The sequence below is a fragment of the Streptomyces sp. AP-93 genome, assembly GCF_022808175.1.
GTDB lineage: Bacteria > Actinomycetota > Actinomycetes > Streptomycetales > Streptomycetaceae > Streptomyces.
In genome coordinates this window covers 1-55,814 of the sequence record NZ_JALGBX010000036.1, presented here as the reverse complement: position 1 = coordinate 55,814, position 55,814 = coordinate 1, and the positions used below count along the sequence as shown (strand labels likewise).

Genomic DNA, 55,814 nt, shown 5'->3' with positions numbered 1-55,814 from the left:
GCTGGTCGGCGTATCCGTCGACTGCGGCCTGCCATGCGGTGTCGAAGGCGCCGTCGTCCATGAGGGCGTCGACCAGTACGGAACCGTCGTACCAGCGGCCCGTCTTGGGTGTGCCGACTGCCCGCAGCACTTCCCGTGCGCTCTTGCGCTCGGATGCCTGCCAGGTTCCGACCGTGCGGGCTGCCGTACGCAGCTCCTGGTACGCGGCCAGCGTGGGGCGGGCCCGCAGCAGGTCCCGGCGGAGCGTGACCACGTCGGCGAGGCGGCCGCTCCGCGCGTAGCGTTCGCAGACGAAGGCGACCAGTTCGCCGTCCGGGCCCCACTCCGACTCGGTCTCGCGCAGGCCGCGTTCGGCCCATTCCAGGGCCTCGGCCGGGCGGCCCGCCGTCGCCAGTTCCTTCGCGATCACCAGATGGGTGTGGCCGTTCGGGGCGAGGTCCGCCGCGTGGACGGCTACCAGTGCGTCCACGCTGCCTCCGTCGGCCTTGAGGAGGCGTTCCATCAGGTACTTCTCCGCCCACCCTTTGGGTTTGGCCCGCCAGGCGGCGACCACCAGTTCCCGGGCGCGGGCAAGGCCAGGCTCACCCAATACCTCGTGGTAGTCGAAGAGATCGATGTCCGTGGCGTCGTTCAGGCCGTCCAGGAGGTGGTTCACCAGCCAGTCGGCCGTCCCGACCGGGTCCGGACGGGCGGTCCGGCATGCCTCCAGATGGGCCTCGGCCAGTCCGGCCGCCACCTCCCCGACCAGACCGTCCGAGTCGTCGATCTCCCCGTACGTCCGGCCCAGGGTGGCGAGGGCCTCCCGTGCCACCTCCACCGCGTCCGCCGCCCGGCCGCTTGTAGTCAGCGCGCGCAACGCGGTCGCCGCCTCCGACGCCTGCTGCCCGTAGGCGTGGGCGTCCGCGTACTCGACGTAGCCGTAGCGGGCGAAGGGGCGGGTGTCGAGCAGGCTCAGGATGCGTTCGCGGACGATACCGCTGTCTTCACCGGCGGTGGCCGCGCGCAGCTCCAGGCGGTGGCGCAGATCGCGGTCGTCGGCCAGGTGTTCGCACAGGAGGGCGAGGAGCTCCTCGCGGGTGCGGCTCTCCAGCCAGGCGGTCAGCACCTTGGTGCGGCGCGCAGCGGAGGCCCGCTGCCGTGGCACCGACGCCGCTTGCCCGAGGACCACCAGGCCGACTGCCACGCAGTGCTTGCAAAAGTTGCCCTCCTGTCCGTACGGGCAGTCGCACCATCCGGTGAGCCCGCCGTCCTCGCGCTCGGTCAGCTCGACCTCGTATGCGTCCGTACCGTCCACGGTCGCGGTGATCGCCGTCTCCTCGATCTCCAACCGGGACACGGCCGAGAGATAGCCGAGGCCCCGCTCATAAGACCGGGACCCGGCCAGCCTGCGGAGGTCTTCGTCGGTGAAACCCAATGCGTGTGCCACGGGGTTCATTCAACCGGAAGAGCACCGCCGCGGTGCCGGGTTCACCGGAGTGTGCGCCTCCCCGGTGCTCCTGAGACGGGCAGTCGGGTACGGCACGGCGGGCGGAGGCGTTGGGCCGGCTGAGTCTTCCGGACTGGCCTGATGGGGTGTCGGAAAAGTCAGCAACTGGTCAGCATGAGTCCTGAAACACCCGGGGAAAGGTGACCGAACATGCGAGTGGTTGTAATCTGCGGAGACCGCCCTTGACCTGCAAAGAGCAGGCAGGGAGCAGACAAATCGGGAGTTTCTCCGTGTTTCGTACCATGTTCAAGTCCAAGATCCATCGGGCCACCGTCACCCAGGCCGACCTGCACTACGTCGGGTCCGTGACCGTCGACGCCGATCTCCTCGATGCGGCGGATCTGCTGCCCGGCGAGCTCGTGCACATCGTGGACATCACCAACGGGGCGCGGCTGGAGACGTACGTCATCCAGGGCGAGCGCGGATCCGGGGTCATCGGGATCAACGGGGCCGCCGCGCACCTGGTGCACCCCGGTGACCTGGTCATCCTCATCAGCTACGGGCAGATGGAAGACGCCGAGGCACGCGTGTTCGAACCGCGTGTCGTACACGTCGACGGCGACAATCGCATCATCGAGCTGGGTGTGGATCCGTCCGCCCCGGTTCCGGGAACGGACCAGGAGCGCAGCCCCCACGCGGTGGCTGTCTGAGGGGGAGTCGGGACGATGTCGCAGACCGGGCCGAGCGAATCGATCAAGATCGTGGACGACCGCCCGTCCGGGCGGCTGCTGGCCGTCGAGGACGGGGCGGTGGTCGGATACATCGCCTACTTCGTGCTCGCCGAGGCGCCCCACGCCCTCGTGGCGGTGCACACCATCGTCGAGCCGGGCCACGAGGGCCGCGGGATCGCCGGGAACCTGGTGAAGACCTTCTACGGGATCGCGGCCGACGAGGGCGTGCCCGTCGTCCCGCTCTGCCCGTATGCCGCGAGCTGGGCCGCCAAACACCCCGACCAGGCGCCCGAGGCGCCGGCCGGGGTGGTGGCCGCGGCCAAGGCGCAGCTCGACTCGGACTCCGACCTGTGGTGACGCCGGCCGCCCCCGGCCTGACCCTGCTGCACACCTCGCCCGTGCACGTGCCGGTCTTCGACGCCCTGCGCGACCGGCACCACCCGGGCGCCGTCCTGCGCCACCTGGTGGTGCCGGAGCTGCTGGAACGGGCCCGTGCGCTGGGGCCCGCGTCGCAGGCTCCGGCCGTGCGGGAGCTGCTGGCGGGCTCCGGCGGGCCCGTCCTGGTCACCTGCTCCTCGATCGGGGCCGTCGCCGAGTCGCTGGCCGGGGAGCTCGGGGTCCCGGTGCTCCGGGTCGACCGCCCGCTGGCGGCCGCCGCCGTCCGTACCGGGCCGCGGATCCTCGTACTGGCCACCGTGGAGTCGACCCTGGCCCCGACGGTGGAGCTGCTGGAGGAAGAGGCCGGCAGGGCCGGCCGGCCGGTGTCGGTCCGTACCCGGCTGGTCGACGGGGCCTGGGACCGCTTCGCGGCGGGCGACACGGCCGGCTGTCTCGGGCTCGTGGCCGCCGCGGCGGACGCGGTGGCCGATGCGGACGCCGTCGTCCTCGCCCAGGTCTCCATGGCGGGCGCGCAGGCCCTGGTCACCACCACCGTGCCGGTCCTGTCCAGCCCCGCGTCCGGCCTCGCGGCCGCCCTGGGGAAGTAGCCCGGCGGGCGCCGGAGCCGGGACCGGGGGAGGCTGGAGGTATGACACAGCCTCCCGTCCCCGACCCGGCCCCGGTGCCGAATCCGTTCCCGGATCCGGGTCCGCTGCCTCGGCCCGAACCGCCGACACCGGGTCCGGTGCCCGAACCCGACCCGGTTCCGCCGCCGCCCGGCCCCGCGCCGCAGCCCGCGCCGGAGCCGTGGAGCTGACGCGGATCCGGTTCGGCCCGGCGCGTCAGTCCGTACGGACTTCGGAGCGGTCGCCGCTCCACAGCGTGTGGTACGAGCCCTCGCGGTCCGTGCGCCGGTAGGTGTGCGCCCCGAAGAAGTCGCGCTGGCCCTGGGTCAGGGCCGCCGGGAGCCGCTCCGAGCGCAGGGCGTCGTAGTACGCCAGCGAGGCCGCGAAGGCCGGTACGGGAATGCCCTGGCGGACCGCCGCCACCAGCACCTCGCGCCAGTCGTGCTGCGCGGCGCCGATCTCATCGGCGAAGCCGGCGTCCGCCAGCAGGCTCGGCAGCTCCGGCCGGGCGTCGTACGCGGCGCGGATCCGGTCCAGGAACGCGGCCCGGATGATGCAGCCCCCGCGCCACAGGGAGGCCACGGCGCCCGGGTCCACGCCCCAGCCGTACTCCTCGCTGCCGGCCTGGATCTGGTGGAAGCCCTGCGTGTACGAGACGATCTTCGAGGCGTACAGGGCCTGCTCCACCTGGGCGGCGAAGGCGTCCGCGGCTTCGGCGGAGAGCGGCTCGGCCTGCGGGCCGGACAGCCCCCGCGCGGCCGTACGCAGCTCCCCGTGGCCCGAAACCGCGCGGGCGAAGACCGCCTCGGCGATCCCGGACACCGGCACGCCCAGGTCGAGGGCGATCTGCACGGTCCAGCGGCCGGTGCCCTTCTGCTCGGCGGCGTCGGCGACCACGTCCACGAACGGCCGTCCCGTCGCGGCGTCCGTGTGTGCGAGCACCTCGGCGGTGATCTCGATCAGGTAGGAGTCCAGCCGGCCCTTGTTCCAGGCGCGGAAGGTCTCGGCGATCTTCGCGGGGGAGTAGCCGGCCACCTCGCGCAGCAGGTGGTAGGCCTCCGCGATCAGCTGCATGTCGGCGTACTCGATGCCGTTGTGCACCATCTTCACGAAGTGCCCGGCGCCGTCGGGGCCCACGTGCGAGGTGCAGGGCGTGCCGTCGGAGGCCTTGGCGGAGATCTTCTCCAGCAGCGGGCCGAGCGAGGCGTAGGACTCCTCGGATCCGCCGGGCATGATGCTCGGGCCGAGCAGCGCGCCCTCCTCGCCGCCCGAGATGCCGACGCCCACGAAGTGCAGGCCCTGCTCGCGCAGTTCCTTCTCGCGGCGGCGGGTGTCCTCGAAGTGGGCGTTCCCGCCGTCGATGATCACGTCGCCCGGCTCCAGCAGCGGGGCGAACTCGCGGATCACCGCGTCGGTCGGCTCGCCCGCCTTCACCATGATGATCAGACGGCGCGGGCGCTCCAGCGCGTCCACGAACTCCTTCGCGCTCCCGGCGGCCACGAAGGAGCCCTCGTGTCCGAACTCCTCCACGAGCGCCGTGGTCTTGGCGGTGGTGCGGTTGTGGACGGCGACGGTGAATCCGTTGCGGGCGAAGTTGCGGGCGAGGTTGCTGCCCATCACCGCGAGTCCGGTGACGCCGATCTGGGCCGTGCTGCTGGTCATGTGCGTGCGCTCCTGAGTGCTGCGTCGAGTGCATTCGATGTGCGGAGGAATGCAGGAACACCGACGCTACCCCGATGGAGATCCTTACCGGTGTCCTACATTCGGCGCGAAACCAACTTCCGCCCGAACGCGTTGTGTTGTTCGCCTTGTCATGCCCCGGTCGTGGCGTTAGGTTGCGAGGTTCCTGATGTCTTCGACGGGGGTAGCTCCCATGGGTGTACGGGGCCGGCACCGCCGGTATCAGCCGAGCGGCATCAACCGTGCTTCGCTCGTCGTCACCGCAGGCGGAGCCGGGATCGCGCTGCCCCTGATCGGAGCGGGCACGGGGCACGCCGCCTCGCTGGACACGTGGAGCAAGGTCGCCGCCTGCGAATCCACGAGCAACTGGCACATCAACACCGGCAACGGCTACTACGGCGGACTCCAGTTCAGCCAGAGCACCTGGCGTGCCTTCGGCGGAACCGCGTACGCCGCCCGCGCCGATCTGGCCACCAGGGAACAGCAGATCGCCGTGGCGGAGAAGGTGCTGAAGGGTCAGGGCCCGCAGGCCTGGCCGGTGTGCGGCAAGAAGGCCGGACTCAGCCGCAGCGGTCCGGCGCCCGCGCTCGGCGCGCAGGGCAAGGCGACGGGCCCGGGGAAGGCGACGGGCCCCGGGAAGGCGACGGCTCCGAAGGCCGCGGCCCAGACCGCTCCCAAGGCCGCCCCGAAGGCGGCTCCGCAGGCCGCCGCGCCGAGCACGGCGCCCCGCCCGACCGGGACTTCCGTCCTGCCGAACCCCTATGTCGTCGCCCCCGGCGACTCGCTGTCGGAGATCGCCACAGAGCAGCACGTCGAGGGCGGCTGGCAGTCCCTGTACGCGACCAACCGGGCCGTCGTGGGCGGCGATCCGGACCTGATCTTCCCCGGGCAGCGGCTCACCCTGCGCGTCACGGCGGCGCCGCCCGCGCCGAATCCGGAGAAGCCGCCGCGCACGGCGGAACCAGTGAAGCCCGTGGCACCGGCGAAGCCCGCCGAGCAGGCCGGTACGAAACCGGCCGAAAAGCCCGCGGAGAAACCTGCCGAGAAGCCGGCGGAAAAGCCGCAGACCCCCTCCGGGGCCTTCAGCGCCCCGGTCGACGCGGGCCTCGGCACCTCCTACCGGGTCTCGGGCTCGGCCTGGTCCAGCGGCTACCACACCGGCATCGACTTCCCGGTGGCCACCGGCACCACCGTCAAGGCCGTCAGCAGCGGGCAGGTCGTCTCAGCGGGCTGGGCCGGTGCGTACGGGTACCAGGTCGTCATCCGGCACACCGACGGCCGGTACTCCCAGTACGCGCACCTCTCGGCGCTCTCGGTCAAAGCCGGCTCGGCGGTCTCCGGCGGACAGCGGATCGGCCGCTCGGGCTCGACCGGCAACACGACCGGGCCGCACCTGCACTTCGAGATGCGCACGGGACCCGGCTACGGGACCGACATCGACCCGCTGAGGTACCTGCGGGCCCACGGAGTCTCCATCTGAGGCAGGGGCCGAGGCGGAAGCCGCAGTACGGGCTTCCGCCGGTGCCGGCATCGGAACCGGTGCCGGTCCTGACGCCACGGGCACACGCGTGTCCCGGGGCGCGATGGTGAGCAGGACGAGCCCGGTCGCCGCCGTCGCCGCGCTCACCAGCGCCGCGGCGGCGCCGGCCGCCCCGTAGCGGAAGCCCTCGTCGAACAGCGCGATGCCGACCGCCGCCGCGACCACCGGGTTCGCCACCGTCACGGTGGCCAGCGGCGCGGTCAGCCCGGCGCCCCGGTAGGCCGCCTGCGACAGCAGCAGTCCGGTGGCGGCCAGCGCGGCGATCGCGGTCAGCTCGGGCCACAGCGCGACCAGCGCGTCCGGGGCGAAGCTCTCGGCGACCGACTTCGTGAACACCGAGGCCATCCCGAAGGCCGCCCCCGCCGCCGTGGCCAGCAGCACGCTGTGAGCGGTGACCCGCCGCACCCGGCGCGCGGCCAGGAACAGTACGGACACCAGGGCCCCGGTCGCCGTCAGGAGCAGGCTCTGCTCCCCGCCCGACAGGGACTGCTCGGCCCGCCCGCCGCCGCCCGTCAGGGCCAGCAGCCCGGCCAGCCCGGCCGTGGCCAGGAGGGCCCCGCGCCAGGCGGCCGCTCCGGCCCGCCGTCGTACGAACACGGCCGCCATCGGGAGCGCGAACACGATGGTGAGAGCGCCGAGCGGCTGCACCAGGCTGAGCGGCCCGTAGGCCAGCGCCACCACGTGCAGCAGGGCCCCGAGGCCGTTCAGCGCGATCGCTCCGTACCAGGCGGGCCGGCGCACCGGGGCGTACGGCAGGCCCGTCGTACCGGACGCGACCCGCTCCTGGACGATCGCGCCGGCCGCGTACGCCACGGCGGACACCAGGCACAGCAGGACCGAAAACGCTAGGGCACTCATAAAAGTCACAATGCCCGAGTCCGGAGAGCTATTCCTCCCCCTAGAGGCGGGGACGGCTACGTCCCTGGGCGTACTCCGAACGCAGTAGCCGGGAGCGGAGGAGTGCGTTTGTCTTCCCGCGCGGTGGATCCGTACACTAGCCCTTTTGGGGACTTCCGCATCCGGCGGACGCGGACGACTGATCAAGGAACGCAGCGGGTATGACGGTGACCGAAGACAGCCAGGAGCAGGGCCACGCCTTCGGGCCGGGCATCGACCCCGACCGCCTGGCCCTCTGCCTCAGCGTGCTCGACGAGCTCGACAAGATCGACGTCGACCACCCGGACGCGATCACCGTGCGCCGCGCCACCGCCGGCCTGTACCGGACGGTCAAGCAGCGCCGCCGCCAGGACCGCCGCGCCGCCAAGACCGCCAACGACAAGGCCGTCACCGAGGCGACCGCGACGGGCTCCGCCGAGCGCATCGACGACGAGACCGAGGGCCTGCTGCCCTCCTCGGTCACGGAGACCGGCCGGATCGCCGGGATCCTCGAGCGCCCGCGCTCCTGCTACGTCTGCAAGACGCGGTACGTCGAGGTCGACTACTTCTACCACCAGCTCTGCCCGAGCTGCGCCGTCGAGAACCGGACCAAGCGGGAAGCCCGTGCCGACCTCACCGGCAAGCGCGCGCTGCTCACCGGCGGCCGGGCCAAGATCGGCATGTACATCGCGCTGCGGCTGCTGCGCGACGGCGCGCACACCACGATCACCACCCGCTTCCCCAAGGACGCCATCCGCCGCTTCAAGGCGATGGAGGACTCTGCGGACTGGATGCACCGCCTGCAGGTCGTGGGCATCGACCTGCGCGACCCGGCCCAGTCCGTGGCGCTCGCCGACCAGGTGGCCGCGGGCGGTCCGCTCGACATCCTGATCAACAACGCGACGCAGACCGTGCGCCGCCTGCCGTCCGCGTACGCGGCGCTGGTCGAGGGGGAGAGCGCCCCGCTGCCGGCCGGCGAGCTCCCCGCCCACCACGTCATCGGCGCCTTCAACTCCGGCGCGGTCGACGGCCTGGCGGCGCTGCCCGTCGGGGTGAGCGGGCTCGAGGCGCAGAAGGTCGCCGACCTCGCACTGGTCGCGGGCAACGCCAGCCTGGAGCGGCACCTCGCCGGTACCGCCATCGACGCGGGCGGCCTGCTGCCCGACGTCGTCGACAGCAACACCTGGGTGCAGACCATCGACCAGATCTCCCCGGTGGAGCTGCTCGAAACCCAGTTGTGCAACTACACGTCGCCGTTCATCTTGATCAGCGCGCTCCGGCCGGCCATGGCCAAGGCCGCCCGAAAGGCGGCGGGCGGGCGGGCGTACGTCGTGAACGTCTCGGCGATGGAGGGCGTCTTCAGCCGCGGCTACAAGGGTGCGGGGCACCCGAACACCAACGCCGCCAAGGCCGCGATGAACATGGTGACGCGGACCAGCGGCCAGGAGATGTTCCAGACCGACCGGATCCTGATGACCTCGGTCGACACCGGCTGGATCACGGACGAGCGCCCGCACTTCGACAAGCTGCGCCTCGCCGAGGAGGGCTTCCACGCCCCCCTCGACCTGGTCGACGGCGCGGCCCGGGTCTACGACCCGATCGTCCGCGGCGAGCTCGGCGAGGATCTGTACGGCGTCTTCCTCAAGGACTACGCACCCGCCAACTGGTAGGCCGCGTGCCCGGGGCGCCCGCCTCCGAGCCGCGTCACCTGGCCCGCGTCAAACGAGCGCCCCCGGTCCCCCTCCCGCGAGGGGGACCAGGGGCGCTCCCCGTTCAGGCCGTCCGGCCGTAGGCCCCCGCGGCGACCAGTTCCAGCACCGGGCGCCAGTCCTCCAGGACGCCCGCGTCCAGGCCCGCGGACCGGCCCGCTTCGGCCGCGTGGCCGAGGGACTCCGCGTCGGGGTCCGGCCCGGGGGCGGGTGCGCCGGGCCCCTGGAGCCGTACGAGCCGGGCCACCCGCTCGCCCAGCAGCGGGCGGATCGCGTCCGCGGGATGGTCGATCAGCAGGCCCGCGACCTGCAGTTCCTTGTCGAAGGGGTGCGAACGGCGCAGCAGCGCCGCCACCCGCAGCCCATGGCCGTCACCGTGCCCGCCCCGCAGCAGGTCCATCAGTTCCCCGACGCTTGCGACGACCACCGGCACTTCGGACTTCGCCACTGTCGTTCCTTCCGTCGCCCGACCGCGTATCACCCGTATGGCGCCGTCGAGCAGATCAGCCGTACACGACGCGCCGCCGTGCAAGGTGATGAACTCGTGGAGAAAACAAGCTGTCCGGAGTGGATTTTACCTTTCCATCGAGCGGGGGTGCGCTCATATGTGTACTCTGATCGCCATGAGAGCCCCACACGGGCACTCGCTCCACCAAGGCGCCACCGCGTCCGGAAACCCCCTCTTCCCGCACCGGCGCGCGGTTCGCCCGCCGGGTTACGCGACACAAAGGAGTGCGCGGTGACGCCAGAACTGACGACCACGGACCAGGTGCCCGGAGAACGGACGGGGCCGCGGAGTGCGAAGCGCCCCGAGACCCTCGGCAACCTGGAGGTCTGGGCCCGGTCCGCCCCGATCCGCCTCGCCGGCTACGAGGACGACCTCGCGGAGCCGCACATCCTGCCCGGCATCGACTAGAGGCATCGACTAGACCCGTACGGTGCGGTCCGCCCGTCGTCCCGGTGAAGCCCCGGGGCGACAGGCGGCGCCCTTTTCCCGCAGCTGATCAGCCGTCAGGACGCTCCCCTCGGGGGACGGGTGGCAGCGTCCGCTCCATGCCGGACGGCGCCCGGAAGTTCCCCGTACCGGTACGCCGTGGGCGTCATCGCTGTGGGCGATCAAGGGTTCCGCGCACCCCCGGTCCCGGGCAGGCTGACCTGTATGAAGCTGCTGATGCTGGGTGGAACCGAATTCGTAGGGCGCGCGATCACCGAAGACGCCCTGAGCCGCGGTTGGGACGTCACCGTCTTCCACCGCGGGCACCACGCACCCCCGCCGGGGACCACGGCCCTGCACGGGGACCGCACCGCGCCCGGCGGCCTGGACGCCCTAGCCGAGGGGGAGTGGGACCTCGTCGTCGACACCTGGAGCGGCGCCCCCACCGCCGTCCGCGACAGCGCCCGTCTGCTGCACGGCCGGGTCGGCCAGTACGTGTACATCTCCAGCCGCTCGGTGTACGCCTACCCCGCACCCGCCGGTCTGGACGAGGACGGCCCGGTGGTCGAGGGCTCGCCCGACGCGGACGCCACCGCCTACGCCGAGGACAAGCGTGGCGGCGAACTCGCCGCCCTGGACGCCTTCGGCGACCGCGCCCTGCTGGTGCGCGCCGGGCTGATCATCGGACCGTACGAGAACGTCGGCCGGCTGCCCTGGTGGCTGAATCGCGTCGCCCGCGGCGGCCCCTTCATCGCCCCCGGGCACGCCGATCTGCAACTGCAGTACATCGACGTGCGCGACCTGGCGCGCTGGACCCTCGACGCGGGAGCGGCCGGGCTCGGCGGCGCCTACAACCTGGTCTCCCCGGCCGGCCACGCCACCATGGGCAGCCTCCTGGAAGCCTGCGCCTCCGCCACCGGCGCCGAGTTCGAACCGCGCTGGACCGACTCGGCGGCGATCGAGAAGGCCGGCATCGAGCCCTGGACCGAGCTGCCCATCTACCTTCCCGAGGGCGAGCTGCACGAGTACATGTTCGGCGGGGACGTCACCAAGGCCCTGGCGGCCGGCCTCGTCTGCCGCCCCGTGGAGGAGACCGTCGCCGACACCTGGACCTGGCTCCGGGCGCTCGGCGGAGTCGCCCCGCACCGGACCGACCGGCCGCAGAAGGGCATATCGGCCGAGCGGGAGGCGGCGCTACTCGGGCTCTGACCGGGGCTTCGGCCGGGGATCCGACCGGGGCTCCGACCAGGACGCCTCCGCGAGCCGGGTCGGCGGCAGGTACTCGCGCACCAGCGTGCGGTGCCACCACGCCCCGGTCTCGCGGAGCTCCCGCCAGGTCGTGAACCGGTAGCGGTACAGCCGCGCCCGGACGTAGAGCGGCGGCGCGTCCGGGAAGGGGTTGTGCCGGAGCAGCTTCAGGGTGTCCCGGTCGCCCGCGAGCAGCCGCTCCACGAACGGCCCGAACCAGTCGCGGGCGTAGCCGGGGGAGAGCGCCGCGAACCACATGAGCCAGTCGAGGCGCAGGTGGTACGGGGCGAACTGGCGCGGGATCCGGCGCACGTCACCCGGCTTGCCCTTGAAGCCGTACTCCCGCCACGCGCCGTCCTCCCGGGGCCGCCGCTCCGCGGTGCCCTCCACCACCACCTCCTCGCGGATCCGGCCCACCGTGCCGAACGCCCCGTAGGTGTTGACCAGGTGGAGGGGGTCGAAGGACCGGTTCATGACCTGGCCGCGCGAGATCATGTTGACCACCGGATGCCGGCTCAGCACGAGCACCAGCGCGGTCATCGCGCACACCAGCACCACGTACCAGAGCGGCCCCTGCCGGGAGGCGGCCGGCGGCGGGTCCCCCGCGAGCGCGCTGAAGTCGAAGGCCGGCAGGGCCGCCGTGATCGTGATCCAGTTCAGCCAGGCGAAGTTCCCCGACACCACCAGCCACAGCTGGGTCGCCACGATGATGCCCGCGGCGTACGAGGCCACCGGCTGCGGGGTGAACAGCAGGACGGGCACGACCAGTTGGGTCACGTGGTTGGCGGCGCACTCCACCCGGTGCAGCGGCTTCGGCAGATGGTGGAAGAACCAGCTCAGCGGACCGGGCATCGGCTGCGTCTCGTGATGGAAGTACAGGCAGGTGAGCCGGCGCCAGCAGGGATCGCCCCGCATCTTGATGAGCCCCGCGCCGAACTCCACCCGGAAGACCACCCAGCGCAGCAGCCACAGCACCAGCACCGGCGGCCCGGCCCGCGCGTTGCCCAGGAACACGGCCAGGAAGCCGACCTCCAGCAGCAGCGACTCCCAGCCGAAGGAGTACCAGGTCTGCCCCACGTTCACGATCGACAGGTACAGCAGCCACAGCAGCGCCCACATCGCCATCGCCGCGCCCAGTGGCACCGCGTCGCCGGCCCCCGCGGCGAGCGCCGCGGCCAGGGCCGCCCCGGTCCAGGCGCAGACGGCGAAGAACCGGTCGGAGTAGTGCAGGTGGAACAGGCTCGGGGCGCGCCGGAAGGGCACGTACCGCAGGTAGCGCGGCACGGGCAGCATGCCGTGCGCCCCGATCAGTGCCCGGAACTGCAGGGCGGCTCCGGCGAAGGCGACGAGGTAGACGCCGGCCAGGGCCCGCTGGAAGATCAGCCGTCCCAGCCAGTATCCGGGCGCCGTGAACCAGTCCATCCCCTCCAGTATCGGGCCGGAGCGGGCCGGGCGCCCGCGGCGAGCCGCCGCACGTACCGCCCGAGGTGGCGGGCGTAGGCCTGCTGGAGGAAGGGGACGGCCGGGCCCGCGAGGCGGGTGTACCAGCTCGCCGGGCGGCTGAAGGCGGTCACCTCGAACCACACCGAGCCGTCCGGCTCCATGTCCACCACGAAGGATTCCTCGCCGCGCTCGGGATGCCCGGTGAGCGTCCCGTACGCGAAACCGGTCCGCCGGGGCTCGTACGCGGTCCAGATGACCTCGCACGGGGCGTCGATCCGCACCGGGCCGATCCCGATCCCGACCACGACCCGGTCGCCGGGCCGGACGGGGAAGGCTCCGGCCGTGACGAGCATGCCCGAGGCGCGGTGCGCGCGGAAGGTGGTGACGGCGGCCCCGGCGGCGTCGAAGGCGGCCTGCCCGGACCCGATCCGGGTGCGGTGGTGGGTGAAGTTGTACCCGGCGGGCAGCGGGCGCCGGGCGGTCGCGCCCCGGTCGGGGTAGTTGAAGGTGCTGCGGCCTTCGCTGATGAGGCGGGTCATGCCGGGATCTCCGTTCGGTCGGGCAGGGCGGCGGGTCGGGGCGGGGCGGCCCCCGCGGGCGGCCGGGGTGGGCGGGCGGCCAGGCGGCGCCAGGCCAGCAGCGAGCAGAGGCCGAAGCCGAGGGCGTTGCCGAGGCCGTGGGTCGCGGCCATCCAGGTCAGGGTGGGATGCGGGATCCCGGTGGCCTCGCCGAGCGCCCACCACAGGGCGAGCAGCATGGTGGCCACCAGAACGGCCGCCGAGACCGCGAGCAGCGTGCCGGTGAGCCGGTCGCGCACGGCGGCCCCGGGGCGGACGTCCCGCCAGGTCAGCAGGGCTACCGCCCACATGCCGCCGGTCAGCGTCACCGCGCCCACCAGCTCGGCCCAGTCGTCGATGAAGTAGCCGAGCAGCACGAGCGCCGTCCCGGCCGGCACGCTGTACGCCGCCCAGCGCGCGAGGGCTCCGGCGCTGGAGGCCCGGCACACCAGCCCGGCGACCAGGGCCGCGGCGAAACCTGCGAAGTGGAAGTGCGGCACGGTCAGGGCCAGGATGTCGAGGCCGAAGCCGAAGAGCCGGTATCCGGCGCGTTCGGCGACCAGGGCGGTCCCGGCCACCGAGGGCGCCACCAGTGCGGTGAGCACGGCCACCTCGGCGGGTCCGAGAGCCCGCCCGGGCGTGCCCGCACGGGTCGGATTCCGCACCGGCGGAACCACGGCCCGCGCGGGCGGAACCAAGGCCCGCACCGGCGGAACCAAGGCCCGCGCCGATGGAACCAAAGCCCGCACCGAAGGAACCAAGGCCCGTGCGGCCGGCGCCACGGCCCGTACCGCGAGGGCCAGCGTGGCCGTCGCGTAGAGAACGGCGAGGGCCGTGGCCGGGGCTCCCCGGGGCAGCCACAGGCAGACCGCTCCGGGGGCTGCGAACAGCGGCCACAGCCGGGCCGTCCGGCCGAACCGGAGCGGATCGATCAGGCGCAGGCCGGCCGGGACGACGTACAGCATGCCCAGGGTGACGATCAGATTCACGAGCACGGTCACCGAGGATCCCCCTCCCAGGAACGAACGCATTGAACGCGTTCAACTCACGAGCGTGAGCCTAGACCCTCTCTTGAACATGTTCAAGAGAGGGCTCGGTGCGTGGATCTCCGGTTGCGGCCACCCCGGACATGCGGCAGACAAGAGGGAGCAACCGGGGCGAAAAGGGAGATGCAACGTGTACGCACCGACACCTCGTCAGGCGCCGCGTCGTCACGCACCGGGCCGAGCGGCCCTCTTCACCGTCCTCGGACTCCTCGCCGCGGCCTGCGGGGCCTCCGGCGAAGAGGGACGGACCAAGGGCCCCGCCGCCGAGAGCCAGGACGTCCACCTCCAGCCCGTGGCCTCGGCCGGCCCGGACCCCTTCACCACCTCCTCCGCCACCGGCGAATCGGCCCCCGTCCAGCCCCCGCTGCCCAACGCGACCGGCCAGGGCATCCGTACCGTCAACGCGGCCACCCCCGGCCTGTACGGCGGAACCCAGCGGCTCGGCAGCTGCGACGTGGAGGCACAGGTCCAGTCCCTGACCGCCGACGACGCCAAGGCCCGCGCCTTCGCCGAGGCCTCCCAGCTGGAGCAGCAGCAGATCCCCGACTTCCTGCGCGGCCTCACCCCTGTCGTGCTGCGCGCCGACACCCGGGTGACCAACCACGGCTTCGTCGGCGGCAAGCCGGGCGCCTTCCAGTCCGTCCTTCAGGCCGGCACCGCCGTCCTCGTGGACGACCACGGAATGCCCCGCGTCCGCTGCGCCTGCGGAAACCCGCTGGCCTCGCCGCGCGCCGCCCCCGGCGCGCCGGTGCTCAAGGGGGAGCCCTGGAGCGGCTACCAGCCCACCCAGGTCGTGGTCATCGAGCCGACCATGCAGGTGATCAACAACCTGGTCATCGTCAACATCGCCGACAACACCTGGATCGAGCGCACGGCCGGCGACGACGGAGCCCAGGACCGCGCCCCGCAGACGCCGCCCCCGTACGACCCGGCCGACGGCATCCCCGCCGGGCCCGCGACCCCGCCCGGCACCGCGCCGGCCGACCCGTGCCGGACCCCTGAGAGCAACAGCCTCGCCCGCACCGAGCCCCCCACCGGCCCGCCGAGCCCCGGCCGCAGCCCCGCCCCGAACGCGGCCGACTGCCCGCCGAGCTCCCCGCAGACGGCCCCGAACACCCCGAACACGCCGAACACCCCCGTCACCCCCGACCAGCCCTCGTCCGGCATCCCCTCGGGCCCGCAGACGGCCCCGCCGCCCGCCACCGACCAGCCCTCGGACGTACCCACCGACATCCCCTCCGACCTGCCCGGCCAGACCCCGAGCGACCCGGGGACCCTGGTGGGCCCCGAGGGGGCGTCGCCGCAGCCGAGCGACCCGTACGCCGATCCGTACGCGGACCCCTACGCCGACCCGTATGCCGACCCCTACTCCGTCCCCGAGCAGCAGCCTTCGGCCCCGTACGACGGCCAGTACCTGGAGAGCGCCTGACCGGCCCGTGTGTCATGGTGGACCGGTGCCGACCGCCGTATCGCTGCCGGAGGACTGGCCCGCACACCCGGACCGGTCGCTCTCGCTGAACCGCATGGGCAGTTTCGACTGGGACCTGGTCACCGGTCTCATGCACATGGACTCGGCCGCCCTCGACGTCTTCGACACCACCCCCGAGGAGTACGACGGCCGGCCCGGCTCCCTCTCGCCGCGCGTCCCGCCCGCCGAGGGTGCCCGGCTCGACGCACTGGTCTCCTCGGCCCTCAAGAGCGGGGTCGACAGCTACGGCGCCTACTTCCGCATCCGCTGCCACGACGGCGCACTGCGCTGGACGCACACCCAGGGACGGGTCATGCGCGGCCCGGACGGCCGCCCGTACCGGATCATCGGCATCGTCCGCGACGCCACCGAGGAGCTCAGTCATTCGGCGGAACGCCTCGGGCTGGACGAGGAGCGGCGCCGCCAGACGTCCGTGGTGGAGAGCACCACCGCCGCGCTCGCGCACGCCCGTACCGTCCAGGACGTCATCGACGCGCTCGGCGACGCCCACGGCCTGGAACGGCTCGGATCCATGGGCATGGTGATGGGACTGGTCGAAGCCGGCCGGATCCACCTCGTCGCCGAGGGCCCCGCGGGCAGCTTCGTCCCCGGCACCCGCTACACCCGCATCGACGAGCAGTACCCGATGAGCGAGGTGGTGCGCTCGCTCCAGCCGCGCTTCCTGGACTCCGCGGCGGAGTTCGCCGCCGGCTACCCCGGGCTCTGGGCGAAGATCTCGTCCATGCACATCTCGGCGGCCGCCTACCTGCCGCTGATCGCCCAGGCCCGCCCGATCGGCGCGATCGGCCTGCTCTACCGGGACAAGGACGGCTTCACCCAGGAGGAGCGGAACCTGCTCGTCGCGCTCGGCAGCAGCATCGCGCAGAGCCTCCAGCGGGCGATGCTGCTGGAGCAGGAGCACGATCTGGCGGAGGGGCTCCAGCAGGCGATGCTGCCGCGCCGGATCCCCTCGGTGCCGGGCGCCGAGATCGCCGTACGGTACCGCTCGGCCAAGATGGGCCAGGACATCGGAGGCGACTGGTACGACGTCATCCCGCTGCCCGGCGGCCGGGTCGGCGCGGTCATCGGCGACGTCCAGGGCCACGACACCCACGCGGCGGCGGTCATGGGCCAGCTGCGGATCGTGCTGCGCGCCTACGCCGCCGAAGGGCACTCGCCCGCCACCGTCATGGCCCGGGCCTCCGTCTTCCTGCACGAGCTGGACACCGACCGCTTCGCCACCTGCACGTACGCCGAGGCCGACCTCTCGACCGGCGTGCTCCAACTGGTCCGGGCCGGCCACATCGACCCGTTGCTGCGCACCCGCGAGGGGGACTGCGAACGCCTCGCCCTGGAGGGCGGGATGCCGCTGGGGCTGTCGGCGGAGTTCGGGCTGCTGGAGTACCCGGTGACGACGGTCGAACTCGGGCCCGGGGAAACGCTTCTGCTGTGCACGGACGGCCTCGTGGAACAGCCCGGAGCCGACCTCGACGACGGCGTCCGGCTCCTCGCCTCCCTCGTCCGCACCGGACCGGCCGACCTGGCCGTGCTCGCGGACCGGCTGTGCGAGGTCGTGGACGACCGGGGCGGCGACGACGACATGGCGCTGCTGCTGCTCCGCCGCGACGCCGAGGAGGTCCAGCAGGCCGGCGGACGGCTCCAGCAGCACGTGGCCCCCGGCGATCCGGAAGCCCTCGTGTCGGCCCGCCACATGATCGGCGCGGCGGTCCGGGCGTGGGGAGCCCGGGACCGGGCGGACGAGATCGAGCTGATCGCCGACGAGCTCATCGTCAACGCCCTCATGCACACCGACGGCCCGGCGATCGTGACCCTGCGCGTCCTGGCCGGCCCCGAACGCAGACTCCGCGTGGAGGTCGAGGACCGCTCCAGCGCCCTGCCCCGGCGCAGGGAGGCGGGCGACTCCGGCGTCTCGGGACGCGGGCTGATGCTGGTGGACCGGCTGGCGGACGTCTGGGGCGTGGAATCGCGGGGCAGCGGCAAGTGCGTATGGTGCGAGTTCACGATGCCGTGAACCGTGGCCCCTGTAGGCGTCCTGTACGTCGTCTCCTGTAAGGGGCGCCCCCCGCTCCCCGGCTCGCGCTTCGCCCGGGGCCACGGCAGGCTGGGGGAATGCCCGAGCTGCCCGAAGTCGAGGCCCTGAGGGAGTTCCTCGACGAGCACCTCGCCGGGCGGGTGGTCGAGCGCGTCCTCCCGCTCGCCGTGAGCGTGCTCAAGACGTACGACCCGCCCCTGACCGCGCTCGAAGGGCAGCGGGCCGGGGTCACCGCCCGGTACGGCAAGTTCCTCGCCCTGCGGATCGGCGAACTGCACCTCGTCACCCACCTCGCCCGCGCCGGCTGGCTGCGCTGGATCGACACCGTTCCGGACCGGCCGCCGCGCCCCGGCAAGGGGCCGCTCGCCCTGCGCCTCGTCCTGGAGGGCGGCGGCGGGTTCGACCTCACCGAGGCCGGGACCCAGAAGCGGCTCGCCGTGTACGTGGTCCGCGATCCGCAGGAGGTCCCCGGCATCGCCCGGCTGGGCCCGGACCCGCTCGCCGAGGGTTTCGGCCGAGAGGCCTTCGGCGCGCTGCTCGCCGGGGAACGGCGGCAGATCAAGGGCGTGTTGCGCGACCAGAGCGTCATCGCGGGCATCGGCAACGCCTACAGCGACGAAATCCTCCACCACGCCAAGGTCTCGCCCTTCAAACTGGCCGCCTCCTTCGACGAGACGCAGGTGGACCAGCTGTACGCGGCCGTCGAGAAGACCCTGCGCACGGCCGTCGAGCGGGCGCACGGGGTGGCCGCCGGACGGCTCAAGGCCGAGAAGAAGAGCGGGATGCGGGTCCACGGCCGCGCGGGCGAGCCCTGCCCGGTGTGCGGGGACACCGTCCGCTCGGTCTCCTTCGCCGACTCCTCGCTCCAGTACTGCGCCACGTGCCAGACCGGGGGGAAGCCGCTCGCCGACCGGCGGCTGTCGAAGCTGCTGAAGTAGGCCCAGGGCCCTTTCCGGGCCCTTTCCAGGGCCTTCCCGGGAGGGTTCCGGGCGGCCCGGCTCCGGTTAGACTCCGGCCCATGGCCGAGGAGCATCAGGCGCAGCCGCCCCGGCGGGAGGTCGTCACCGGGGTCCCGCGCGGCAGCCGCCGCAGGCCCCCCGCGCACACGCCGGCCCGCTCCGAGATCTCCGAGCAGACCACCCTCGGCGCCACCTACGTACGGGCCCTCATGCGCAGCCAGCTCCGCGCCGGACTCGGCGCCCTGGCCGCGCTCGTCCTCCTGGTGGGCCTGCTGCCCCTGCTGTTCCTGCTCCCGCGGGTCGCGTCGGGCCCGCTGGTCTGGGTCCTGCTCGGGGTCCTGGTGTACCCGGTGCTGTGGTGGGTCGCCCGCGCGTACGTGGTCCGGGCCGAGCGCAACGAGGCAGACTTCACCGGCCTGGTCACCGACCCGACGGAGCCGCCGGGGCCGCCGGGGCCGCGTCGGCCGGAGTAGCGGGCCGGGCCGCGGCGGCGTAATCGCGCTCAGAACAGGTGCATCGCCAAGTGCCCGAGCGGGAGCCCGAGTTGCCAGGCAGGGGTCCACACCCGGGCGTTCTCGTCGAGTCCCGGAGGGGTGTCGGCGTGGCCGTGGCGTCCCGGGTCGAGGTTGGTGGCGAACAGCTCCGTGTGGTCCAGCCAGCGCCAGGCCGCCCGGGCCAGCTCCAGGTCGGGGTCCTCGCCCCGGCCGCGCTCGCGGGCCTCCTCGCCCAGCGCGAGGAACCGGGTGTGGACCCAGTCGCGCCAGGGGTGCCCGTACGCCGTCAGCGACATCCACTCGTCGAGCTGCGAGACGACCCTGATCCCGGAGAGTTCGCCGGCGGCGTCCGAGAGGTAGATGGTCAGCGCGAGCGTGTCGCGTCCGGCGCGGAACTCCAGGGTGCTGACCGGGATCAACCGGCCCGTGCGCAGCAGTTCGTCGGCGATGTACTCCGCGTAGAGCCATGCCATGGGCACCGCGAGCCCACCGTCACTGGTGCCGTTCGTACCCTCGGGCCGCACCGTTCCACCTTCTCCCGCACGCGTCGAGTCTTCCCGCCGTCAGCGCCGAGCCTTCCTTGCGAAGCTCGCGGAGCGGGGGATGTTTACTCAACTTGAACGGTCCGGTGCCGGTTTCGATGCGGTTCGTGTCCGGTTCGCGGGTGTTCAAGCCATTCTTTGACGCGTTTGCCTGACGCCCGGCACCGGCCCCCGCCGGGCCCCCGGCTTCAGGCGCCGAGTCCGTACCCGTAGCCCTGGAGGCCCTTGCGCAGAGCGCGCAGAGCATAGTACGTACGGGACTTGACCGTCCCCGCCGGAATGCCGAGCTCTGCCGCGGCCTCGGCCACCGAGCGGTCCTGGAAGTAGACCTGCACCAGTACGTCCCGGTGCTCCGGCCCCAGTGATCCCACCGCCCGCCGTACGTCGATGGCGGTCACCGAGCCCGCCACCGCGTCACCCGGCGCCGGTGCCTGGTCGAGCCCCTCCGGGTCCACCTCGAGTGGCCTGGACAGGCGTGCCCGGCGGGCGTCGATGGCGAGCCGCCGGGCCACCGTGAACAGCCAGGGCCGCAGGGACTCGTAGTCGCTCCCCAGGACCTCCGGATGCTGCCAGAGGCGCAGGAGGGTCTCCTGTACGAGGTCTTCCGCGCGCTGCGCGTCCCCGGCCGTGAGGCCCAGCAGGAAACCGAACAGGGCCCGTCCGTGTTCGTGCTGGAGTTCGGCCAGCGCCTCGGGGTCGGTGTGTCGCAGGGTGGGGGCAAGGGGCACGGGAGGCTCCTTCCGGGGGTCGGTGCGGGGGTGGTCGAGGTCGACGGATCCACCCTGACCTGCACCGGGCCCGCCCGGAACCGTCCCGCCCGGACGGTGCGCCCAAGCACCCGGGTCATCCGGTGGGCGGCCGCGCGGGGCGGTGAACGGTCGAACGGCGCGCCGAACGGCCATTGGAGTGAGTGTGCGGCCGGGCGGCGGAGCCGTTTCTTGACTTCAGGCGTCTCTTTCTATGGATTGACGGAAGATCAGGTAGTCGCACAAATAGATCCAGTCAAGGAGAGCCGGGACAGATGACCGCGCGCACCCGCCACGCCCTCGCACTCCTGACCGCCGTGGTGCTGTCGGCCGTAGCCGGCTGCTCGGCCGGCGGGGACCCCGCACCGGCCCGCCTCGCCGGTTCCCCGTCCGCCCAGGCACCCTCCGGTGCTCCCGGATCGACCACCGCCCCCGCAGTGAAGGGCTTCACCCTCGTCGCGAGCGGCGACGTGCTGCCCCACGAGTCGGTCATCCGGCGGGCGGCCTCCTACGCGGACGGTGACGGCCACGACTTCCGGCCGATGTTCTCCGCGGTCAAGCCGATCGTCTCGGGCGCCGACCTGGCCCTCTGCCACATGGAGACCATCTACGGGCCGGACGGCGGCCCGTTCACCGGCTACCCCGCCTTCCAGTCCCCGCCCGAGGTCGCCGACGGCCTCAAGGACGCCGGGTACGACGGCTGTTCCACGGCCTCGAACCACACCCTCGACGGCGGCGGCGCCGGTCTGAAGCGCACCCTCGACCGGTTCGACAAGGTCGGTCTGAAGCACGCGGGCTCCGCCCGCACGGCGGCCGAGGCGGGCACCGTGACGATGTACGCGGCGGGCTCCGCGAAGGTCGCGCACCTCGCGTACACCTACGACACCAACGGCTACCCGCTGCCCGAGGGCCAGCCCTGGGCGGTCAACCTGATGGAGCAGGAGAAGATCATCGCGGACTCCCGCGCGGCCCGGAAGGCGGGCGCCGACGTGGTCCTCGTCAGTCTCCACTGGGGCACGGAATGGCAGACCGAACCGGACGAGAAGCAGCTCGCGCTCGGCAAGGCGCTCACCGCCTCGCAGACCGGCGGCCGCCCCGACGTGGACATGATCCTCGGTACGCACGCCCACATCCCGCAGGCGTACGAGAAGGTCAACGGGACCTGGATCGTCTACGGGATGGGCGACCAGGTCGCCGGCGAGATGTTCAACTACACCGGCGCCCGCGACATGCGCGGCAATTACGGTTCCATCGGCCGCTTCACCTTCGCCCCGCCGGCCGCCCCCGGGCAGCGCTGGCAGGTCACCAAGGCCGAGTTCGTCCCGCAGATGATGGACCTCCGCGCGGGCCGTGTCGTCAACCTCCCGGCCGCGCTCGCCGAGTCGCCCGGCCGCGAGGACTACGAGGACGCCCGCGACGAGATCACCGAGGCCGTCCTCGGCCGCGGCGCGGCCAAGGACGGGCTGACCGCGACGAAGTAGGGCCGCCGGAACCTCAGGCCGCGGCGTTCGGTCCCTGGGTGGCCTTCACGTGCTGCATCGCGGTGAGTTTGCGCACGAAGGCGACGGCCAGCACGGCGGCCACGACGCCGGTCAGGTCCGCGACGGCGCTGAAGAGGTCGGCGCCGCCGGCCGCCGCGGTCGTCTCGGCCGTCCGGTACTTCCACGAGGCGACCCAGGCCAGCGCCCAGCTGGCGGCGAACACCACCCACCAGGCGACCACCGGGGCGCCCGAGACCTGGCGGTAGGAGCCGTCGGCCGCGTACTGGGTGCTGGCGTTCCAGGTCTCCCGCGCCGTCCGGTACGGGAGGAAGAAGTTCGCGAGCGGGACGAACCAGCCGCCGATGGCCCAGCCGGCGGACTGGCTGAAACCGTCCGGCCGGAACACCTGGCCGTTGCAGCGGACCCGGTGGAACCAGATGACGAAGACCACGGCAGTGGCCAGGTAGAGCGGTCCCCGCACGAGAGCGGCACCGCCGGCGAGGGAGTCGGCGAAGCCGAGGTCTTCGGAACGGGCGGGGTCGCCGGGGTCGGCGGGCGTCGGCGCGCCGACGAAGTCCCTCATCAGGTTCCAGGTGTACAGGCTCACCCCGGACGTGAAGAGATCGACGGCGGCCCCCACGGACAACAGCGCGGTCACGGCCGTGGCCAACCCCTGCGGGGAACGCAGGACGTGTGCGGCAGGCGACGGACCGGGTGCGCTCAAGGACATGACGAAGTACCCCCCACGGGAACATGTGCGACGTGTGACATGGAAACGGGCCGCCTGACGGGCAGCCCGAATCGCACGAAGATAAGCCACGCCCGCGTCCGCCGTCTACAGGCGTCAGGTTGCAAGGGCGAACCGCTTAGGGAACCACGGTGACCGGCCAGCGCCCCGCCTTCACCAGGCGGATCGCCACCGAACCCACGATCCGGTGCCCGGCCTGCTCCGAGGCCCCGACCACCACCGCGTCCGCCATCAGCTCCTCCGCCGCGCTCACCAGCCCGGCGTACGCGTCCCCGCGGAAGGTGTGGAACTGCCAGCGGACGTCGTAGACGCCCTTCAGCCGCTCCGCGGACTCCCGGATCTCGGCCACCAGCCCCTGCGCGATCTCCTCGGTGGCCTCCGACACCGGAGCCCCCAGCGAGGCCCCGGCCGGCATCACCGGCTGGACGTACACCAGCGCCAGCAGCGCGTTCTGCCGCCGCGCCAGCCCCGCCGCGTAGGCGGCCGCGCGGAGCGAGGACTGCGAACCGTCCACCCCGGCGAGGATCACCTTCGGGCCGTCCGTACCGCGCTCGAATCCCGTACCCACGTGCTCCGTCACCCTTCCGAGGTTAAGGCGTGCGCTTCGGATCGGGCCGGGTCGGCTCACCGCGCGAAGGGGAGCGGCCCTCCTTACAGTGCGAACCATGAGTGCCACCGTGGAGGAGACGCGCGGGACGCGCGGCAGCCGCAGCCGCTTCCTGAACCGGGTGCCCGACGCCTTCGGAGCGTTCTTCGGAACGCTCGGGCTGTTCTGCGCCCTGCTGGCCCTCTCCCCGACGCTGCGCCGCCTGCTGCGGCCCGTCGTGCGCTTCCTCGACGCCATCGTCGTACCGGTCAGCGCCAACCTCGCCTACGCCGTCTTCCTCTTCCTCCTCGCCGCGGCACTCGGCATGCGCAAGAAGATCGCCTGGTGGATCGTCGTCACCTATTTGGCCCTGCTGGTCCTGGTCGACGTGCTGACCATCGCCACCGAGGACTACGGGGTGGGCTTCTCCTCCATGGCCCTCGCGGTGGCCGCCCTCGCGATCCTGATCGCCGCGCGCAAGGAGTTCAACGCCGCCTCCCGGCCGGGGGCCCTGTGGCGGGCCATGCTCGTGCTCGGCCTCGGTCTCCTCGCGGCCGTCTTCCTCGGCTGGGGCCTGGTCGCGCTGTTCCCGGGAACCCTGCCCAAGGGGCAGTGGCTGGACTGGTCCGCCAAGCAGGTGTTCGGCGGGCTGTTCTCGGCCCGGCAGTTCGACGGCCACCCGGCCAGGCCCCTGTACTTCCTGCTCGGCCTCTTCGGCGCCCTCGCCCTGCTGAACGCCGCCGCCACCCTCTTCCGCTCCCAGCGGCTGACCGCCGCCCTGCACGGGGACGAGGAGCCCCGCATCCGGGCCCTGCTGGGCGCCTACGGGCGGGGCGACTCCCTCGGCTACTTCGCCACCCGGCGCGACAAGGCCGTCGTGTTCGCCCCGAACGGCAAGGCCGCCGTCACCTACCGGGTCGAGGCCGGCGTCTGCCTCGGCAGCGGCGACCCCGTCGGCGACCCGGCCGCGTGGACCCCCGCCATCGACGCCTGGCTCGCCGTCGCCCGGCGCTACGGCTGGCAGCCCGCCGTCATGGGCGCCTCCGAGGACGGGGCGACCGCGTACGCCCGCTCCGGGCTCGGCGCCCTGCAGCTCGGTGACGAGGCCATCCTGCACGTCGCCCACTTCGACCTCGACGGCCGCGACATGCGCGTCACCCGCCAGGCCGTCAACCGCGTCAAGCGCACCGGAGCGAGCACCGTCATCCGCCGCCACTCCGCCCTCTCCGAGGACGAGATGCAGATGATCGTGGACCGCGCCGACAAGTGGCGCGACACCGAGACCGAACGCGGCTTCTCCATGGCCCTGGACCGGCTCGGGGACTCCGCCGACGGGGACTGCCTGCTCGTGGAGGCCTTCGACGACAAGGGCGAGCTGATCGCCCTGCTCTCCTTCGTGCCCTGGGGCAAGGACGGGATCTCCCTCGACCTGATGCGCCGCGACCGGGCCGCCCCCAACGGGGTCATGGAGTTCATGGTCGCCGAGCTCTGCGCGGCGGCCCCGGGCCTGGGCGTGCGCCGCATCTCCCTCAACTTCGCCGTCTTCCGCTCGGCCTTCGAAGAGGGCGGCCGGATCGGCGCCGGTCCCGTCCTGAAGGTGTGGCGCAAGCTGCTGCTCTTCTTCTCCCGCTGGTGGCAGCTGGAGGCGCTGTACCGCTCGAACGTCAAGTACGGCCCCGAGTGGTACCCGCGGTTCCTCTGCTTCCAGGACGCCGGCTCGCTCGCCCGGGTCAGCCTCGCCTCCGGCATCGCCGAGGGGTTCGTCTCCGTGCCCAGCATGCGCACCCTCTGGGGCAACGGTCACCCGCGCGGGCTCACCGCCCCCGCCACCACCGCGGGCCTGCCGCCCATCGAATCCCTCGGGCTGGAATCCGTAGGGGAGCAGGACACCGAGGCCGCGCGGGCCGGGCGGATGCCCGAACAGGTCCGGGTCCGCCACGACAAGCTGGAGCGGATCCGGGCCGCCGGCACCGACCCGTACCCCGTCGGCATCCCGCAGCGCACCCACACCGTCGCCGAGCTCAAGGCCGCGCACCCCGGCTACCCGCCCGGCGCCCGCACCGGCTCGCCGGTCACCGTCGCCGGACGGGTGATGGTCGTACGCGACCTCGGCGGCGTGGTGTTCGCGGTCCTGCGGGACTGGTCGGGCGACATCCAGCTGATGTTCACCCGGGACGAGGCGGGCCCCGCCGTGCTCGACGCCTTCACCTCCCAGGTGGACTTCGGCGACCACGTCGTCGCGAGCGGCGAGGTCGGCTCCAGCAAGGCCGGCGAACTGTCCGTGGTCGTCGGCTCCTGGCAGCTCACCGGCAAGTGCCTGCGCCCGCTGCCCGACAAGCGCAAGGGCCTCGCCGACCCGGAGGCCAAGGTCCGCCAGCGCTACCTGGACCTGGTCGCCAGCCCCGACGCGCGCGACGTCGTACGGGCCCGCTCCAGCGCCGTCCAGGCCCTGCGGCAGGGGCTGCTGGACCGGGGCTACCTGGAGGTCGAGACCCCGATGCTCCAGCAGATCCACGGCGGGGCCAACGCCCGGCCGTTCCGCACCCACATCAACGCCTACGACCTCGACCTGTACCTGCGCATCGCGCCCGAGCTGTACCTGAAGCGGCTGTGCGTGGGCGGTATGGAGAAGGTCTTCGAGATGGGCCGCACCTTCCGCAACGAGGGCGTCTCCTACAAGCACAACCCCGAGTTCACGATGCTGGAGGCCTACCAGGCCTTCGCCGACTACGACGTGATGCTCGACCTGACCCGCGAGCTGATCCAGAGCGCCGCCACGGCCGCCTTCGGCTCGCCGATCGCGCACAAGGCCGGACCGGACGGGAAGCTCGTCGTCCACGACATCTCCGGGCCCTGGCCGGTCAAGACGATGTACGGGGCGATCAGCGAGGCCCTGGGCGAGGAGGTCGACGCCGACACCGAGGAGGCCGTCCTGAGAAGGCATTGCGACCGGGCGGCCGTGCCGCACACGCCCGACGACACCCGGGGCGACGTGGTCCTGGAGATGTACGAGCGGCTGGTGGAGGAGCGGACCAAGCTGCCCACCTTCTACAAGGACTTCCCGACCGACGTCTCCCCGCTCACCCGGCAGCACCGCAAGGACCCCAGGCTCGCGGAGCGCTGGGACCTGGTGGCCTTCGGCACCGAACTGGGCACCGCCTACTCGGAGCTGACCGACCCCGTCGAGCAGCGGCGCCGGCTGACCGCGCAGTCGCTGCTGGCGGCCGGCGGGGATCCGGAGGCGATGGAGCTCGACAACGACTTCCTGGACGCGCTGGAGTACGCGATGCCGCCTACCGGCGGGCTGGGCATCGGCGTCGACCGCCTCGTCATGTTCCTCACGGGGCTGACGATCCGGGAGACGCTGCCGTTCCCGCTGGTACGGCGCGGCTGACCGGCGGGGCTACTCCGGGCGGGTGAGCGCGCGGGGGCGCGTCCGCGCCTCTCGACATCTGCGGCGATGTCGTTGATACGTAGTAGTAATGAAAAATGACGAGCCGACAGTAGGGCGACGCATGCTCCTGCGTTCCGCCGTCTTCCTCGGAGTCGCCGCCGCCGCAGGCCTGCTGACGGGCGGCGAAACCGATCTGCCGACATCGGGCGCGGGGGCCCCCGCGGCAGGCGCCGGACCCGGGGCGGTACCCGGCGGAGCCGCAGGGCCCGGACCCCTGACCGGAGCCCCCGGCGCGCGGCCGCAGTTCCCGCGCGGATCCCCGTACCGGCTCGAGCCGATGACCTCCGAAGGGGCCCCGGAGCGCGTGCCCGCGGCGAAGCCCGCCGTACGGACCCGGCCGATCCTGGAACTGCCCGCCGACGCGAGCACGGCGAGCGCCATGACCCTCACCTTCGACGACGGCCCCGACCCCCGCTACACCCCGGCCATCCTGGACACCCTCGCGCGCCACGGCGTGCGGGCCATGTTCTTCGTCTGCGGGGAGATGGCGGTGGACAACCAGGACCTGCTGCGCAGGATGGTGGCCGAGGGACACGTCATCGGCAACCACACCTGGACCCATCCCCTGATCCCCAAGCTGAGCCGGCCGGCCCTGGCCTCCGAGATCGGCCGCACGAGCGAGGTCGTCCAGCAGGCCGTCGGCACGGCTCCGCTGTGGTTCCGGGCGCCCTACGGGGCCTGGAACCGGGCCGCCTTCGAGATCGGCGCGGAGCTCGGCATGGAACCGCTCGCCTGGACCGTGGACACCCTGGACTGGAAGGAGCCGGGCACCGCGACGATCGTGTCGCGGGTCCTCAAGCAGGCCGCACCCGGGGTGATCGTGCTGAACCACGACGCGGGCGGCAACCGCTCGCAGAGCGTGCAGGCGCTGGCGAGCTACCTGCCGCACCTGCTCGGGCGGGGGTTCCGGATGACGCTGCCGGAGCTGCCGCCGCGCTGAGGGCCGTACCCCGGAGGGGGCCGTACCCCGGAGGGGGCCGTGTCCCGCGCGGCGGCGCCGTCGTCCGCCGCCGCACGGGCCGGTCAGCGGGCCTCCACCATCCGCGCGAACACGACCACGTTGCCGTCGTAGCCGCGGCCCTTCGAGTAGCCTCCGCCGCAGGTGATCACCCGGAGCTCCGGGTGTCCGGTGTCCCCGTAGACCCGGGATCCGGGGAAGGTGTTCTTGGAGAAGACCTCCACGCCGTACACCTCGAACACGGCCGTGCGGCCGTCGTAGCGCGCCACCTCGACGCGGCTGCCCTTCTGGACCGAGCCCAGGCCGTAGAAGACCGCGGGGCCCTGCGCGTTGTCCACGTGGCCCACGATCACCGCCGAACCCCGCTGGCCCGGCGAGATGCCGTTGAGGTACCAGCCGGCCAGGTTCTTGTCCTGCGGGGGCGGCGCGTCGATCCAGCCCTGCGCGTCCAGCCCGACCGTCATCACCGGCGCGTCCACGCTGATCGACGGGATCCGGACGCGCTGAACCGACGAGTGGCCCAGCACCTCCATGTCCGGCGGCGGTGTGGGCGGCTCGCCGGGCGCCTGGTGGGCCTGCGGCCCGACCGCCGTCCCGGCCGGTGCGGTCACCGCCGCGGCGGCGGCCGGCTGCGGGGGTCCGTCACCGGCCTCGGCTCCGTTGCGCATCATGGCGAGGCCGGTGAGCATGACCAGCGCGATCGCACCCCAGGGGGAGCGCCTCCTCGGTGGCCTCTCACTCTCGTCCTCGAGCATGGTTCTCCCTTCCCGACGCGGGGGTCCCGACCCGCGTTCCTGTCCCACCCCTTCACGCCCTGCTTCACGCACGCTAAGGCGGTGCGTGCGGGACGGCGATCGGGGAAGGGCGAACGGGTGGTGGGGCCGGAAGGGGTGCGCCCATCCAGGTAATCGTCACATAAATGCCTGACGGGTCGTGACCTGCGGATCCGTCAGCGAACGCGTCCGCGCATCGGCGTGTCGCTCAACCTTGCGGCCCAAAGGCGGAAATGCGCTGCTTGCGGACCGGACCGAGGGTTCGTGATGGGAGGCGTTCTCGTCGATCTGCCCGGGCCACCGCTCCGGGGCGCTTCCCGCTGGAGGTTCCACCATGCGTGTTCTCCGCGCTCTTACCGTGACCGCGGCGGCCACTTGCGCCGCCATCGCCCTCAGTGCCCCGTTCGCCTCCGCGAACCCTGCGGGCGGTCCGCCCTCGGGAGGAAACGGCGGGCCCAGCAATGTCACCGTCAACCCGTACTCCGTGCACCAGGGCTCCACGATGCAGGTCAGCGCGGCCGGTTGCCACCACGGCGGCATCGTCTTCTCGCACGGCAACTTTCCGCAGACGAACCTGTCGGCCGGCTCCATCGGCTTCGCGACCGTCCGGATCTTCAACCACGCCTCGCCCGGGCACCACACGCTGTCGGTCAAGTGCCACGACAACAGCCTGGTCGCCACGCACCGCTTCACGATCCTGGACGGCCGCGGCGCGCAGGGCGGCATCGGCGGCTCCCTCGGCCCGTCCACCACCGAGACCGCCATCGGCGCGAGCCTCGTCGGCGCGGCGGCCCTCGGTGCGGGCGCCCACGTGATCCGCCGCCGGCGCCCGATCCGCGGCCGGGCCTGACCGGCCGACCTCCCCGGTCGGCCCGGACAACCGCCGGTCGCCCCGTGTCCTGGCCAGGACACGGGGCGACCGGCGGTTTGGGGAGACGGAGTTCTCGTGGGGATCGCGCCGGGCGGCGCAGACGGGCCCATGGTGCGGCGCGGTCAGTGGATGCGGCGGATGTCGCGGCGGCGCAGCGCGTAGCCGAGACCGACCAGTCCGCCGAGGACGAGCCCCGCGCCGGCGCCGAGTTCCAGCGGATCGAGCCCGGCCACACTGCCGCCGAGGCCGCCGCGGACGCCCAGGGTGGCGCGGCTCGAAGCGCCCGTACCGGCGCTGGTGCCGGTGCCGGTGCCCGTGCCGGCGCTGGTGCCCGTACGCGTACCGGTGGCCGCGCTCGCGCTCGCGGTCGCGGTCCTACGGGTACCGACGGTGGAACTGGTCGTGGGCCTGCCGGTGCCGCCGGTGATCGTGAGGTCGGCCGAGCCGGTCTCGCCCGCGCAGGTGAAGGAGACGGAGTACTGGGCTCCGCGCCGCGCGTCCCGGTCCACGGTGACCCGTGCGGTCTTGCCCCGGTCGATGCTCACGGTGTCGAAGACGCCGGAGGAGACGGTGGCGAAGGCGGCGTTGCAGCCGGTGACGGACAGCACCACCTGGCCGCCGGGGGCGACCGTCGAGGGGGTGATGGCGAAACCGAAGGAGGTGATGGGTGCGGCCTCGGCCGCACGCGCGGCCGGCGCGGCCGCCGCGCCGAAGAGGAGGAGGGCGCCCGCCGCGGCGGCGCCCAACAGGGCTGAGGGGGAGGTGCGTATCGCGCCCATGGTGGATTCTCCGGATCCCCGAGGAGCAGCCGCGGAACGGTTTCCGCACGTGGGGGGTCGTGCGCCTCGATGTCCGCCACGCTAGGTCCGCGCGCGGTCACCCGCGATCAGGAACGGGCGAATGGGGCATGGCGGTAGGCCGAACCGGGGACGGGAGGCCCGTCCCCGGTTTACCGGGCCCGGTCTACCGTCCCCGGTTTACCGGGCCCGGGTCGCCGGGCCCGGGTTGCCGGGCTCGGGGTCGCCGGGCCCGGCAGGGGCGACGCCGTGTCAGTCGCCCAGGCCCAGATGCGGGAACTGGGAGAGGAACGGTTCGGCGGTGGCGGAGATGCCCCGGCCGAAGGGTGCGTCGAAGTCCCAGATGAGGAACAGCAAGAACGCGATCAGCGCGCTGAACAGCCCGGCCAGCAGCAGTTCCCGGAACGAGCGCCTGATCTGCAGGGTGAAGATCAGCCCCACCGTCACCAGGGCCCCGGCGATCAGGCCGAACCAGACCACCCCGGGCATGGTGGCCCCGGCGCCGAGGCCGCGAGCGTTGCGCGCGTCGTCGACCAGGGCGACCTGGTCCACGAGCGGCTGGTACGCCTGGCCCTCGTGGTCGGTCTGCGGTTCGTAGTCCGTCACATCGCGGCGGATGCGTTCCAGCAGCTCCCCGCTGCGGTCCGTCAGCTCGCCGTTCTCGGCCATCTCCTTCCATTCGGTGTCGACGACGTAGGTCACGTAGGCGTCCACGTCGGACCTGATCTTCTTGCGGACCTCGGCCGGGTAGACCTCGGAGCGGACTCTGATCTCGTGCAGGGCCTGTGATTCCTGGCGTACGTACTCCTGGGCGGCCCCGCGGCCCTCCCAGACGCCGGCGATCGCCAGGCCCAGCACGATCGCGTAGATCACGCCGATCATCATCGTCATGTACTCGATGACGTCCGGTGTTTCGCTGGGATCGTCGTCCTCGCCGATCCGGCGCTGGTTGAAGAAGGCGATGGACAGCACCACGGCACACGCGGCTGCCATCGCTAGGGACAGGACGAGCCATTCCGACAAGATGACTCCCAATCGATTACGGGGTGGAAATGCGGCGGCTCTAGCGCGGGCGCAGCGCGACGATCGCGAGCACCGCGGGGGCCACGGTCATCAAGGTGAAGGTCACCGGTGAGATGTGGCGCTCGACCGGCTTGCGGGCCGCCGCGTGGTAGGCGGGGCGTGCGACCGGCTTCTTGGGCGCGGCCGCGGGGATCGCCCGGGGCGGCGCGGGCGCCGGCGGCGCGGGTGGCTCCGCGACGGGTTTCGGGACCGGCTTGGGGGCCGGTTTCGGGGCCGGGGGAGCGGGGGCCGGCCGCGCGGGGGGCGGGGCCGGTTCGGGGGGTTTCGGCACCGGCTTCGGAGCGGGCGGTGGCGGGGGCGGAGGAGGGGGTGGCGGTTTCGGGGTGGGCATCGGCTTCGGGGGTGGCGGGGGCGGGGGCGGGGTGGGCTTGGGCGGGCATGGCGGGGGAGGCGGCGGCGGGCAGGGCGGATGCCCGTGGTGGCCGCCGGGGCCGTGCCCATGGCCGTGGCCGCCGTGCCCGTGACCCCCGTGACCGTGGCCGGGGTTGCCGTGGTTGCCCGGTCCGCCCTGGTTGCCGCGATCGCCCCGGCCGACCTGGTTGCCCTGGTCGCCGCGATCACCCCGGCGGCCCTGGTCGCCGTGACGTCCGCCACCTCGGGTGCCCCCGGTCGCGCTGCCCAAGGCGGACACGGCGGGCCTGACGGTGCTCGCCCCGTCGCCGGCGTCGATCGTCGCGTATGCGCTGCTATCGGCCATGGCCGGTGTTGCGGACAGGGCCGCCCACAGGAGGACCGGGACTGCCAGCAGGCGCCTGGAAGAGGCTCTTTTCACCCGGGGATCATGGGGTCGCGCGCGCTCGCGCGCGGGACGGTTGACCTTGGTTCGCCTGAACGGGTGAGGCTTTGGCTATGGAGGTTTGAGCCAGATCCGCATCGTGTCCGATCGTTCACCGACCTTTTCCCAAAAGGTATTTGTCGGTTTCGATCATTCCCCGGGCGTTGCCCGTCCGGCCTTTGGCGTGTGACGAAGAACGGATCGCCAATTTCCGCTTTCGCTCGCTCCGTTGGGCAATGATCAGTACATTCGGCTCGGACAGGAGTCCGATCCGTCCGGACCGCGCAGGACCAAGGCTTGGAGACCCCGATGGAGCGCCCCTCCTGGGCCCCGCCAGGCATCGACATATCGGTGCCGAGCGTGTCCCGTATCTACGATTACTACCTGGGCGGCTCGCACAATTTCGAGGTCGACAGGCAGGCGGCCCGTCGGGCCATGGAATTCATGCCGGGCCTGCCCAAGATCATGCAGGCCAACCGGGCATTCATGCGCCGTGCCGTCCGGTACGCCGTCGCCGAGGGCGTGACGCAGTTCCTCGACATCGGCTCCGGCATCCCGACCTTCGGCAATGTCCACGAGATCGCCCAGGCCGCCAGCCCCGAGGCGCGCGTGGTCTACGTCGACCACGACCCGGTGGCCGTCGCCCACAGCCAGGCCGTCCTGGCCGGCACCGAGCGGACCGGGGTCGTCGCAGCCGACCTGCGCAAGCCCCAGGACATCCTGGCCGCCCCCGAGGTGGCCCAGGGGCTCGACCTGAGCCGCCCGGTCGCCCTGATGCTGGTCGCCGTCCTGCACTTCCTGGAGGACACGGACGAGCCCTACGCCGCCGTCGCCCAACTGCGCGACGCACTGGCCCCGGGCAGCCTGCTGATCCTCACGCACGCCTCGTACGAGGGGATCCCGCTCTCGGAGGAGGTCGCGAGCGGAACCGTCGGCGTCTACCGCGAGATCCGCAACCCGCTCGTCATGCGGGACGGGGAGCAGATCCGGCGCTTCTTCGACGGCTTCGGCCTGATCGAGCCCGGCCTGGTGTCGATGCCCGACTGGCGGCCCGACACGACCGGCGGGGCGGAGGGCGGGGCCGCGGACGAAGACCCCTACGCCTTCTCGGGCTTCGCGGGTGTGGGACGCAAGGCGTGAGACTGCCGACGCAGACGGCGGAGGACCCGGCCGCGCCGCAGGGCGGTCTGGAGGACCGGATCGGGCGGTTCGCGACCATCTGGGGGAGGGCGATCTTCCCGGTCACCGCGACCTCGCTCACCCGTAGCGAGTTCGAACGCCATCTCGTCCCCCTCACCCGCACCCTCGTCGAGGCCCTGCGCGCCCGCCCCTTCGACTCCGCCGCCGGCCAGCGGGTCGGGGAGGAACTCGTCGCGGTCCACTGCACCGACCCGGAGGCGCTGGCCGGGACGCTCGGCGTCGTCGAGTCCTACCTGGTGCTCTACTGCGGCCCCCAGGGCCCCGACGCCGAGAGCGTCGGGGGAACCGAGGAGTACCGGTCGCGCTGCGCCCGGCTCCAGCACGGCATCGCGGCCGGGTTCGCCCGCGCCCTGCGCGAGCGCACCCTCAAGGAGCAGGAAGCCATCGCCCGCTCCGCCCTGACAGCCCGCGCCGACGCCCAGCAGGCGCTGCACGCCAGCGAGGCCCGCTTCCGGGCGGTCTTCGAGGGCGCGGCCATCGGGATCGGCATCGCCGATCTGGAGGGCAACGTCCTGGAGATCAACGACGCGCTGCTCCAGATGTTCGGCGGCATGGACGGGCACGTCCGCGGCCGCAACGTCAGCGAGTGGAGCCACCCCGACGACACCCCGCACGTCTGGCGGATGTACGGGGAGCTCGTGCGCGGCGAACGCGACAGCTACCGCGTCGAGAAGCCGTACTACCGGCACGACGGGACCGTGCTGTGGACCAACCTGACGGTCTCGCTGCTGCGCGACGCCGAGGGCGTGCCGCAGTACCAGCTGGCCCTGATGGAGGACACCACCGAGCGCCGGCTGCTGAACCTGCGCCTGCGCTACGAGGCCACCCACGACGCCCTGACCGGCCTGCCGAACCGGACCCTCTTCTTCGAACGCCTGGAGAAGGCCCTGAGCGGCTCCGGCGGCTCCCGCTTCGGCCTGTGCTACCTCGATCTCGACGGCTTCAAGGCGGTCAACGACAGCCTCGGCCACTCGGCCGGCGACCGGCTGCTGGTCGAGGTCGCCGACCGGCTGCAAAGCTGTGCGACCGGACCGGGCGAGGTGGTCGCCCGGCTCGGCGGCGACGAGTTCGTGGCGCTGACCACCGGCCCCGACACCGAGGAGAAGGCCACCGAACTCGCCGTCCGGATCCTCTCCGCCCTCTCCGTCCCGATCCGGCTGGAGGGCCGTGAGCTGACGGTCCGGGGCAGCATCGGCATCGTCGAGGGCCCGGCCCGCGAGCGCACCCCCGCGGAGGTGCTGCGCAGCGCCGACATCACCATGTACCGGGCCAAGGCGGCCGGCGGCAACCGCTTCGAGTTCGCCGACGCCGCTGCGGACGCGCGCGCCATCACCCGGCACGGCCTGACCAACGCCCTCCCGGCGGCGTTGGAACGCGGCGAGTTCTTCATCGAGTACCAGCCGCTGGTCCACATGCACGACGGCAGCGTGCACGGCGCCGAGGCGCTGGTGCGGTGGTCGCACCCGCAGCACGGGGTGCTCGGCCCGGACCGGTTCATTCCGCTCGCCGAACGCACCGGCCTGATCGTGCCGCTCGGCCGCTGGGTCCTGGAGGAGTCCGTCCGCCAGGCCCGTGCCTGGCAGCACCAGCAGGGCGGCGCCACCCTGCGGATCAACGTCAACCTGTCGCCGACCCAGCTGCACCACCCCGGCCTGGTCGCCGACACGATCCGGGTCCTGGAGTCCTCGGGCCTGTCCCCGGGCACGCTGTGCCTGGAGGTCACCGAGTCGGCCCTGATCGGCGCCGACGACGAACTCCTCGAACCACTGCGCCGGCTCGCCGCCCTGGGCGTGGACATCGCCCTCGACGACTTCGGCACCGGCTACTCGAACCTGGCCAACCTGCGCCGCCTGCCCGTCAGCGTTCTGAAACTGGACCGCTCCTTCACCAAGGGCATGCAGCAGCACCCGGCCAACCCGGTCGACGTCAAGATCGTGGAGGGCATCGTCGCCTTGGCCCACAGCCTCGAACTCGCCGTCACGGTCGAGGGCGTGGAGACGGGCGCCCAGGCCGCCCAGCTCCGAGCCCTCGGCTGCGATACGGCCCAGGGCTGGTACTACGCCCGCCCGGGCGCCGCCGACCGCATCCACACCCTGTCCCTGTCGGACGCGGTCCCCACCCCTTGAACGCCGCCACCGACCGCTCCGGTGGGCACGACCGCCCCGGTCGGCGCGTTCCGGGGCGGGTCAGCCCAGCAGGATGCGCTTCAGCTCCCGGGCCGCGCGCGGGGGTGCCACGTCCGTGCGGTGGGCCAGGGCGATCGTGCGGCGCAGGGGGGAGCCCGCAAGCGGGGTGGCGCGGAGGCCGGAGCCCGCGTGGGCGACCACCATCGCCGGGACCACCGCGATGCCGAGCCCCGCGCGGACGAAGCCGAGTACCGCGTCCATCTCGCCGCCCTCCACCGTGAACACCGGCTCGAAGCCCTCCGCCCGGCAGGCCGCCACCGTCAGGTCCCGCAGGTCGTAGCCGTGCCGGAACATCACCATCGGCTCGTCGCGCAGCGCGGACACCGTGAGCGAACCACCGCCCGCCGGAGGCGGCAGAGCCGCGGAGGAGACCACCACCAGGTCCTCCGTCAGCAGCTCCACCGTGGTCAGCGCCGGCGCCGACGGGGGCAGCGGCAGGGCGATCAGCGCGAGGTCCAGGGAGCCGCGCGCGAGCTCCCGTACGAGGTCCAGCGAACCGCTCTCCTCGATCAGCAGCTCGATCCCCGGATGGGCGGTGTGGAAGGCGCGGAGCACGCCGGGCAGCAGGCCGGTGCACAGGCTCGGGGTGGCGCCCAGCCGGATCCGGCCGCGCCGGAGCTGCGCCAGCTCCTGCACCTCCAGGCGGGCCGTGTCCGCGTCCGCGAGGATCCGCCGGGCCAGCGGCAGCAGGGTCTCGCCGGCGTCGGTGAGCGTGATGTTCCCGCGGGCCCGGCTGAAGAGCTCGGCGCCCAGCTCCCGTTCCAGCGCCTTGATCTGCTGCGACAGGGAAGGCTGGGCCACGTGTTCGCGCTCGGCCGCGCGCGTGAAGTGCCGGGTCTCGGCGACGGCGACGAAGTAGACCAGCTGCTGGAACTGCATGGCCCCAGGCTAGCGCCTGCATAGGCTGATCCTATTGACTTGAGCTCTTTCATGTCTTGGACCTTTCGGGACCTTCGTCCTTACGGTCAATGTCATGGCTCTGGCAACCCGGACGGATCGACGGCCGTCCACCACGCGCACGCTCTGGGACTCCTCCGTCGGCAAGAAGTCCGTGATGGCCGTCTCCGGCCTGATCATGCTCGGCTACCTCGTCGTGCACATGCTCGGCAACCTCAAGATCTTCTTCGGGGCGGACGAGTTCAACGGCTACGCGCACTGGCTCCGCACGCTCGGCTCGCCCTTCCTGCACCACGAGTGGGCCCTGTGGATCGTCCGCGTGGCCCTGCTCGCGGCCGTCGTCGCGCACGGGGTCTGCGCGTACCAGCTCAGCCGCCGCGACATCAAGGCGCGCCCGGTGAAGTACGCGCACAAGCGCCGCCGCGCGAGCTACGCCACCCGCACCATGCGCTGGGGCGGCATCATCCTCGCCCTCTTCATCGTCTGGCACCTGCTCGACCTCACGACGCTGACCGTGAACGAGCGGGCTTGGGCCGGGCATCCGTACGAGAACGTCCTCGCCACCTTCTCCACCTGGTACGGGAACACCATCTACCTCGTGGCGATGGCCGCCCTCGGACTGCACGTCCGCCACGGCTTCTGGAGCGCCGCCCAGACCCTGGGCGCGGGCAACGCCCGGCGGGACAGGACGCTGAAGTTCCTGGCCAACGCCCTCGCCCTCGTCCTCTTCGCGGGCTTCGTGTCCGTGCCCGTCGCCGTCATGACCGGAGTGGTGAGCTGACCATGAGCGAGAACACGAGCACGAGCGAGCACACGAGCATGAGCGAGCACACGAGCATGAGCACCGGCGAGACCATGCACTACGCCGACTACACCACCGGGGCCCCGATCGCCGACGCCAAGGCCCCCGCAGGCCCCATCGCCGAGCGCTGGGACCGCCGCCGCTTCGAGGCCAAGCTGGTCAACCCGGCCAACCGGCGCGGGCACACCGTCATCGTCGTCGGCACCGGCCTGGCCGGCGGCGCCGCCGGCGCCACCCTCGCCGAACAGGGCTACCACGTCGTCCAGTTCTGCTTCTCCGACTCCCCGCGCCGCGCCCACTCCATCGCCGCCCAGGGCGGCATCAACGCGGCCAAGAACTACCGCAACGACGGCGACTCCGTGCACCGCCTCTTCTACGACACCGTCAAGGGCGGCGACTTCCGCGCCCGCGAGTCCAACGTCCACCGCCTCGCCCAGATCTCCGTCGAGATCATCGACCAGTGCGTGGCCCAGGGCGTCCCCTTCGCCCGCGAGTACGGCGGCCTCCTCGACACCCGCTCCTTCGGCGGCGTCCAGGTCTCCCGGACCTTCTACGCCCGCGGCCAGACCGGGCAGCAGCTCCTGCTCGGCGCCTACCAGGCGCTCTCGCGGCAGATCGCCGCCGGCAACGTCGAGATGCACGCCCGCACCGAGATGCTCGACCTGATCACCGTCGACGGCGTGGCCCGCGGCATCGTCGCCCGGGACCTGGTCACCGGCAAGATCGACACCTATTACGCGGACGCCGTCGTCCTCGCGAGCGGTGGCTACGGCAACGTCTTCTACCTCTCCACCAACGCCATGAACTCCAACGCGACCGCCGTCTGGCGGGCCCACCGGCGCGGCGCGTACTTCGCCAACCCCTGCTTCACCCAGATCCACCCCACCTGCATCCCGCGCACCGGCGACCACCAGTCCAAGCTCACCCTGATGAGCGAGTCCCTGCGCAACGACGGCCGCATCTGGGTCCCCAAGGCCAAGGGCGACACCCGCCCCGCCGCCGACATCCCGGAAGCCGAACGCGACTACTACCTGGAGCGGATCTACCCCTCCTTCGGCAACCTCGTGCCCCGCGACATCGCCTCCCGCGCGGCCAAGAACGTCTGCGACGAGGGCCGAGGCGTCGGCCCCGGCGGCCAGGGCGTCTACCTCGACTTCGCCGACGCCATCCGCCGCATGGGCAAGGAGAAGGTCGCCGAGAAGTACGGCAACCTCTTCGACATGTACGAGCGGATCACCGCGGAGAACCCGTACGAGGTCCCCATGCGGATCTATCCCGCCGTGCACTACACGATGGGCGGACTGTGGGTCGACTACGACCTCCAGACCACGGTGCCCGGCCTGTTCGCGATCGGCGAGGCCAACTTCTCCGACCACGGCGCCAACCGCCTCGGCGCCTCCGCCCTCATGCAGGGCCTCGGCGACGGCTACTTCGTGCTCCCCTCCACCATCAACGACTACCTGGCCCGCCACCCGCACCTGGACACCGTCGACGACAGCCACCCCGAGGCCGCGGCCGCCGTCCGCGAGACCCGCGACTGCCTCGCCAAGCTGCTGGCCGTCGACGGGGACCGCACGCCCGACTCCTTCCACCGGGAGATCGGCGAACTGATGTGGGAGTACTGCGGGATGGCCCGGACCGAGGAGGGCCTGCGCAAGGCCCTCGCCCGGATCCCCGAGATCCGCGAGGAGTTCTGGCGGCGGATCAAGGTGCCGGGCAGCGGCGAGGAGTTCAACCAGTCGCTGGAGAAGGCCAACCGCGTCGTCGACTACCTGGAGCTCGCCGAGCTGATGTGCCTCGACGCCCTCCACCGCGCCGAATCCTGCGGCGGCCACTTCCGCGAGGAGTCCCAGACCCCGGACGGCGAAGCCGCCCGCCGCGACGAGGAGTTCGGGTACGCGGCCGCCTGGCAGTACACCGGAACCGGCGCCGCGCCCGTCCTGCACAAGGAAGACCTCGTCTTCGAGTACGTCCACCCCACCCAGCGGAGCTACGCATGAAGCTCACCCTGCGCGTCTGGCGCCAGAAGAACGCCGACGCCCCCGGCGCGATGGCCTCGTACGAGGTCGACGGCATCTCGGAGGGCATGTCCTTCCTCGAAATGCTCGACACCCTCAACGAAGACCTCATCCTGAGCGGAGAGGACCCGGTCGCCTTCGACCACGACTGCCGCGAGGGCATCTGCGGCGCGTGCAGCCTCGTCATCAACGGCGACGCCCACGGACCGGAGCGCACCACGACCTGCCAGCTCCACATGCGCTCCTTCGACGACGGCGACACCATCGACGTCGAACCCTGGCGCGCCTCGGCCTTCCCCGTCGTCAAGGACCTCGTCGTCGACCGCGGGGCCCTCGACCGGGTCATCCAGGCCGGCGGCTACATCACCGCCCCGACCGGCGCCGCGCCCGAGGCGCACGCCACGGCCGTGCCCAAGCCCGACGCCGACTACGCCTTCGAGCACGCCGAGTGCATCGGCTGCGGGGCGTGCGTGGCGGCCTGCCCCAACGGCTCCGCGATGCTCTTCACCTCCGCCAAGGTCAACCATCTGAACGTGCTCCCGCAGGGCTCGCCGGAGCGCGAGACACGGGTCCTGGACATGGTGGCCACGATGGACGCCGAGGGCTTCGGAGGGTGCACCCTGACCGGCGAGTGCGCCACGGCCTGCCCGAAGGGCATCCCGCTGCCGTCGATCGCCGCCATGAACAAGGAGTGGCTGCGGGCCGTCCGCCGAGGCCCCCGCTGACCTGCGGATTTCACTGGCACTCGGCCGGGGGCGTCCGCGTATGATCCCGACGCCTCGGGTCACGACCACGACGCCTTCGGTCCATACCCCGACGCGTCCGCCGATCGGATGATCGCAGCGGCCCCCGTCGCGCCGTGACCGGGCGCCCTCCCGGGCATGGGTGACAGTGGGCGCATGCCTCAAGCCCCCGCCGGATCCGGCCCGCGCCGCCGTACCGTGCTGGCCGCCGCCCTCGCCCCGCTGGCGGCGGCCGGCTGCGCAGGGGAGGAGCGGCCCCCGGCGCCGCGCCCCGGCCCCGAGGCCGCCAAGGACGCGCTGGTCATGGTCATCCGGCACGCGGAGAAGCCCTACGCCGGGGACACCGGCGAGGACGACGACGGCAACGAGGACCCGGGGTTCCTCGCCGTCCGGGGCCGGCGCCGCGCCCAGGAACTGCCCATCCTCTTCCCGCCGACTCGGGGCGCCGCCCTGCCCCGGCCCGGGGCCGTCTTCGCGGCCGGCGGCAAGGCGGGGGCGCCCGCGCGGTGCCGCCAGACCGTCGAGACGCTCGCCACCGCGCTGCGTACGCCCGTCCGGGCGGAATTCGCCGTCGGAGCCGAGCCCGCCCTGGCCCGGGCGGTGCTCGCGGCCCGGATGCCCGTCCTGGTCTGCTGGGAGCACCAGGGGATGCCCCGACTGATCCGGGGCCTCGGAGCGCAGGACGTGCTGGGGCTGCCGGCCGCCTGGCCGGACCGCTACGACCTGGTGTGGATGTTCACCCGCAGGCAGGGCGTCTGGACCTTCCGCGAGCTTCCGCAGCACCTGCTCCAAGGGGACGCGTAGCGCTGCTGCGCGGCCGCGCCGGGACGCCGCGAAGACCGCGCGGTACGGGCGTACTCTGAGAAGTGGACTCGGGGCAGTCGTGTGCCGGGAGGTCGACGATCATGACGGGAATCGTGCGAAGGGGCTTCGATTCCGCTGACGAGACACGTCGGTTCGAGGACGGCAAGGGCAGGCTCGATCTGCTCAACACCACCAACGGTCCGGTCGGACGGGCCGTGTTCGAGCCCGGATGGCAGTGGTCGCAGCACATCAAGCCCATTGCGGGAACCGACAGTTGTGAGGCCGCCCACGTGGGCTACATCATCAGCGGCCGGATGAAGGTCGTCATGGACGACGGTGAAAGCGTCGAGGCGCAGCCCGGGGACTTCATCCAGGTCGACCCCGGTCACGACGCCTGGGTGCTCGGCGACGAGCCGTGCGTCGTCCTCGACTGGCAGGGCTACGGAGACTTCGCGAAGCCCCCGGACGCGTGACCACCTGCCCTGTCGGCCACTTCCTTACCGATCACCGGCCCGCGCCCGCCGTGCCCGCCGCGAGGGCCCGCGCCAGATAGGCCGCCGTACGGCTGCCCGTGGCGCGGGCCACCTCGGCGGGGGTGCCCGCGGCCACCACCCGGCCGCCGTCCGCGCCGCCGCCGGGACCCAGGTCGATGACCCAGTCGGCGCCTGCCACCACCGCCATGTCGTGCTCGACGACCACCACCGAATGTCCGGCGTCCACCAGGCCGTGCAACTGCCGCAGCAGCACCGTGACATCGGCCGGATGGAGCCCCGTCGTCGGCTCGTCCAGCAGGTACAGGGTGTGGTCGCGGCGCACGCGCTGGAGCTCCGTCGCCAGCTTGATGCGCTGCGCCTCGCCGCCCGACAGCTCCGTGGCGGGCTGCCCGAGCCGCAGGTACCCCAGGCCGATGTCCGACAGCGCCGCCAGGCTGCGTGCCGCCGCCGGGACGCCGGCGAAGAACCGGGCGGCCGACTCCACCGTCAGGGCGAGCACCTCGGCGATGTTCAGCCCCGAGTAACGGACCTCCAGGGTCTCGGAGTTGTACCGGGCCCCGGCGCATTCCGGGCACGGGGCGTACGTACTGGGCAGGAACAACAGCTCCACCGAGACGAAGCCCTCGCCCTGGCAGGACTCGCAGCGCCCGCCCGGCACGTTGAAGGAGAAGCGGCCCGCCTTCCAGCCGCGCGCCTTCGATGCCGGCGCCGACGTGAAGAGCCGGCGGACCACGCCGAACAGCCCCGTGTACGTGGCCAGGTTGGAGCGCGGGGTCCGGCCGATCGGCTTCTGGTCCACCTCCACCAGCCGCCGTACCGAGAACTCCGGTTCCGCCAGCCGCTCGTGGACCTCCCGCGCGAGCACCTGGCCCACCAGCGTGGACTTCCCCGACCCCGACACCCCGGTCACCGCCGTGAACACCCCCAGCGGGAACTCGGCCGCCAGGTCACGCAGGTTGTGCCGGTCGACACCGCTCAGCCGGACGGACCCGGTCGCCTTCCGCACGGCCCCCGAGCGTGCTTCCTGATCCTGAGGGGTCCCGAACAGGTACCGGGCCGTCGCGGAGTCCGCCACCGCGGCCAGAGCCTCCGGAGGCCCGCTGTGCAGCACTCGTCCGCCGTGCTCCCCGGCCAGCGGGCCCACGTCCACCAGCCAGTCCGCGTGCCGCACCACGTCCAGGTCGTGCTCCACCACGAACACCGTGTTCCCGGCCTCCTTGAGCCGGTCCAGTACGCCGAGCAGCGCCTGGGTGTCGGCCGGGTGCAGCCCCGCCGAGGGCTCGTCCAGCACGTACACCACCCCGAAGAGCCCCGAACGCAACTGCGTGGCCAACCGCAGCCGTTGCAGCTCGCCCGCCGAGAGGGTCGGGGCGCCGCGGTCCAAGCTCAGGTACCCCAGCCCCAGCTCGGTGACCGGGCCGATCCGGGAACGCAGGTCCTCGTTGAGCACGCGGGCCGCCTCGCCGCCGCCGCGCGCGGTGGCCAGTACGCCGTCCAGCTCCGTCAGCGCCAGCGCCGCCAGCTCCGCGATGGTGCGGCCCTCGAAGGTCACGGCCAGCGCCTCCGGACGCAGCCGCCTGCCCCCGCACACCGGGCACGGCGAATCGGTAAGGAACTTCTCGGCGCGGGCCCGCAGGGTCAGGCTCTTGCTGTCGGCGAAGGTGCGCATCACGTACCGCTGGGCGCTCATGTACGTGCCCTGGTAGGGGCGTTGGATCCGGTCGGCCTCCCGCACTGGATGCACCGTCACCACCGGCTGCTCCTCGGTGAACAGGATCCACTCGCGGTCCGCCGCCGGGAGCTCCCGCCAGGGCGCGTCCACGTCGTGGCCGAGGGCCTCCAGGATGTCGCGCAGGTTCTTGCCCTGCCAGGCGCCCGGCCAGGCGGCGATGGCGCCCTGACGGATCGACAGTTCTTGGTCCGGGACGAGGAGTTCCTCGCTGGTGCGGTGCACGCGGCCGAGACCGTGACAGGAAGGGCAGGCCCCGGCCGCGGTGTTGGGGGAGAAGGCGTCGGAGTCCAGACGCTCGGCGCCCGGCGGGTAGGAGCCGGCCCGCGAGTACAGCATCCGCAGCGAGTTGGACAGCATGGTCACGGTCCCGACCGAGGACCGGGAGCCGGGGGAGGAGCGCCGCTGCTCCAGCGAGACGGCCGGCGGGAGCCCGGTGACGGAGTCGACCTTCGGCGCACCGATCTGGTGGATCAGGCGGCGGGCGTACGGGGCCACGGACTCGAAGTACCGGCGCTGGGCCTCGGCGAAGAGCGTGCCGAAGGCCAGCGAGCTCTTCCCGGAGCCGGAGACCCCGGTGAACACGGTCAGCGCGTCCCGCGGGATGTCCACGTCGACCCCGCGCAGATTGTGCTCCCGGGCGCCGCGGACGCGGACGTAGGGATCGGGGGCGTGCGGGGCGGCGGGCTGGTGCATTCGCCCTAGTTTAGTGTCCGGAGTCGGCGGACTGCTCCGCGGTGGACTCCGTGAGGCCGGTGAGCCGGGCGAGCCGGCCGAAGGAGTCCAGCAGCGCCGTACGGTCGTACGTGGACGTCGTGACCAGCAGCTCGTCCGCCCCGGTCAGCTCCGCGACCTCGGAGAGCTCCGCCGCGACCTGCTCCTCCGTGCCGTGGATGTGCCCGGCGAGGGCGCCCTCGTACAGCTCCCGCTCCTTGGGGCTCATGGCGAGGGCCTCGATTTCATCGGCCGGGCGGAGCGGCGGGAAGCTGCCCCGGGTGCGGGAGTACGCGACCGCCCAGGCCTCCGGCACCAGGATCCGGCGGGCTGCCTCGGCGGTGGCGGCCACCGCGACCGTCCCCGAAGCCACGACGTACGGCCGCGCGCCCCCGGGGGAGGGCCGGAACTCCTCGCGGTACGCCGTGATGATCTCCGCGACCCGCGCCCGGGCCCGCAGGTCCCCGACGACCAGGGGCAGCCCGGCGCGGGCCGCGATCCCCGCCCCCTCGCCGGTGGCCAGCACGTAGGCCGGGATCCGCATCCCCTCCGCCGGGCGGGCGTGCACCTCGGGGTGCGCCTGCTGGGAGCCGTCGAGCCAGCCCAGCAGCTCCGCGAGCTGCTCCTCGAACCGGTCGGCGTCGGCGGCGTCCCGCCCGAGCGCGCGGCGGATCCCGCCGGTGAAGCCGACCGAGCGGCCGAGCCCCATGTCGATCCGGCCGGGGAACAGCGACTCGAGCACCCCGAACTGCTCTGCGACGACCAGGGGCTGGTGGTTGGGCAGCATCACACCGCCGGTCCCGACGCGGATCCGGGTGGTCGCCCCGGCCACGGCGGCGGCCAGCACCGTGGGCGCGGATCCGGCCACCCCGGGCACGCTGTGGTGCTCGGAGACCCAGAACCTGCGGTATCCGAGCCGCTCGGCGGTGCGCGCGAGCTCCACGGTGTCGCGCAGGGCCTGGGCGGCGGGGTGCCCCTCGCGGGTGCGGGACCGGTCGAGTATCGAGAGTGTGCGGATCACACAGGGATCAACGCGCGGAGGGCGTCAGGATTCCCCGGGGGCGGCCGGAAGGGGATCCGAACGGGGCGCGGGCGGTCTCCCGGTGGTCTCGTGGCGCTCGCCGGGCGGTCTCCCCGCAGCCGCCCGGAAGTCGTCGCTGCTTAGGCTGGCGGGGTGACCGAGACTCAGAACCGCAGGCCCCTGGCCGTCTTCGACATCGACAACACCCTGGCCGACACCGCCCACCGCCAGCACTTCCTGGAGCGCCGGCCGCGTGACTGGAGCGGGTTCTTCGGCGCGGCTCCGGCCGATCCGCCCCTCGCCCGCGGCATCGCCCTCGCGGTGGAGAGAGCGGCCGACTGCGAGGTCACGTACCTCACCGGCCGCCCGGAGCGGTGCCGCGCGGACACGGAGGACTGGCTCACGCGCAACGGCCTGCCCGAGGGGCGGCTGTGGATGCGCGGGAACCAGGACCGGCGGCCCGCCCGCACGACCAAGCTGGAGGTCCTCCGGCGGATCTCGCGGGGCCGCGAGGTGCGGATGCTGGTGGACGACGACGAGCTGGTCTGCCAGGCGGCGCGCGCTGCCGGATTCCGCGTGGTCCTGGCGGACTGGGCGGCGGACGCGCCGGAGCTCAAGGACGCGCAGGAGGGGGAGGGGCGCACCTGAGGGCCGTCCGGTGCCCGGTGCCTCGTGCCCGGTTGCCCTTGGGGCGGGGCGGGGCGGGGCGGGCCGGCGGGCCGGCCGGGCTCGGGTGCTCCTCGGGCGCGCCCGACGCTCCGGCCGGGCCCGAGGAGCCCCGCGAGTCCCGCAGGGCTGCGGGAGTCCGCAGGGGCCCTGGACCCCGTAGAGCCACGAGGGGCGGGCCTCAGGCCTCGCCGTCGAGACGGAAACCGACCTTGATCCCCACCTGGTAGTGCGCGATCTCGCCGTTCTCGATGTGGCCCCTGATTTGCACGACTTCAAGCCAGTCGAGATTGTGCAGCGTCTCGCCCGCGCGGGCGATGCCGTTGCGGATGGCCTGGTCGATGCCCTCGTGGGACGTGCCCACGATCTCGGTCACCCGGTACGTGTGATTGGACATGGGGGTCTCCCGACACTGGGTGGCTGTTGCCTTGTTCTACCGTGCCCCAGTAAGTCCGTGTCCGCGAACTTTGCGTGAACAATCCATTGCGATACCCCCTTGACCCACCCATTGGTCTATGCCAATTTCAAGCCATCTGCGATCCATCCCCCAGAAGGTGACCTTCGTGAAGATGCGCTTCCTTGCCGTGTCCACCGCTCTCGCGGCCGTGACCGCCCTCACCGGCTGCAGTCTCACCGGGTCGGGCGGAGGTACGCAGAAGGTGACGCTCTGGCTGATGAAGGGCAGCGCCTCCGACGAGTTCATAGGTCAGTTCATGAGCACCTTCGAGAAGGAACACCCGGGCGTGGACCTCGAAGTGAAGATCCAGGAGTGGAAGGGGATCGGCGACAAGGTCAACGCCGTCCTGTCCGGCACGAGCGAGGAGAGCGCCGACGTCATCGAGGTCGGCAACACCCAGGTCGCCCAGTACGTCGAGGGCGGCGGAGTCTCCGAGCTCACCCTGGAAGCCCTGCGCGAGTGGGACGGCAAGGACTGGCTGAAGGGCCTCTCCGAACCCGGAAAGGTCAACGGCGCCCAGTTCGGCGTCCCGTGGTACGCCGCCAACCGCGTGGTGATCTACAACAAGGACCTCTTCGCGAACGCCGGGGTCAAGGCGCCGGTCAAGACCCGCCAGGAGTGGATCCAGGCCACCCAGAAGCTGGACAAGGGCAGCCAGCAGGGCATCTACCTCGCCGGGCAGAACTGGTACGTCCTCGCCGGGTTCGTCTGGGACGAGGGCGGCGAGCTCGCCGTCGAGAGCGGCGGCCAGTGGCACGGCACCCTCGACGAGGAGAGGGCCCTGGCCGGAATGGAGTTCTACAAGCAGCTCCAGGCCCTCGGCGACGGCCCCAAGGAGGCCGACGAGGAGACGCCCCCGCAGTCCGACGTCTTCGCCCGCGGCGGGGTCGCCCAGATCATCGCCCCGCCCGGCCAGGCCGCCGCCATCGAGGCCGCGAACCCGCAGCTCAAGGGCAAGCTCGGCTTCTTCCCGATCCCCGGCAAGACCGCCGACAAGGTGGGCTCGGTCTTCACCGGCGGCTCGGACCTGATCATCCCCGAGAAGACGAAGCAGCGTAGACACGCCGTCGACGTGATCACGGCCCTGGTCAGCGAGAAGTGGCAGACCGAGCTGGCCCGCACGATGAGCTACGTGCCCAACAAGACCACCCTCGCGCACGTGGTCGCGGGCAACGACGGCGCCACGGCGATGGCCCCCGGAGCCGCCCAGGGCCGTGCCACCCCGCAGTCCCCCCGCTGGGCCGAGGTGGAGGCCGAGAACCCGATCAAGCCGTTCATGACGGCCGTCCTCACCGGCCAGGACCCCCGGGAGGCGGCGAAGGCGGCCTCCGACACCATCAGCAAGGTCCTCAGCTCCGACCGCTGACCCGGGGGCGGGCGGGGGCGGCGGGGAGGGTGGGGAGGGCGGGAGGGCCCTTTCCGGGGCCCCGGAAGGGCCCCGGAAGGGCCCCGGAAGGGTCCGCCCGTCAAGTTCAGCGTCCGCACATCCAAGGGCCGCGAAGCGGCCATGTCGAATCCAGCCGGTCACGGAAGAAGTAAAGAAGCCAGGCCACACACCGGCCGGCCTGGCTTCCCGTGCCGGACCAGGAGCCGTCATGACCATCGCCCCCCTGTCCCCGTCCGTCGTTCCCGCCTCCGCCTCCTCCTTCGCCTCCCCCGCCGCCGTCTCCTCCTCCGTCTCCTCCGCCTCCGTCTTCACCTCTTCCGCGGCGCCCGCCCCGCACGCCGAGGGCACCCCCGCACCCCGCTACGCCGTCCGCCTCGCCCGCAACGAGGACGAGGTGCGCGCCGCCCAGCGGCTGCGCCACCAGGTCTTCGCCGGCGAGCTCGGCGCCCGCCTCGACGGACCGGAGCCGGGCCTGGACTCCGACGCCTTCGACGCCTACTGCGACCACCTCCTCGTCGTGGACGAGGAGACCGGGCAGGTCGTCGGGACCTACCGGCTGCTGCCCCCCGAACGCGCCGCCGTCGCCGGACGCCTCTACTCCGAGGGCGAGTTCGACCTCTCCGCGCTCGCTCCCATCCGCCCCGACCTGGTCGAGGTGGGCCGCTCCTGCGTCCACCCCGACCACCGCAACGGCGCCGTCATCGCCCTCATCTGGGCGGGCCTCGCCCGCTACATGGACCGCTCCGGGCACAACTGGCTCGCCGGCTGCTGCTCCGTACCGCTCTCCGACGGCGGGGTGCTGGCCGCCGCCACCCGGGAGAACGTCCTCACCCGCAACCTCGCCCCCGCCGAGTACCGGGTCACCCCGCACCTCCCCTGGGACCCCAAAGGCATCGACTTCCCCGGCCGGATGGAACTGCCCCCGCTGCTGCGCGGCTACCTGCGCCTGGGCGCCTGGGTCTGCGGCGAGCCCGCCCTCGACGCCGAGTTCGGCTGCGCCGACCTGTACGTCCTGCTCTCCCTGCGGCGCACCAACCCCCGCTACCTCAAGCACTTCCTCTCGCTCGCCCCGGCCGCATGAGCGCCTGGCTCCCGACCTCGCCCTGTACTCCCGAGGTCTGCGCCGGCCACCAGGGGCGCACTGCGAGCGTGCCGCGCGCGGTACTGCGTCTCGCCGGCGCCGTCGCCCTGATCCTGCTCGCGATCCTGGGCGCCCCGCCGCTGAGGCTGCTGCCGGAGCGGCCCCGGCACGTGGTGGTGCGGGCCTGGGCCGCCGCTCTGCTGGGCGCCTTCGGCCTGCGGATCACCGTGCACGGGACCCCCGGCCCCGGCGGTGGCCGGCTGATCGTGGCGAACCACATCTCCTGGCTGGACATCCCGCTCGTCGCGGCCGTCCTGCCCTCCCGGATGCTGGCCAAGAGCGACATCCGCAGCTGGCCGGTCCTCGGACCGCTCTCCCGGCAGGCCGGCACCCTCTACATCGAACGCGACCGCCTGCGCACCCTGCCCACCACCGTCGACGCCCTCGCCCGGGCCCTCCTCGCCGGCGACCGCGTCACCGTCTACCCCGAGGGCTCCACTTGGTGCGGACGCGCCCACGGCCCCTTCCGGAGGGCCGCGTTCCAGGCAGCACTGGACGCGCGGGTGCCCGTACAGCCCGTACGGATCAGCTACCTGCTCGACGACGGGGGGCCGTCCGGGGCGCCCGCCTTCGTCGGGGACGATCCGCTGACCGCCTCCCTGTGGCGGATCGCGCGGGCCCGCGGGGTGCGCGCCGAGGTGTGGCTGCTGCCGCGGATCCCGCCGGGCCGGTACGCGCACCGGCGGGACCTCGCGGCGGCGGCTCAGGCCGCCGTACTCGCCGAACTCGCCGAGCCGGTACCCGTGTCACGCCCGGCGGCGCCGCTGCCCGGCGTACCGTCCCAGCCGTCGGCGCCGATGCCGTCCGCCACCGACAGCGACAGGGCGAAGCGGCCCGCCGCGTCGGTCCACCAATGGGTCAACTCCAGTCCGGCGGAGGCGAGTTCCCTGCGAACCCCCTCCTGACGGAACTTCGCCGAGATCTCCGTCAGGATCTCCTCACCCGCCTCGAAGGGCACCTCCAGATCCAGTGCCCGGACCTTCACCACCACCTGCCCGCGGGCCCGCAGCCGCATCTCGATCCACTCGTGCTCCCGGTTCCACACCGCCACGTGCTCGAAGTCGGCGGTGTGGAAATCCGCGCCCAACTCCCGGTTCACCACGGCCAGTACGTTCTTGTTGAATTCGGCCGTCACCCCCCGCGCATCGTCGTACGCCGACACCAGCACGGCCGGGTCCTTCACGAGGTCCGTCCCCATCAGCAGGGCGTCCCCGGGCGACAGCATCGCCCGTACGTCCGCCAGGAACACGGCCCGCTCCGGCGGCAGCAGGTTCCCGATCGTGCCGCCCAGGAACACCACCAGCCGGGGTCCGGGTGACTCCGGCAGCCGCAGCGCCCGGGTGAAGTCCGCCAGCAACGCGTGGACGCGCAGCCCCGGATGCTCCTCCAGCAGGGTCTTGGCCGCCCCGGTCAGCGCGCTCTCGCTCACATCCACCGGTACGTACGTATCCAGCGCGGGCAGCGCCTCGATCAGGTGCCGGGTCTTCTCCGAGGAGCCGGAACCCAGCTCCACCAAGGTGCGGGCCCCGCTCACCGAGGCGATCTCCCGGGCCCGTTCGAGCAGGATCTCCCGCTCGGCGCGCGTCGGGTAGTACTCGGGCAACCGGGTGATCTCCTCGAAGAGTTCACTGCCCCGGGCATCGTAGAACCACTTGGGCGGCAGTGACTTGGGCGACCGGGTCAGCCCGCCGCGCACATCCGTGCGCAGCGCCGCCTCGGCGGCGTGCTCGTCGAGGGTGCGGGTCAGCTGGAAGTCGTTCACAAGCCTTCGTCTCCTTGGTGCGGTGCGTGCGGTGCGTGCGGTGCGCCGACGGGGGTCTCCTTCAGGGAGACGAGGTCGACCCGGGTGCGGGTGGCGGTCAACAGGGTCCGGTCGGGTACCTCGCACCAGCGCGAGTCGTCGTCGTAGGGCTCGGAGGCCACCACCGTGCGCTGCGCCGCCGCGTCGGCCAGGTACCACAGGGAATCCCCCCAGGCCGTCGCCGCGACGGACCGGCCGTCGGTCAGCAGCAGGTTCAGCCGGGATCCGGGCGCGGCCTCGGCCAGCTCCCGTACCGTCCCGGCCAGCGCCGCACCGAGGTCCGGGTCTGCCCGCAGCCGGTGCAGGACCAGCGCCCAGATCAGCGCCGAGTCCGTACGGGCGGCCAGCGACAGCAGCTCCTGGGGCGAAAGCCCGGCCGCGACCGGGGCCACGGCGTCCGGCCAGTCCCGCAGTGACCCGTTGTGGCTGAACAGCCACGGCCCCTCCGCGAACGGAGCGGCCGCCGCCTCCCCGTCGGCCCCGGGTCGGGTGGAGTCCCGTACGGCGGCCAGCACGGCCCCGCTGCGGACCACCCGGGCGAGGTCGCTGAAGGTCAGGTCGCCCCAGACCGGCCCGGCCCGGCGGTAGCGGGCGGGCACCGGGTCCCCCTCCGCGTACCAGCCGACGCCGAAGCCGTCGGCGTTGACCGTGCCGGAACGCTGGCGGCGCGGCTCCCACGACTGCCGGACCAGGGAGTGCTCGGGCTCGCTCAGCACCCGGCCGAGGCTCACGGGCGCCCCGAGGTAGGCGAGGTGACGGCACATCAGGCCTGCCCGGCGGAGCCTGCGGGACCTGTGGAGCCTGCGGGGCCGGCCTGCCCGGCGGAGTCTGCGGGGCCGGCGCCGCGTGCGGTCCGGAACCCCGAGAAGATCTGCCGGCGCACCGGCAGGTCCCAGTTGCGGAAGGTGCCCCGGCAGGCCACGGGGTCCACGGCGAAGGAACCGCCGCGCAGGACCTTGTGCTCGGGGCCGAAGAAGACCTCCGAGTACTCGCGGTAGGGGAACGCCCGGAAGCCGGGGTAGGGGAGGAAGTCCGAAGCCGTCCACTCCCACACGTCGCCGATGAGCTGTCGCACCCCGAGCGGGGAGGCCCCGGCCGGGTAGGCGCCCGCTCCGGCCGGCCGCAGGTGGCGCTGGCCGAGATTGGCGTGCTTCAGCGTGGGGTCCGCGTCGCCCCACGGGTAGCGGGTGGAGCGCCCGGCCGTCGGATCGTGGCGGGCGGCCTTCTCCCACTCCGCCTCGGTGGGCAGCCGCCGCCCCGCCCAGCGGGCGTACGCGTCGGCCTCGTACCAGCTCACGTGCAGCACCGGTTCGTCCCCGGGCACCGGCTCGGTGACACCGAAACGGCGGCGCAGCCAGGTGCCGCCCTCGCGGTGCCAGAACAGCGGGGCCTCGATCCCGTGCCGGCGGATCTCCGCCCAGCCGGCCGCCTGCCACCACCGCTCCTCGTGGTAACCGCCGTCCGCCATGAACTCCTGGTACGCGGCGTTGGTCACCGGAACGGTGTCGATCCAGAACGCCTCGACCTCGCGGACGTGCGCGGGCCGTTCGTTGTCCAGCGACCAGGGCTCCGTTGAGGTTCCCATCGTGAACGGCCCCGCGGGCACGAGCACTTCGGCCGCCGGGGGCGGTGGTCCCTGCGGGGGATCCGGGTCGGGGGCCGCCAGCACCGGCGCGCCCTGCCGCAGCTGATGGGTGATCAGCATGGTCTCGTCGTGCTGCTGTTCGTGCTGGGCGATCATCCCGAAGACATAGCCGCCGTCCAGCAGGGCCGTGCCCTCCAGGGGGGTGCGGTCCAGCAGGTCGAAGACCCGGCCGCGGACCTCGGCGGCGTACCGGCGGGCCGCGTCGGGGCTCAGCAGCGGCAACTTCGGGCGCTCCGCACGGGGATGCTCGAACGCATCGTAGAGCGGGTCTATCTCGGGGTGCATCGACTCGCGGCCTGCCACGTTGCGCAGCAGCCAGAGCTCTTCCATGTTCCCGATGTGCGCGAGGTCCCAGACCAGCGGTGACATCAAGGGGGAGTGCTGGGCGGTCAGTTCCGCCTCGGCGACGGCATCGGTGAGTCCGGCCGTACGCGCGCGCGCCGCGGTCAGGGCGGCGGCGGCCCGCTCGCGCAGGAGCTCCGGTTCGGCGGTCATGAGCGTGCCTCCTCGCCGGCGTGCTGTGGATGCCGGGTCTGCTGCGGCTCGGTCCGGTCGTCGGCCGGGCAGCGGCCGCGGGACACGTAGCGTTCGGTGAACTCGCCTACGGTGTCGATGACATGGCGGCTCGCTCCCAGTCGGGGGAGCGCCGAGGCCGCGGCCCGGAAGCAGGCGCGGGCGGCGGAGCGCAGCTCCGGATCGGCCAGCGCGCTGCGGGCGGCGGAGCGCCACAGGGGATTGCGCGGCGCGGGCCGGGCGCCGTAGGAGTCGGCCAGGCCCTTCGCCACCCGGTACGCGGTCTCCGCGGCCTCCGGGTCGTCGAACAGCGCGTGCACGACGGCCACCGGGACCAGCCAGCCGTCCTCGCCGGGCTGGGCGTCGATCATCCGGAGCTCGAGATGGCCCCGGGGCCGTACCGGCGGGAAGAGGGTCGTCAGGTGGTAGTCCAGATCCCCGGCGGTCGGCGGGCGGGGGCCGCCGCCGGAGCGCAGCCAGTCGCGGAAGGTCAGCCCGCGCGGTACCGCCCAGGGCGCCCCCTCGTCGAGCGTCCGCACGCACATCACCTCGGTGTCCAGCGCCTGCCGGGTCCACGCGCCGCGCGGCTCCGCCTCCAGGGGCGGGGCGAGGCAGCGCCGGGTGTCGAGGTCGCCCCAGACCCCTTGGCGGGCGCACCGCCAGCCGGCGTACGGGCCAACGCGGGCGGGGGAGTTGGCGAAGGAGGCGACCAGCACCGCACCGAGGAGGTGGGCGAGGCGCCAGCGCCTGCCGTGGCCCAGCGTGCCGGGCTCCTCGTGACCGGCGTCCACGCACACCTGGACGGAGGCCGAGGCGCACATCATGGCGCGCCCTGCCGGGCCGGTGCGGTCGAAGTAGGTCTCCATGGCCTCGTACCGCGGGCTGGCCAGCATCCGCCGCAGTGGCCGGCGCGGGTCCTGGCCCAGTCCCCGCAGGACCAGACCCTGGTCGCGCAGGGCGCCCCGGACGGCGGTCAGATCGGCCTGGAGGCCGTCGACGCAGCCGGTCAGGGAGGAGGCGGGGGCCGAGCTGAGCTCCAGCTGGCCGCCGGGCTCGACGGTGACGCGGGAGCCGAGGGGGAGGGCGCGGGCCGCGTCGTGCGCGGCGGCCAGGCGTGCGTGGGAAACGGGCCTGCCGGGTCGTTCGGCGTCGAACACCAGCCATTCGAGCTCCGCACCCAGCAGGCGGGGCGGTCCGGTCTTGAAGCAGATGCCGTGGATCAGCTCTTCGGCGGTGGCTTCGGTCAGTCGGGTGAGTGAGTCCTGGGGCATGACGGGGCCCTCGTCTCCTGTCGTCGGCTGTGACATCACCCGTGCCTACCCGTCCCTCGGGGCACAAATCCATTGCGGGCGCCCTGCCGGAGCGCCGAAAATCGCCGCATGAGCGGCAGATTGCGCGAGATCGCGCGGGAGAATGCGGAGATCGTGGCGGCCGGGGGCTACCGGACGCGGTCGGGACGGCAGGTGTCGCTCGCCGCCGCCGTGGCGGAGGCCAAGGCAGGAACCAGGATATATGGCCCAAACCGGGTCATTCCAGGCGAGCCGGCTTCGAAGGACACCCACCGGACCGTCGTCGAGGTCACCGGCGAGAGCAGCACGGTCGCCGCCCGCAGGCTCGCCGGGGAGCACCGGGAATACCCCGGGAACGCTCCGGTGGCCGTCCTGAACTTCGCTTCGGCCCGGAATCCCGGGGGCGGCTACGTCCGCGGGGCCAAGGCCCAGGAGGAGGCCCTCTGCCGCGCCTCGGCGCTGTACGAGACCCTCCTGGAGGCCCCGGAGTACTACGAGATCCACCGCGCCGAGGTCAGCACCTTCTACACCGACCGGGTGATTCACTCGCCCGGGGTCCCCGTCTTCCGTGACGACCGGGGCAACCTGCTGGACACCCCCTTCCTGGCCGGATTCCTCACCTCACCGGCGCCGAACGCGGGCACGATCCGCCGCCAGGAGCCGGACCGCGAGCCCGAGCTCCCGGCCGCGCTCGCGCGCCGCGCGGAGCTGGTGCTGGAGGTGGCCGCGCTGCACGGCTACCGGCGCCTGGTGCTGGGGGCCTGGGGGTGCGGGGTCTTCCAGAACGACCCCGCCCAGGTGGCGGAGGCCTTCCGGGAGCTCCTGGCGGGGCGTTTCGCCGGCGTGTTCGAACGGGTGGTGTTCGGCGTGCTCGACCGGAAGCCGCAGACGCGGGAGACCTTCGAGCGGGTACTCGCGGGCGTGTCGGGGGGCTAGGTCGCCCTGCGGCCGGCGCCGGCGAGCGGTAGGGCCGGGCGCCGGCCCGGTGGCTAGCGCCAGCCGTACCGCTCGCGCAGCCGGTCGACGACGAGCTGGAACCTGCCCCGGTCCAGCGCGCAGGCCTCGCGCCGCATGCCGTCCTCGTGGACGCGCAGCACCCGGTCCACGTCCACCCAGGACTCCCGGCCCGCGCTGTCCCACGGTCCGGTCCCGATGGGGACCCACTCCCGGTCGTGGTCGTGCCGCTTGCTGGACAGCTGCACGGCCAGGAGCGTGCCGCTCTCCTCGCGGGCCACGACCAGCACCGGCCGGTCCTTGCCGCGCCCGTCGTTCTCTTCGAAGGGAACCCAGGTCCACACGATCTCGCCGGGATCGGGATCCCCGTCGCGATCGGGCGCGTACGAGGTCTGCACCGGCCCGATGGCATGCGGATCGGCCTCGGCGGTCGCGGTGACCCCGTCACGCCCCGGTTGCTCGACGTGACCATTGCTGTGGTGGGAAAGTGCCGTCATTCGGGCGAGGTTACCGGGTGGCTGCGTGGAGGGCCGGGCGGCGTCCCGGCAGTTGAGCGTCCTTCCGTGGGTGGGACGGGTGATGTCCGCCAGCCGAGTTCGACGGAGCGGCGGCACCTGTCGGCAGCGTCGCCGGAGCTCGTGAACAGTGCGGTCAGCATGGGGACGCCCTGGGTGAGGACTTGGTGCGGCAGCGGGCCCGTCGCGACCAGGGACGCGAGTCCGTGGCCGATCACCCAGCTTTGCGTCGCCAGGGTCAGGGGGTCGACGTCGTCGTGAAAGCGGCCGGCCGTCTTGGCGCGTTCGACGGCGCTGACCAGGCAGTGCAACGTCTCATCTGCGGCCTTGGCGTCTTCGAGCTCGAAACCGGCGTCGAACATGATCCGGTAGAGGTCGGGGTCAACTAGGGCGTTGCTCACGTAGGTCGCTCCGAGGGCCGCCAGGTCCCGTACCGGATCCGTGGACATCGACACGGCGTCGAGCCTGGCCGCCAGGCGTTTGAAGCCTTCCTGGCGCATTGCCATCCACAGGCCGTCCATGCCTCCGAAGTAGGTGTAGACGGCCATCGTCGATACGCCGGTTCCGGCCACGAGCGAACGGAGGGTGACCGGCTCGCGGGTGCGCAGCATCATCGCGGCTCGCTCGATCAGGAGGGAGCGGATCGCCGGGTCCTTGGTTCGCGCCATGTCACTACAATACATAGCAGCGCTATGGTTTGAAGAGGCGCGGAACCTGCGCCCCGACGACAAGGAGTCTCAATGACGAAGTCAAGCCGCTTGCGTGACCGGTGGGGCGGAGGTGAAGGCCCGGTTGTCACGCAGAAGTGCCCACAGGACGCTGGCGCGTCGACGGGCCAGTGCGATGACGGCCTGGA

50 protein-coding genes and 2 pseudogenes (1 of these 52 running past the window's edge) are annotated in these 55,814 nt (G+C 72.7%); 27 read left to right on the top strand and 25 right to left on the bottom strand.

All coding sequences use genetic code 11. The annotated features are described in order from the left end of the window. Positions 1-1,426 carry the 5' portion of an SWIM zinc finger family protein gene (locus MTF69_RS38760; protein WP_243341387.1) on the bottom strand. Its footprint begins 263 nt before the window's first position, so the window shows 1,426 of its 1,689 coding nt (coding positions 1-1,426); its start codon is at positions 1,424-1,426; its stop codon lies off the left edge, out of view. 290 nt (positions 1,427-1,716) lie between these two features. Here MTF69_RS38760 and panD point away from each other — a divergent pair, with 290 nt between their 5' ends. Genes panD through MTF69_RS38745 form a run of 3 tightly spaced genes read left to right on the top strand, consistent with a single transcriptional unit; the run spans position 1,717 to position 3,143 of the window. Beyond that, a complete protein-coding gene (gene panD / locus MTF69_RS38755) occupies positions 1,717-2,136 on the top strand; it encodes an aspartate 1-decarboxylase (RefSeq protein WP_243341386.1) in 420 nt (139 codons plus the stop codon). A 15-nt stretch (positions 2,137-2,151) separates the two neighbouring features. Next, positions 2,152-2,514: a GNAT family N-acetyltransferase gene (locus tag MTF69_RS38750; protein ID WP_243341385.1), complete on the top strand. Its 363-nt coding sequence runs from the start codon at positions 2,152-2,154 to the stop codon at positions 2,512-2,514. Continuing rightward, a complete protein-coding gene (locus MTF69_RS38745; RefSeq protein WP_243341383.1) occupies positions 2,508-3,143 on the top strand; it encodes an arylsulfatase in 636 nt (211 codons plus the stop codon). Before MTF69_RS38750 ends, MTF69_RS38745 begins: the two co-directional genes overlap by 7 nt. 234 nt (positions 3,144-3,377) lie before the next feature. On the opposite strand, the gene gndA is transcribed toward MTF69_RS38745, so the two are convergent. After that, positions 3,378-4,823: an NADP-dependent phosphogluconate dehydrogenase gene (gene gndA / locus MTF69_RS38740; protein WP_243341382.1), complete on the bottom strand. Its 1,446-nt coding sequence runs from the start codon at positions 4,821-4,823 to the stop codon at positions 3,378-3,380. A 211-nt stretch (positions 4,824-5,034) separates the two neighbouring features. On the opposite strand from gndA, the gene MTF69_RS38735 reads away from it, so the two are divergent. After that, positions 5,035-6,321 carry a transglycosylase family protein gene (locus tag MTF69_RS38735; RefSeq protein WP_243341381.1) on the top strand — a complete coding sequence of 429 codons (1,287 nt, stop codon included), beginning with the start codon at positions 5,035-5,037 and terminating at the stop codon, positions 6,319-6,321. A gap of 192 nt (positions 6,322-6,513) precedes the next feature. Here MTF69_RS38735 and MTF69_RS38730 read toward each other — a convergent pair. After that, positions 6,514-7,239, bottom strand: a pseudogene (locus MTF69_RS38730) (DMT family transporter); the annotation flags it as partial. A gap of 200 nt (positions 7,240-7,439) precedes the next feature. Between MTF69_RS38730 and MTF69_RS38725 the strand changes: the two are divergent. Beyond that, entirely contained in the window at positions 7,440-8,927 is a 1,488-nt protein-coding gene (locus tag MTF69_RS38725) for an SDR family NAD(P)-dependent oxidoreductase (protein ID WP_243341380.1), read from the top strand. 103 nt (positions 8,928-9,030) lie between these two features. Here MTF69_RS38725 and MTF69_RS38720 read toward each other — a convergent pair whose 3' ends face one another. Further along, the gene (locus MTF69_RS38720) at positions 9,031-9,393 is read right to left on the bottom strand and encodes a hypothetical protein (protein ID WP_374325353.1); all 363 of its coding nucleotides are present in this window, start codon (positions 9,391-9,393) and stop codon (positions 9,031-9,033) included. Positions 9,394-9,705: 312 nt separating this feature from the next. Here MTF69_RS38720 and MTF69_RS38715 point away from each other — a divergent pair, with 312 nt between their 5' ends. Both MTF69_RS38715 and MTF69_RS38710 read left to right on the top strand, forming a co-directional pair. After that, positions 9,706-9,882 (top strand): hypothetical protein, encoded by a 177-nt coding sequence (locus MTF69_RS38715; RefSeq protein ID WP_243341379.1) that lies wholly within the window; start codon positions 9,706-9,708, stop codon positions 9,880-9,882. A gap of 243 nt (positions 9,883-10,125) precedes the next feature. Continuing rightward, complete coding sequence (locus MTF69_RS38710) at positions 10,126-11,109, top strand: NAD-dependent epimerase/dehydratase family protein (protein ID WP_243341378.1); 984 nt, start codon at positions 10,126-10,128, stop codon at positions 11,107-11,109. Here the strand turns inward: MTF69_RS38710 and MTF69_RS38705 are convergent. The 3 genes from MTF69_RS38705 to MTF69_RS38695 are packed head-to-tail and all read right to left on the bottom strand — an operon-like array spanning position 11,095 to position 14,149. Beyond that, a complete protein-coding gene (locus MTF69_RS38705) occupies positions 11,095-12,570 on the bottom strand; it encodes a lipase maturation factor family protein (protein WP_243341377.1) in 1,476 nt (491 codons plus the stop codon). The genes MTF69_RS38710 and MTF69_RS38705 overlap by 15 nt on opposite strands. After that, positions 12,528-13,130, bottom strand: coding sequence for a DUF1990 family protein (locus MTF69_RS38700; RefSeq protein ID WP_243341376.1), 603 nt, complete (start codon positions 13,128-13,130; stop codon positions 12,528-12,530). The genes MTF69_RS38705 and MTF69_RS38700 overlap by 43 nt, the downstream gene beginning before the upstream one ends. Beyond that, positions 13,127-14,149: a YndJ family protein gene (locus MTF69_RS38695; protein ID WP_243341374.1), complete on the bottom strand. Its 1,023-nt coding sequence runs from the start codon at positions 14,147-14,149 to the stop codon at positions 13,127-13,129. Before MTF69_RS38695 ends, MTF69_RS38700 begins: the two co-directional genes overlap by 4 nt. Before the next feature lie 175 nt (positions 14,150-14,324). Between MTF69_RS38695 and MTF69_RS38690 the strand changes: the two genes are divergently transcribed. From MTF69_RS38690 to MTF69_RS38675, 4 genes are all read left to right on the top strand, one after another. After that, the gene (locus MTF69_RS38690; RefSeq protein ID WP_243341372.1) at positions 14,325-15,623 is read left to right on the top strand and encodes a DUF6777 domain-containing protein; all 1,299 of its coding nucleotides are present in this window, start codon (positions 14,325-14,327) and stop codon (positions 15,621-15,623) included. 7 nt (positions 15,624-15,630) lie between these two features. After that, the gene (locus MTF69_RS38685) at positions 15,631-17,694 is read left to right on the top strand and encodes a SpoIIE family protein phosphatase (protein ID WP_243341370.1); all 2,064 of its coding nucleotides are present in this window, start codon (positions 15,631-15,633) and stop codon (positions 17,692-17,694) included. Between the two features lie 98 nt (positions 17,695-17,792). Then, the gene (locus MTF69_RS38680) at positions 17,793-18,653 is read left to right on the top strand and encodes an Fpg/Nei family DNA glycosylase (protein ID WP_243341368.1); all 861 of its coding nucleotides are present in this window, start codon (positions 17,793-17,795) and stop codon (positions 18,651-18,653) included. Positions 18,654-18,733: 80 nt separating this feature from the next. Further along, a complete protein-coding gene (locus MTF69_RS38675) occupies positions 18,734-19,147 on the top strand; it encodes a hypothetical protein (protein ID WP_243341366.1) in 414 nt (137 codons plus the stop codon). A gap of 29 nt (positions 19,148-19,176) precedes the next feature. Here the strand turns inward: MTF69_RS38675 and MTF69_RS38670 are convergent, their stop codons facing one another. Continuing rightward, the gene (locus MTF69_RS38670) at positions 19,177-19,641 is read right to left on the bottom strand and encodes a hypothetical protein (RefSeq protein ID WP_243341408.1); all 465 of its coding nucleotides are present in this window, start codon (positions 19,639-19,641) and stop codon (positions 19,177-19,179) included. A 257-nt stretch (positions 19,642-19,898) separates the two neighbouring features. Continuing rightward, positions 19,899-20,438: a sigma-70 family RNA polymerase sigma factor gene (locus MTF69_RS38665; RefSeq protein WP_243341364.1), complete on the bottom strand. Its 540-nt coding sequence runs from the start codon at positions 20,436-20,438 to the stop codon at positions 19,899-19,901. Between the two features lie 293 nt (positions 20,439-20,731). Between MTF69_RS38665 and MTF69_RS38660 the strand changes: the two genes are divergently transcribed. Beyond that, entirely contained in the window at positions 20,732-21,937 is a 1,206-nt protein-coding gene (locus MTF69_RS38660; protein WP_243341362.1) for a CapA family protein, read from the top strand. Between the two features lie 13 nt (positions 21,938-21,950). On the opposite strand, the gene MTF69_RS38655 is transcribed toward MTF69_RS38660, so the two are convergent. After that, positions 21,951-22,595, bottom strand: a complete 645-nt coding sequence (locus MTF69_RS38655) for a DUF4328 domain-containing protein (protein WP_243341359.1) — start codon at positions 22,593-22,595, stop codon at positions 21,951-21,953. A 208-nt stretch (positions 22,596-22,803) separates the two neighbouring features. Continuing rightward, positions 22,804-23,265: a universal stress protein gene (locus MTF69_RS38650; RefSeq protein ID WP_243341358.1), complete on the bottom strand. Its 462-nt coding sequence runs from the start codon at positions 23,263-23,265 to the stop codon at positions 22,804-22,806. Positions 23,266-23,350: 85 nt separating this feature from the next. Between MTF69_RS38650 and lysX the strand changes: the two genes are divergently transcribed. Both lysX and MTF69_RS38640 read left to right on the top strand, forming a co-directional pair. Continuing rightward, positions 23,351-26,665 (top strand): bifunctional lysylphosphatidylglycerol synthetase/lysine--tRNA ligase LysX, encoded by a 3,315-nt coding sequence (gene lysX / locus MTF69_RS38645; RefSeq protein WP_243341357.1) that lies wholly within the window; start codon positions 23,351-23,353, stop codon positions 26,663-26,665. Positions 26,666-26,786: 121 nt separating this feature from the next. After that, positions 26,787-27,665 (top strand): polysaccharide deacetylase family protein, encoded by an 879-nt coding sequence (locus MTF69_RS38640; protein ID WP_374325330.1) that lies wholly within the window; start codon positions 26,787-26,789, stop codon positions 27,663-27,665. An 83-nt stretch (positions 27,666-27,748) separates the two neighbouring features. On the opposite strand, the gene MTF69_RS38635 is transcribed toward MTF69_RS38640, so the two are convergent. Beyond that, complete coding sequence (locus tag MTF69_RS38635; protein WP_243341355.1) at positions 27,749-28,438, bottom strand: class F sortase; 690 nt, start codon at positions 28,436-28,438, stop codon at positions 27,749-27,751. Between the two features lie 352 nt (positions 28,439-28,790). Between MTF69_RS38635 and MTF69_RS38630 the strand changes: the two genes are divergently transcribed. Then, entirely contained in the window at positions 28,791-29,306 is a 516-nt protein-coding gene (locus tag MTF69_RS38630) for a hypothetical protein (protein ID WP_243341353.1), read from the top strand. Positions 29,307-29,449: 143 nt separating this feature from the next. Here MTF69_RS38630 and MTF69_RS38625 read toward each other — a convergent pair whose 3' ends face one another. From MTF69_RS38625 to MTF69_RS38615, 3 genes are all read right to left on the bottom strand, one after another. Then, positions 29,450-30,106 carry a hypothetical protein gene (locus MTF69_RS38625; protein ID WP_243341351.1) on the bottom strand — a complete coding sequence of 219 codons (657 nt, stop codon included), beginning with the start codon at positions 30,104-30,106 and terminating at the stop codon, positions 29,450-29,452. Positions 30,107-30,376: 270 nt separating this feature from the next. Then, positions 30,377-31,147, bottom strand: coding sequence for a DUF4239 domain-containing protein (locus tag MTF69_RS38620; RefSeq protein WP_243341349.1), 771 nt, complete (start codon positions 31,145-31,147; stop codon positions 30,377-30,379). Positions 31,148-31,187: 40 nt separating this feature from the next. Further along, positions 31,188-31,478 (bottom strand): hypothetical protein, encoded by a 291-nt coding sequence (locus tag MTF69_RS38615; protein WP_243341348.1) that lies wholly within the window; start codon positions 31,476-31,478, stop codon positions 31,188-31,190. A gap of 813 nt (positions 31,479-32,291) precedes the next feature. Between MTF69_RS38615 and MTF69_RS38610 the strand changes: the two genes are divergently transcribed. Both MTF69_RS38610 and MTF69_RS38605 read left to right on the top strand, forming a co-directional pair. After that, positions 32,292-33,122 carry an SAM-dependent methyltransferase gene (locus MTF69_RS38610; RefSeq protein WP_243341346.1) on the top strand — a complete coding sequence of 277 codons (831 nt, stop codon included), beginning with the start codon at positions 32,292-32,294 and terminating at the stop codon, positions 33,120-33,122. Then, positions 33,119-35,308 carry an EAL domain-containing protein gene (locus MTF69_RS38605; protein ID WP_243341344.1) on the top strand — a complete coding sequence of 730 codons (2,190 nt, stop codon included), beginning with the start codon at positions 33,119-33,121 and terminating at the stop codon, positions 35,306-35,308. The genes MTF69_RS38610 and MTF69_RS38605 overlap by 4 nt, the downstream gene beginning before the upstream one ends. Before the next feature lie 60 nt (positions 35,309-35,368). Here MTF69_RS38605 and MTF69_RS38600 read toward each other — a convergent pair whose 3' ends face one another. Next, a complete protein-coding gene (locus MTF69_RS38600) occupies positions 35,369-36,247 on the bottom strand; it encodes a LysR family transcriptional regulator (RefSeq protein WP_243341343.1) in 879 nt (292 codons plus the stop codon). 94 nt (positions 36,248-36,341) lie between these two features. On the opposite strand from MTF69_RS38600, the gene MTF69_RS38595 reads away from it, so the two are divergent. The 5 genes from MTF69_RS38595 (at position 36,342) to MTF69_RS38575 (ending at position 41,105) form a co-directional block, all read left to right on the top strand. Further along, positions 36,342-37,046, top strand: coding sequence for a succinate dehydrogenase cytochrome b subunit (locus MTF69_RS38595; protein ID WP_243341341.1), 705 nt, complete (start codon positions 36,342-36,344; stop codon positions 37,044-37,046). A gap of 74 nt (positions 37,047-37,120) precedes the next feature. Continuing rightward, a complete protein-coding gene (locus MTF69_RS38590) occupies positions 37,121-39,067 on the top strand; it encodes a fumarate reductase/succinate dehydrogenase flavoprotein subunit (RefSeq protein WP_243341407.1) in 1,947 nt (648 codons plus the stop codon). Further along, positions 39,064-39,810 carry a succinate dehydrogenase/fumarate reductase iron-sulfur subunit gene (locus MTF69_RS38585; RefSeq protein ID WP_243341339.1) on the top strand — a complete coding sequence of 249 codons (747 nt, stop codon included), beginning with the start codon at positions 39,064-39,066 and terminating at the stop codon, positions 39,808-39,810. Before MTF69_RS38590 ends, MTF69_RS38585 begins: the two co-directional genes overlap by 4 nt. 174 nt (positions 39,811-39,984) lie before the next feature. Then, entirely contained in the window at positions 39,985-40,632 is a 648-nt protein-coding gene (locus MTF69_RS38580; RefSeq protein WP_243341337.1) for a hypothetical protein, read from the top strand. Between the two features lie 101 nt (positions 40,633-40,733). Beyond that, on the top strand, positions 40,734-41,105 hold the full coding sequence (locus MTF69_RS38575) for a cupin domain-containing protein (RefSeq protein WP_243341336.1): 372 nt from the start codon (positions 40,734-40,736) through the stop codon (positions 41,103-41,105). 31 nt (positions 41,106-41,136) lie between these two features. Here the strand turns inward: MTF69_RS38575 and MTF69_RS38570 are convergent, their stop codons facing one another. Beyond that, positions 41,137-43,551, bottom strand: a complete 2,415-nt coding sequence (locus MTF69_RS38570; protein ID WP_243341335.1) for an excinuclease ABC subunit UvrA — start codon at positions 43,549-43,551, stop codon at positions 41,137-41,139. Between the two features lie 10 nt (positions 43,552-43,561). Further along, a complete protein-coding gene (locus MTF69_RS38565) occupies positions 43,562-44,590 on the bottom strand; it encodes an LLM class flavin-dependent oxidoreductase (RefSeq protein WP_243341334.1) in 1,029 nt (342 codons plus the stop codon). 153 nt (positions 44,591-44,743) lie between these two features. Between MTF69_RS38565 and MTF69_RS38560 the strand changes: the two genes are divergently transcribed. Next, positions 44,744-45,238 (top strand): hypothetical protein, encoded by a 495-nt coding sequence (locus tag MTF69_RS38560; RefSeq protein ID WP_243341333.1) that lies wholly within the window; start codon positions 44,744-44,746, stop codon positions 45,236-45,238. A 199-nt stretch (positions 45,239-45,437) separates the two neighbouring features. Here the strand turns inward: MTF69_RS38560 and MTF69_RS38555 are convergent, their stop codons facing one another. Beyond that, positions 45,438-45,653 (bottom strand): dodecin, encoded by a 216-nt coding sequence (locus tag MTF69_RS38555; RefSeq protein WP_243341332.1) that lies wholly within the window; start codon positions 45,651-45,653, stop codon positions 45,438-45,440. Positions 45,654-45,819: 166 nt separating this feature from the next. Between MTF69_RS38555 and MTF69_RS38550 the strand changes: the two genes are divergently transcribed. The 3 genes and pseudogenes from MTF69_RS38550 to MTF69_RS38540 all read left to right on the top strand — a co-directional run. Beyond that, positions 45,820-47,079, top strand: coding sequence for an extracellular solute-binding protein (locus MTF69_RS38550; RefSeq protein WP_243341331.1), 1,260 nt, complete (start codon positions 45,820-45,822; stop codon positions 47,077-47,079). Between the two features lie 229 nt (positions 47,080-47,308). After that, positions 47,309-48,181 (top strand): GNAT family N-acetyltransferase, encoded by an 873-nt coding sequence (locus tag MTF69_RS38545; protein WP_243341330.1) that lies wholly within the window; start codon positions 47,309-47,311, stop codon positions 48,179-48,181. Continuing rightward, positions 48,178-48,711 (top strand): annotated as a pseudogene (locus MTF69_RS38540) (lysophospholipid acyltransferase family protein); the annotation flags it as partial. The gene MTF69_RS38545 and the pseudogene MTF69_RS38540, both read left to right, overlap by 4 nt. A 233-nt stretch (positions 48,712-48,944) precedes the next feature. Here the strand turns inward: MTF69_RS38540 and egtD are convergent. From egtD to egtA, 4 genes are read right to left on the bottom strand one after another with little or no spacing between them, the layout of a single operon-like run. Beyond that, entirely contained in the window at positions 48,945-50,003 is a 1,059-nt protein-coding gene (gene egtD / locus MTF69_RS38535; protein WP_243341329.1) for an L-histidine N(alpha)-methyltransferase, read from the bottom strand. Next, positions 50,000-50,806: an ergothioneine biosynthesis protein EgtC gene (gene egtC / locus MTF69_RS38530; protein ID WP_243341328.1), complete on the bottom strand. Its 807-nt coding sequence runs from the start codon at positions 50,804-50,806 to the stop codon at positions 50,000-50,002. The genes egtD and egtC overlap by 4 nt, the downstream gene beginning before the upstream one ends. Further along, a complete protein-coding gene (egtB, locus tag MTF69_RS38525; RefSeq protein WP_243341327.1) occupies positions 50,806-52,182 on the bottom strand; it encodes an ergothioneine biosynthesis protein EgtB in 1,377 nt (458 codons plus the stop codon). Before egtB ends, egtC begins: the two co-directional genes overlap by 1 nt. Then, the gene (egtA, locus tag MTF69_RS38520) at positions 52,179-53,507 is read right to left on the bottom strand and encodes an ergothioneine biosynthesis glutamate--cysteine ligase EgtA (RefSeq protein ID WP_374325317.1); all 1,329 of its coding nucleotides are present in this window, start codon (positions 53,505-53,507) and stop codon (positions 52,179-52,181) included. The genes egtB and egtA overlap by 4 nt, the downstream gene beginning before the upstream one ends. Before the next feature lie 72 nt (positions 53,508-53,579). On the opposite strand from egtA, the gene MTF69_RS38515 reads away from it, so the two are divergent. After that, on the top strand, positions 53,580-54,425 hold the full coding sequence (locus MTF69_RS38515) for a TIGR02452 family protein (RefSeq protein ID WP_243341325.1): 846 nt from the start codon (positions 53,580-53,582) through the stop codon (positions 54,423-54,425). Positions 54,426-54,478: 53 nt separating this feature from the next. On the opposite strand, the gene MTF69_RS38510 is transcribed toward MTF69_RS38515, so the two are convergent. Next, positions 54,479-54,940, bottom strand: a complete 462-nt coding sequence (locus MTF69_RS38510) for a type II toxin-antitoxin system PemK/MazF family toxin (protein WP_243341324.1) — start codon at positions 54,938-54,940, stop codon at positions 54,479-54,481. Continuing rightward, positions 54,937-55,626 (bottom strand): TetR/AcrR family transcriptional regulator, encoded by a 690-nt coding sequence (locus tag MTF69_RS38505; protein ID WP_243341323.1) that lies wholly within the window; start codon positions 55,624-55,626, stop codon positions 54,937-54,939. Before MTF69_RS38505 ends, MTF69_RS38510 begins: the two co-directional genes overlap by 4 nt. Positions 55,627-55,814 lie beyond the last annotated feature (188 nt).

Coding starts and splice junctions, on each gene's coding strand:
- MTF69_RS38630 (WP_243341353.1), top strand. CDS start 28,791: ATGCGTGTTCTCCGCGCTCTTACCGTGACCGCGGCGGCCACTTGCGCC.
- MTF69_RS38680 (WP_243341368.1), top strand. CDS start 17,793: ATGCCCGAGCTGCCCGAAGTCGAGGCCCTGAGGGAGTTCCTCGACGAG.
- MTF69_RS38585 (WP_243341339.1), top strand. CDS start 39,064: ATGAAGCTCACCCTGCGCGTCTGGCGCCAGAAGAACGCCGACGCCCCC.
- MTF69_RS38710 (WP_243341378.1), top strand. CDS start 10,126: ATGAAGCTGCTGATGCTGGGTGGAACCGAATTCGTAGGGCGCGCGATC.
- MTF69_RS38705 (WP_243341377.1), bottom strand. CDS start 12,570: ATGGACTGGTTCACGGCGCCCGGATACTGGCTGGGACGGCTGATCTTC.
- MTF69_RS38635 (WP_243341355.1), bottom strand. CDS start 28,438: ATGCTCGAGGACGAGAGTGAGAGGCCACCGAGGAGGCGCTCCCCCTGG.
- MTF69_RS38600 (WP_243341343.1), bottom strand. CDS start 36,247: ATGCAGTTCCAGCAGCTGGTCTACTTCGTCGCCGTCGCCGAGACCCGG.
- MTF69_RS38640 (WP_374325330.1), top strand. CDS start 26,787: ATGCTCCTGCGTTCCGCCGTCTTCCTCGGAGTCGCCGCCGCCGCAGGC.
- egtB (WP_243341327.1), bottom strand. CDS start 52,182: ATGACCGCCGAACCGGAGCTCCTGCGCGAGCGGGCCGCCGCCGCCCTG.
- MTF69_RS38595 (WP_243341341.1), top strand. CDS start 36,342: ATGGCTCTGGCAACCCGGACGGATCGACGGCCGTCCACCACGCGCACG.
- MTF69_RS38700 (WP_243341376.1), bottom strand. CDS start 13,130: ATGACCCGCCTCATCAGCGAAGGCCGCAGCACCTTCAACTACCCCGAC.
- MTF69_RS38555 (WP_243341332.1), bottom strand. CDS start 45,653: ATGTCCAATCACACGTACCGGGTGACCGAGATCGTGGGCACGTCCCAC.
- MTF69_RS38725 (WP_243341380.1), top strand. CDS start 7,440: ATGACGGTGACCGAAGACAGCCAGGAGCAGGGCCACGCCTTCGGGCCG.
- MTF69_RS38670 (WP_243341408.1), bottom strand. CDS start 19,641: ATGGCATGGCTCTACGCGGAGTACATCGCCGACGAACTGCTGCGCACG.
- egtC (WP_243341328.1), bottom strand. CDS start 50,806: ATGTGCCGTCACCTCGCCTACCTCGGGGCGCCCGTGAGCCTCGGCCGG.
- MTF69_RS38580 (WP_243341337.1), top strand. CDS start 39,985: ATGCCTCAAGCCCCCGCCGGATCCGGCCCGCGCCGCCGTACCGTGCTG.
- MTF69_RS38735 (WP_243341381.1), top strand. CDS start 5,035: ATGGGTGTACGGGGCCGGCACCGCCGGTATCAGCCGAGCGGCATCAAC.
- MTF69_RS38570 (WP_243341335.1), bottom strand. CDS start 43,551: ATGCACCAGCCCGCCGCCCCGCACGCCCCCGATCCCTACGTCCGCGTC.
- MTF69_RS38575 (WP_243341336.1), top strand. CDS start 40,734: ATGACGGGAATCGTGCGAAGGGGCTTCGATTCCGCTGACGAGACACGT.
- MTF69_RS38505 (WP_243341323.1), bottom strand. CDS start 55,626: ATGGCGCGAACCAAGGACCCGGCGATCCGCTCCCTCCTGATCGAGCGA.
- MTF69_RS38625 (WP_243341351.1), bottom strand. CDS start 30,106: ATGGGCGCGATACGCACCTCCCCCTCAGCCCTGTTGGGCGCCGCCGCG.
- MTF69_RS38515 (WP_243341325.1), top strand. CDS start 53,580: ATGAGCGGCAGATTGCGCGAGATCGCGCGGGAGAATGCGGAGATCGTG.
- gndA (WP_243341382.1), bottom strand. CDS start 4,823: ATGACCAGCAGCACGGCCCAGATCGGCGTCACCGGACTCGCGGTGATG.
- egtA (WP_374325317.1), bottom strand. CDS start 53,507: ATGTCACAGCCGACGACAGGAGACGAGGGCCCCGTCATGCCCCAGGAC.
- MTF69_RS38675 (WP_243341366.1), top strand. CDS start 18,734: ATGGCCGAGGAGCATCAGGCGCAGCCGCCCCGGCGGGAGGTCGTCACC.
- lysX (WP_243341357.1), top strand. CDS start 23,351: ATGAGTGCCACCGTGGAGGAGACGCGCGGGACGCGCGGCAGCCGCAGC.
- MTF69_RS38545 (WP_243341330.1), top strand. CDS start 47,309: ATGACCATCGCCCCCCTGTCCCCGTCCGTCGTTCCCGCCTCCGCCTCC.
- MTF69_RS38610 (WP_243341346.1), top strand. CDS start 32,292: ATGGAGCGCCCCTCCTGGGCCCCGCCAGGCATCGACATATCGGTGCCG.
- MTF69_RS38590 (WP_243341407.1), top strand. CDS start 37,121: ATGCACTACGCCGACTACACCACCGGGGCCCCGATCGCCGACGCCAAG.
- MTF69_RS38750 (WP_243341385.1), top strand. CDS start 2,152: ATGTCGCAGACCGGGCCGAGCGAATCGATCAAGATCGTGGACGACCGC.
- MTF69_RS38660 (WP_243341362.1), top strand. CDS start 20,732: ATGACCGCGCGCACCCGCCACGCCCTCGCACTCCTGACCGCCGTGGTG.
- MTF69_RS38510 (WP_243341324.1), bottom strand. CDS start 54,940: ATGACGGCACTTTCCCACCACAGCAATGGTCACGTCGAGCAACCGGGG.